A 54,961-nucleotide genomic window follows, 5' to 3' on the forward strand; every position below is an offset into this window, starting at 1 on the left:
TTGGTGGGTCTGGTGGGTCTGGTGGGTCTGGTGGGTTTGGTGGGTTTGGCGGGTTTGGTGGGTTTGGTGGGTTTGGTTTGTCTGACTAGCTTGATGGGCTTGAATTGGTGCATCAGGTGAGTCTCACTAGCTTTAGCTCAGTTCGCTTAATCCGCCTACTGAACCCTGGAAGAGCACACTTTAGCCCCGACCGAGGGAACTACATTCCCCTATTTAGTCAAAAAACAGAATATCTGAGTTCGAAGGGGAACTACAGGACTTTATTTCACACTAGTCACCCAATTGCCGTCTACAATGCCGAAATAGCGGACCCTAGTTCCCTTTCAACTGCTCAACGGGCTATTTTCGGCAAAATAACGTCCTGTAGTTCCCCTTGCTCCCCCAAAGGTGTTGCTCGGCTCCTCCTGCTCCGCCAAGACCGCTGGCTTCGCGGGCGGGCCTAGTCTATCTAAGCCCCCCCAGCCAGCAGCTAAACCACACCGGACTGTGAGACAGCCTGTTTAGGCCCCCGATATTTGTAGAAGAACGCCACACCGATGAGCGCCAGACCATTGATGGCAAAAACGAGCGGAATCCCGAGCCAACCGCCCAAGAAGCCGCCGATAATCGGCCCGACCATCGTTCCCAACTGCGTAGCCGATTGATTCAAGCTAAAGGCCCTGCCCCGGAATCCGGAATCCGTAAACTTCACAATTAATGCGTTCAGCGCCGGATAGACGGCGGCAAAGAACAGCCCGTAGCTGAACCTCAAAATACCGAAAGCCAACAAATGATGGGTGCCTAGCTGCAGCAGATTGCCGATGCCACCGCCCAGAAGTCCGATGAACAGCGTTTTGGAGTAGCTGAGTTTCTGTCCGAGCTTGCCCCATCGAGGCGCCGCAATGACGGTCGCTACGCCGACTGCTGAGAAAATGATGCCCGAGCTCAAGGACGCGGAGCTTTGGCTGCCTCCCATTTGCAGCACATAGATGGTAAGCAGCGGCTCGACGATCATGACGGAGGTCGCAACCAGCATGGTAACGCCGAGGATGATCAGAAATGGTCTGTTGTGCGCAGCCAGCTTCAAATCATCCAGGACACTGGACCGCTCAGCCGAGCGATTGAAGTTTTTCTCCTTGGCCCCGAACAGCCCAATGAAAGCCGCAACGAGTACCACGCAGCCGGATACGAGGAAAGACTCTCTGTTGCCTACCCAATGGCTGACAAAGCCGCCGACCAACGGACCTATCACGCTTCCGGCCGCGCCTGCCGTCGACATGACGCCAAGAGCATACCCGACCTCTTTCTCAGGCGTGTTCGTAGCGACCAGCGCAATCGCGGCGGGAACGAAGCCGGCAAGAAGCCCCTGCAATATTCGCACAATCAGGAAAAGATAAGGATCATGAACGAAAAAGGTGGCGAAATAAAGTACGCTTAAACTGAACCCCGAACGGATGAGCATCGGTTTGCGGCCATATTTGTCAGCGAGCGATCCCCAGTAAGGGGCTATTAAAGCGCTGGCTAAAAAGGTGATGCCGAACGTAATGCCCGACCAAGCTTCAAGCCCTTTATCAATCCCGAGTTCCGTGTGCAGGAAAATCGGCAAAAAGGGAACGGATATGGTGTAGGCCATCCCGCAGAAAAAAACGCCGATCCATAATGTAACCAGATTTCGCTTCCAAGAAAATTCCATGTGCTCTCCCCCTGCTGCTTCATAATTACACTTGTAACCATATTTTCTCAAAATCTCCCGATAGCTCATCTTCCGATAAGCTTATTTTATCATCTTTAGACCGATAGTAGAAATTATGGATCAGAATGCACAAATAGAGGTTGTCCCAAAATAAACTTTTGGTACAACCCCTTCCTTTTGCATATGCACTCTGTAATTGCTCCGAGAGTCGTTTTCAATCTGCTTATCCAATCATAATTTTACCTTCCGGGTGACGGTAACGCTCTTTCTCCGGCAGCGGAATCAAAATGTAAGCAAGCGTGACAGGTCCAAGCCGTCCAACGAACATGAGAATGGCCAGAAACACTTTGCCGAATTCCGTCAACTGCGACGTTAATCCTAACGACATCCCCGCGGTCGCATAGGCCGAGGTGACCTCAAACAAAACGCCAAGGAACGTGAATCTCTCCGTTATGGTGAGGATGATGGTCGAGATGACAATTAAAGAGAAGGACAGCAGCGTAAAGGTAATCGCCTTATAAATGCGATCTTTTGAAATGCGCCGACGGAACAGCACGATTTCTTCATTGCCCCGCATCATGGCAAGAACCGCGCCGACGAGAATGACGAATGTCGTCACCTTGATGCCTCCGCCGGAAGAACCGGGCGAAGCGCCGATAAACATCAGGATAATGATAAAAAACTGTGTTGCCTGCCGCATCTCAGGAATATCGATGGTATTGATGCCCGCTGAACGGGAGGACACCGACTGCAGCAAAGAACTGAGCAGCTTGCCCATGGGCGAGAGCGGCTGCAGCGTATGCGTGTTGGTGAATTCGAATATCAGAATGACCAGTGCGCCAACGAAAATTAATGCCGCGGACGCGCTGAGCACGACTTTACTGTGCAGCGTTAGTTTTTTATTTTTGGGATAGGTCAGCAAGTCGGAGATTACGATAAATCCGATCCCGCCGAGAATGACCAGCAGCATGGAGACAATGTTCACGAACGGATCCTCGACATAATGCATCAGAGAGCCCGGCCGGTCAGCGAATCCACCGAACAAATCGAATCCGGCATTGTTGAAAATAGAGATGCTGTGAAAGATGCCAAAGTACACAGCCTGACCGATCGGCAGCTCAAACGACCAACGGATGGAAAATAGCACCGCCCCCGCCAATTCTATGTAAAGCGCATAGATGAGCACTTTGCGGACAAGCCGGACGATCCCTTCCGTAGACTCATGGTTCATCGCTTCCTGCAGAATCAGGCGCTCCTGAAAAGAGATCCGTCTGCGCAAGACTAAAGCAATAAGCGTGGACATAGTCATAAAGCCAAGGCCGCCGATTTGGACAAGCAGAATGAGTACAATTTCCCCAAACGTGGATAAATGCGCGCCTGTATTGATCACAGAGAGTCCGGTTACGCAGGTGGCGGAGGTCGCCATAAACAGGGCGTCGATCCATGTCATCTTGCCTTCGCCTGAGACGGAGATGGGCAGCGACAGCAGGAGTGAGCCCGCCACGATCATCAAAATAAACCCAAGAGCCAAAACTTGAGGCGGACTTAAGCGGAATCTTCTAATCTTATTTAACATTTCGGGCAGCTCCGTACACAATTGAATTTTCGACAATTGTATAATCTGGCAGATATATTGTAAAGAACGGTCTTTTGCTCAGAGCTCTCTGCCTCTAAAATAGCTCTCTGTACCTAAATATTATTTTGCCTAGGCAGGAATAGGTACGATCTTAATAGAAACATGTCAATGGGTATCTTAAAGCTTAAGTAAAGCCCCTCACCGGGAGGTAGTTTTGGCAATGATCTTAAACCAGAGACTGTTGAATGAATCTTTATTTATACAAACTTTTATGCACGCTCCGATTGGGATGGTTATTACGGCAGCGGACGGACGCTTTCTCAAAGCGAATCCGGCCATCTGTTCGATCTTCGGATATTCGGAGTCGGAACTATACACAATCGCCTTTCAGGAGATCACTCATCCGGAGGATCTTGGGCTCGAACTGCACTTCATGACCGAACTGCTTGCGCACAAACGCGATTCCTATCAAATAGAAAAAAGGTGTTTTCATAAAGGCGGGCACATCGTATGGTCCAAACAGGTTGTTTCTTTGTTCCATGATGAGGCAAGTCACTCTTCGTTCCTTATTTATCAAATTGTGGATATAACTATTCAGAAGTATGCCGAAGCCGAATTGCGGGAGAAAGAACATTTTTTCCATGAAAAAAATCTTCAATACCGTTTAAATATGATGACCAATTTAGATGAAATCCAAGAGCTGTACCGGATTATTTCGGATAACGCGCTGGACATCATTACGATAGCGTCGCCGGAAGGCGTAACCCGTCATATTTCGCCCGCCGTTCGGAATTTGCTTGGCTATGAAGTAGAGGAACTCATCGGCAAGAAAATGATTGAATTATGGCATCCGGATGATTTGATTGCCGTGGAACAGCGGTGTATCCTTGATAATTCGGATAACGATATGTTCATGTGCCGGGTCCGGCATAAACAAGGCCACTACGTCTGGCTGGAGACAACCGTCAATCTGATTCGCAACGAAGAAGGCGGCATCATAAAAATAGTAGCCGTCGGCAGAGATATTACGAAGCGCAAACAAGCCGAAGACGAGTTGTGGGCAACCAAAGAAAGACTCGAATCCTTCATCAAAAACAATGGAGACGCCATATGGGTTATTGACCGTGACGAAAAGGTGCTGGAAGCTAATGCCGCCTTCGAGAAGCTTTTTCAGTGGAAATCCGAAGAAATCATTCACCAGCCGCTGCCTATTACACCCGCTGATCTGGCCGACCAAACGAGGGAGCTTCACGATCAGGTCCTATCCGGGCTTTCGGTGACCGGCTTCGAAACGATTAGACTGCGTAAAGATGGAACGTTGGTCGATGTGAGCACGACGCTGTCCCCTATTCATGACACAACAGGCAAGATCATCGGCATAGCCGGCACCTGCCACGATATCACGGAGAAGAAGCAGGCAGAGCAACTGTTGATAAATTCGGAGAAACTGACTGTTGCCGGTCAACTTGCTGCGGGCATTGCGCATGAAATCCGTAATCCGATCACAGCGATTAAAGGCTTCATTCAGCTCATTAAATCGGGAGTTTCCGATAAAAAACTGTATTATGAAATCATGTCGTCGGAAATCGAACGCATCGAAATGATTCTGAACGAGCTGCTGATTCTGGCCAAGCCGCAAATGGTCCATTCCGATCGCGAGGACATTCGAAATATTTTGGCGCAAGTAACTACGCTGCTGGAATCTCAGGCGATTTTGAACAATGTTGAAATCATCACGGAATGTGAGCCTGATCTTTCCCCTATTCTGTGCGACCAGAACCAGTTGAAACAAGTGTGCATCAATTACATTAAAAATGCGATAGAGGCTATGCCGCTAGGCGGAATTCTTAACATTCAAGTTAAAATGCTGAGCGACAACAGATTGCTGCTGTGTTTCATCGATCACGGTTGCGGCATTCCTGAGGATATTGTGACGAAGCTCGGGCAACCTTTCTATACGACGAAGGAAAAAGGAACGGGCCTTGGATTTATGGTCAGCAAGAAAATTATTGAAAACCACAACGGGACCGTAAGCGTATTCAGTAAAGAGAACGAAGGTACTGTCATAGAGGTTTGTCTTCCGACGGTACGTTGAAACGTAAAGTTTATCAGGGTCATTCTGCTGCATCAGGATGGCCCTTTTTCCGATTTCGAAATTCCATGCATAAAAAGTGGTAATTTTTCGGATGGTATAGAAGGAATGCGAGGTGAAACCATGTCAAACTACGAGGAAATCGATTCACAATACCCACGAAGAATTCGTGATTTCCAAGAGCTGAGCACGATCAAGCCAAGTGAATGGACGGAGATCGAACTCCGCTATAACCACAGGCAAATGAGCGATTTATCCCCCTGGCTCAATGAGCAGGGCAACCATATCCACAGCCAAATCATTCAGGAAATCGAACGTCGCGGCGTCTGACTTAGTAAACATAGATGTTGCTTTATTATCGAAATTCCTTCATAATGAAGAAGTTGAATCTACATAATTTTAGGAGGTATTTATACAATGGCACATCAACTACCAGCTCTTCCTTATGCGAACGATGCACTTGAGCCGCACATCGATGCAAAAACGATGGAAATTCACCACGACCGTCACCATAACGCTTATGTGACTAACTTGAATGCAGCTCTGGACAAACATCCTGCTCTGCACGATAAATCCCTAAACGACCTGATCGCTGATCTTAACAGCCTTCCTGAAGATATTCGCACGGCTGTTCGCAACAATGGCGGCGGACATGCGAACCACTCCTTGTTCTGGGAAGTTATCGGACCAAACGCTGGCGGAGCACCTACTGGCGCGCTTGCAGCAGCTATCGAGAGCGAGCTTGGCGGCTTTGACAAATTCAAAGCAGACTTCGCTGCAGCAGCAACAACACGCTTTGGTTCCGGCTGGGCTTTCCTGGCTGTTGACAAAGCTGGCAACTTGAAAGTATACAGCTTGCCTAACCAAGACAGCCCGATCATGGAAGGCGAAACGCCAATCCTTGGTCTTGATGTTTGGGAGCACGCTTACTACCTGAACTACCAAAACAAACGCCCTGACTACATCGCAGCGTTCTGGAACGTTGTGAACTGGGCTGAAGTTGGCAAGCGTTACGACGCTGCGAAATAAGCCAGGCATACAAGAGGCTGTCCTTAAAGTAGATTGAATCTACTTGGGGGCAGCCCTTTTATTTTGAGGAAACTGTGCAGATGAAGATGGAAATGGTTTACGGTCTATCGGGAAAGTAGTACGATAATAGTAACCAATATTATCCTGAAATGAGATGAGAACCAGGTGAAAACAATCATTCCCTTACTTCAAAACGTTCCTCTTTTTCAAGAACTATCAGAAACTGATTTATTAGGCATTGCTCCTTTATTTGTAGAAAAAAAAGTGAAGAAGGGCAGCATTCTTTTCTTGGAAGGCGACGCAGGCGAGGAGTTATTCCTTATTAAATCAGGTGTAGTCAAAATATATCGGTTGGACGAAGCCAAGGAGATCATTCTGGCTTTGTTTCGGGATGGGGATTTCTTTGGCGAGATGTCCCTGATTAACGCCGGTCTCACCCGGTCGGCAACCGCCGAGACATTGGAAGCTTGCACGCTCTATGCTTTGAAACGCTCATCCTTCGTTCAATATTTGGAAAAGAGCCCCAGGCTGTGCCTGAAGCTCTTGGAAACAACAATGGGGCGGCTGCGCTTAGCCAACGATCAGATCTACGATCTGACATTTCTGGGCGTACGCTCACGGATAATAAAAACGATCATCCGCCTGTCCGAGCAGCACGGCATTCCCACGCCGGACGGTCTTCTGATCGATGTGAAACTCACGCATCAGCAGTTGGCCAATATGGTTGGCACCGTACGCGAGTCCGTTACCAAGGTGCTGCAGGAGCTGCAGGACGACGCCCTCATACAAATTGATAAAAAGTTAATCACATTAAGAAATGTCGAGGCCATTAAGGCCGAGATTCGATAAAGCCTTTCATAATCCGGATAAATACATTCGGAAAAGCGTACTGCGACAGCTCGTCCGGGCCTACCCAGCGATAATGGAACGGGATCCATTCTCCCCCGCCTGATGGGTGGCTCACGCTGTTCATCTTAGCGCGATACACTTTCATTTTCCATACAATATGGCTGAAAATATGCTCAGTATCCATCAACCAGTCGCCAGGCTGAATCACGATTTGCTCTTGGTCTGCAAGCGCTTTGCGCAAGCCGGCCTTATTCTCCTCATCGGACAGCCAACCCTCAGGCTCCCAGGCCACATGCGGCAGCTCCCACATACGGGCCAACAAGCCTTCCTGCGGACGCTGTCTGATTAACCATTTGCCCTCATTCTCACCCGTGCCTTCGATCAAAGCCACTGCCCGCAGTTCCGGACGCGGCGGTTTGGCTTTCTTTTTGATGGGCAGGGCTTCTTCCATCCCGGCTTCGCGGGCAGCGCAATGCGCCATGACCGGGCACGTCAAACAGTGCGGCGACCGGGGCGTACACACCATGGCTCCAAGCTCCATCAGCGCTTGATTAAAATCGCTTGCCGTTCCTTCCAGAATGAGCTCGCGCGCCAGCTTTTCCATCCGGGTCCGGGTGGCGGGCTTCATAATATCTTCTTCAATGAGAAAATAACGCGACAACACCCGCATGACATTGCCGTCAACTGCCGGCTCCGGTTTATTGTAGGCGATGCTGAGAACCGCTCCGGACGTATAGGGGCCAACGCCTTTCAACGACGAAATCTCTTCTTTCGTCTGGGGAACGATGCCGCCATAACGCTCGTGAACTTCCCGCACGGCCGTTTGCAGATTTCTGGCCCGCGAATAATAGCCGAGTCCCTCCCAAGCTTTCAGAACATTCTCCTCTGGAGCAGTAGCCAGAGCTTCGACGGTCGGGAATTGGTCGATGAATCGGTGGAAATAAGGAATTACCGTATCCACGCGGGTTTGCTGCAGCATGACTTCGGAAATCCATATATAGTAAGGGTTTTTACTTCTTCGCCATGGTAAATCCCGTTTGTGCGTATGATACCAATCCAGCAAATTTTTGGAAAAATAAAGCATTTGTTCTTGACTGTACATGAGCTCTCCTTCTCTATGGGGCGCGTTCCAGTTATAATGAATGAATGGACATGATTCCATTATACGAGAATTGCGGAACATAAAACTAGAGGTGAATGTATGCAAAACACGAACAAGCATAAAGATTTGATGAATAAAAGGAAAATATGGATTGGTGAGGCCCGCGCTCTCCTGCCCTTACTATTCATTTGGGGCGCGGAGTGGATATTCAGCGCGCTTGTGGATATCGCCATATACTGGCGCGATCTGGATTGGCTGAAGCAAGCCGCACTCCTTACCGCTGTCGTGGCCAGCTTGGTTCAGCTGTGGAGTCTGCGCAAGGATTTCCGCGCCGACGGGGAAGGCAAAGGCCTGACGGACCTAAGCGGCTGGGGTCATCCGGCCCTGCTGCTGCTGCCGGGCGTGATGCTCATCGCCGCTGTCGCTTTGCTCGAAGCTATAGGCGCGATCGGACCTTTATTCACCCCTGTGCTGCGGGCGTTCATACTCGCGATCGGTTTCGTGCAGATCGGGCTGCTGCTCGGCAGGCCTTTGATCTATCTGGGTCTGTGGCTGTTCGCCTTGTCAGCTTTGATGGGCGTTTGGTACTTGGGCTACTCAGCTGTCATTCTCGAGGGGATGGGCGGCATTAGCCTTATCGTGAGCGGGTACATGCTTCGCGTTTGGGGACGGCAGGATGAATAGGAGGATCGCTATGAGGCAAAACCAAAAAGCCATGCTGCGCACAGCATGGCGGCGAATAGCGGGCGCACTCCTCGTTGCGCCGATGGTGCTCGCGCTAGCCGCGTGCGGAGGAGCCTCCGATGGCGAAGCCACCCCGAAGGCTCCGGCCGCTACCGCAGCAAGCGAGAGCAACCCTGCGTTCGTGAAGGCGCAGGAGCTCTTCACCGCGAACAAGTGCATCAGCTGCCACGGCGTGGATCTGTCCGGCAAAGTCGGCGCCAAGACGAATTTGCAAAAGGTCGGCAGCAAGATGACCAAAGAGCAAATTGCGAACCAGATCAAAAACGGCGGAGGCGGCATGCCCGTTTACAGCAGTAAGCTGTCCGAAGAAGAAATCGGACTGCTGAGCGACTGGCTCAGCTCCAAGAAATAGTAGCCCTAGAGCTGCTCCACAATCGCATAGGCGGCAGCCATCGATTCCGTATGCGTAATAGAGATATGGATTCGGTGGCTGCCTATTAGGCCTGCCCGCTGCAGCGCCTCCTCGCGCACCCGGCCCTCCGGTTTGCCCCGTTCATCCGGCAGCACCTCCACATCCTGAAAGCCAATCTGCTTGCCGATGCCGCAGCCGATCGCTTTAACAATCGCTTCCTTCGCCGCAAAGCGCCCGGATGCAAACTCCGCCAGCCGCCCGCGCTTTCTTTGCGCAAGCTCTCTCTCCTGAGGCGTCAAAATCCGCTCCAGAAACCTTTCGCCCGCAGATCCTTCCAGCGTTTTACGCAGCCGCGCAATTTCAACAAGATCCGTACCGACACCAATAATCATCGCTCGTCATCACCACTTTTTCTTCCAGCTTTTTGCGTACACTGTACACGATTCATTCCCCGCGGTCAAGAATTCATTAAGGGGCTCCCTTACTTCCAGGTAAGTAAGTAACACTATTTTCAGTTCTTCTGCCGGACATGAACTAGGCGTATACTGGACATAGACTAAAAGCTGGGAGGCCAACACGAATGAGAATCATGCCACTTGAAAAGCGTGGAATATCGAATAGCCGAATTGTTTTTGGATGTATGGGACTTGGCGGAGATTGGACGTCGGCACCTTTAACCAAAGAAGATTACATCGTTGCCGAGAAAGCTGTGGAAGCTGCGCTTTCCATTGGCATTACCATGTTCGATCATGCCGATATTTATAAAAAAGGGAAATCCGAAACGGTTTTTGGCGAAATCCTGAAGAAAAGACCTGATCTTCGCGATCAAATCATTCTGCAATCCAAAGTGGGGATCCGCTTTCAGGACGATGTGCATCCACAGCGTTTTGATTTTAGCAAAAGCCACATCATTCCTGCGGTCGATGGCATTCTTAGCCGCTTGGGCGTGGAGCATCTGGATGTGCTGCTGCTTCACCGTCCCGATCCGCTTATGGAACCGGAAGAGATCGCTGAAGCCTTCAATCTATTGCGTTCTGCCGGCAAAGTGCGTCACTTCGGCGTCTCCAATATGACTGCTGCACAAATGCGTTTCATTCAAAATTCCCTGCCTGAACCACTCGTGGTGAATCAACTGGAACTGAGTCTTGCTCGCCTCGACTGGATTGAACAAGGTATCCTGGTCAATCAAAAAGCCGGCGTAAGCGTCAACTTCGCGGATGGCATCCTGGAGCACTGCCAGATGGCGGATATTCAGCTTCAAGCTTGGGGCCCTCTGGCCAAAGGCAAATTCTCCGGCAGAGCAATCGAAGACGAGCCGGAGAACATCAAGCAGACAGCAGCCCTCGTCCAGAAACTGGCTGCGCAAAAAGAAACGACGCCGGAAGCCATCGTCCTCGGCTGGTTAATGAAGCACCCGGCCCGCATCCAGCCGGTCATTGGCACTTCCTCGCCTGAGCGCGTCCTAGCTTGCCAAGATGCGCTTCGCGCCTCTGAAAACATGACGCGTGAAGAGTGGTACACGCTGCTTGAAAGCTCGCGCGGCGTTCGCGTTCCATAGGTTGATATAAGCTGAGGATTTGTGTCCTCAGCTTTTTTTGTGCTTATGTCTGCGACTGCACATCAGTTATATCTACTCCTACACATACACTACGCCTGCATATAAATTCCATATCTACGCCTACGCCACACTTACTTCTATACCGGCTTCTATACCTGCACCTGCATTTACATCCGCATTTACTTCTACATCCACGCCACGCCTACGTCAATGCACTACGCCTACACCACACTTACTTCTATACCCGCTTCTATACCTGCACCTACACACACTTACATCTGCATTTACGTCTGCATCCACACCACGCCTACGTCTACATCTACACCTTCATCTTACGCTTACACCTGCACTTACGCCCACACTTACCTCTACCTCTATACCTGCATCCACATCTGTGTCACGCCTACAACTGCACACACGCCTCCCCCACCCGAACCCGCCAATTAGATGGAATTTCTCCTGTTAATGTCGTTAAATAATCGCCATCCGTCCAATTAACTGGAATTTCTCCTACTATTATCTAGCCTTTAGACTCAATCAGCAACTCCCCACTGAATTAGCGGGAGATTTTCCAGCTAAGTGGAGAAATCCCTCTGCGCGGGTCCGATTAACGGGAGTTCCTCCAGTTAATCGGACCGTACCGTATCATCCAAATATGCATGCTCCAGCTCCGCATTTTTCTCACGCCCGCAAGCACTAAACCCCCAACCTCAAAAGGCTGGGGGTTACTTATTGCAGGCTTAAATGCCCGGAATCGGAATGCGTTTATGCTCCGTTTTGAGATACTGTTTCTCCAGCTTCTCTTGGACAGCCGGATCGATTTGCTTGCCTTCCAGGTAGTCGCTATTATCGCCGTATGTAATGCCTAGCTCATTCTCGTCCGTCTGGCCGTCCCAAAGCCCGGCTGTCGGTGCCTTATCCAGCACGCTTTGCGGAACGCCAAGCTTCGCTGCCAGGGCGCGTACTTGACGCTTGTTCAGCGTGCTCAGCGGCGTGATGTCGACGGCACCGTCGCCATATTTGGTGAAAAATCCGGTAATCGCTTCGGAGGCATGGTCTGTTCCCACAACGATCAGGCCCAGCTCAAACGCAAGAGCATACTGCATCACCATCCGCGTCCGCGCTTTGATGTTGCCTTTGCCGCCGCGGCTGACATGCTGGTGAACGCCGATATGCTTGAGCCCGTACTCGACTTCAATCGCGATTTCGTCGACGGCCTCTTCAATGTTGTTCTCGATTTGATATTTCAAATCGAATGCTTTGGCCACCGCGTAGCTATCTTCGATATCTACTTGCTGACCGTATGGTTGAAACACGCCGACCGTTTTATATTCGGTGCCCTTTTCCGCTGTCAGCTCGTCCGTTGCTTGCTTGCACAAGCCTGTCGCTACGGCGCTGTCGATTCCGCCGCTGATTGCGATCAGCAGGCCGTTTGCTTTTGCGCCAAGCACATAATTTTTCAGAAAATCCACCCGTTTGCGGATTTCTTCATCAATATCAATTTCCGGCTTAACGCCGAGCTTTGCGATAATTTCTGCTTGCAAACTCATGCCTCTCTCCACCTTTTCTATAGTGTGAAACCAACATTCTTTGAAATCTAGTATAGACTTTCAACCTTGAAATTTCAAAGAATAATCACATTTTTCCGCCTCTTAAAAAAGGAAAAGACCCGCCATGCATCAGCTGCAATAGCGAGTCAAACCCTTAGACGTTCATTATTTGCAATATTGATTGAAAGCACCGATCAAGTCGCCTGCGATCATATCGGCGGAACGGTCTTCAATTTGATGACGTTGGATGAAGTGAGCCAGCTCACCGTTTTTGAACAACGCGATAGATGGGGATGATGGCGGGTATGGTGCCAAATATTCACGCGCCTTCGCTGTTGCATCCTTCTCTTGACCTGCGAACACGGTGTATGTGTATGTTGGCAGCGTATCGTTTTGAAGTGCTTTTGCCACACCTGGACGACATTGACCTGCTGCGCATCCGCAAACGGAATTGATAACGAGCAGCATCGTGCCGTCTTTGGACTTCTCAATCGCCTCATCCACTTGCTCTGGAGTCAGAAGCTCCGTAATTCCCAGACGAGTCAAATCTTCCCTCATCGGTTTAACCATATCTTTCATGTAGGAATCAAAAGACATTGCCATATGTGCCACCCCTTAGGATTTAATAGTTACTCTCAAAACGTAATCGTTACAACTTATATTATACATCCGATAGCGATGAATGCAAAGTGCTTATAGCCGCCTGCAACACAAATAGAAATAAAGCGAAAGCTGTTAAGCTTCCGCCTCATCCTTCTTCTTCGTACTAGAAGACTCTCCCGGCTCAAAAGAAACATCTTTATCCGGATGTGTAAAAATCCCGCTTTGCGGCAAAATGCCTTTTTCGAAATAATCGCGGTTCTCTGCGGTTTGGAAGCCAATGTCCTTATACGGATGAACCCACTCATCTCCGGCCATAACTTCGGGATCGGTCTCTGCCGTCCACTGCTCAAGCGGGGAGTTGTCGGATTCATACTCATGATCGCCGATGACGACGCCGTGCTCGTTCACGAACGCTTCTCGCGGACCGCGCCCCTGCTCAAACTGCGGGAGGAAATCGATCTCGAACGGATCGAGATTGCTTGGGTCCTGTGCGGATTTAGCTGACTTCTTCGGGTCTTGACTCATGTCGATGGCCGGTTGGGTCCGTCCAGTTTTTTGTCCACAAAGCCCTCTTTACCTGCGGCTGAGGAGGATGCTGCTTTCTCGCGTTCTTGGTTTTGCTGTTCTTGCTGGATTTGGGTCTTGGAATCGTTTTGACTCATTGCACTCAGCTCCCTTCTGCCAGTATTATGTGCCAAAGCAGGGAGGAGCATTCCAACCACGAGCATGAAAAGGAAGATGAGCTGTGCCATGCTTAAATAAAGCAAACCCGGTTTAGCAGCCGCAAAAAAACTAGCCAGCATCCCTGCCACGCCTCCGTAAATCAGCGAGTATTTCAGGAGGAATCCACTCCCGAAACTCGTCCGACGACCCTCATACCCAATCTGCCAAATAAGCAGCGGCACAAGCAGCAGCGAAACATATGCGTGATAAGGATGAAAACGGGACACGGTACCTTTGACGCCTATCCCCCATGGCCATGCAGTAGGCAGTCCGTATGCCGGGACCAGCGCACAATAGAGGAACACAGCGGCAGTCAGGCCAATCATGAAAATATCCAGGAAAAAGTACAGCGGAATACGCAGCTTCCGTATTTGAATATACATATACCCACAAGCCAGCAGGAGACCTAGCGCTATTTCTGTGCTGGAGCCAACGACCATCAGCAATTTCAGCGGACTTGTCCAAAGCAATGAGGGCTGCGTGAAAATAACGCCAAACTTCCAAGCGAGGATTGCGATGATAGCCCCGCCAAACACAATATCGTCGATTGATTTGGCCATGGCTTGATCTTCCAGCGTTTGAGCCGAAGACCCGGCATGCTCCTGCTCCTGCTCCCGCCCTCGACCATGCTTCAGACTCCCCGAAAGCCGCGCTGCCCTTCGTATAAGCCATAAGCCCAAAGCACAAGCAAGCAGCAAAGCTACTAGTCTCCCTTGAAGCTGAAGAGGTCCAATCTGCAACACATCAGGCACCACGAACGCCAGCTCCTCTCTCTCAATTACTTCCATCGTAACGAGAGGGGAAGAGATGTGCAACAGTTACGGCTCCAGAAACTGAAACGTGAACGAAGTTTTCTGCAGTTTGTCAAAGCGGAATCCGGCAGCTTTCAGCTTACGGAGTACAACGGGCAGCGCTTCTACTGTGGTCGTCTTGTACGTGTTATCGTGCATAAGTACTATGACGCGCTTTTTCCCTTTGCTTGCGCTGAGCACGGAGTCGATAATCATGTCTCTATCCTGTACAGGAGCCGCTGCATCCGTCGAGCTGACGTTCCAGTCAAAATACTGGTAACCCTCCTCTCTCACCGCAGCCGCCACCCTGCTCATGACGCCCCTGCCGCCGGACTTCCGGCTCAAATGATTGTTTGAACCACCCGGAAACCGTAAAATATCAGGCCGGTACCCAACCGTCTCCTCCAGTAGCCGATCCAGCTTGTGTACATCCTTCAAGAAAGCTTCAGGGGATTTATATATACGGTTATAGTCATGCGAGAACGTATGATTCCCAAGTGCATGGCCACCCGCAGCGATTTCTCTGTAAAGCGACTTCCCTTCGGTCGTTTCAGTGCCTATGACGAAGAAGGTCGCAGTTGCTCCAAAGGTTTTTAAAATATGTAGAATCTTCCTCGTACTCGCAGACGGCCCGTCATCGAAGGTCAAATAGGCGATCTTATCCCCGGCAGGAGGAGATGCGTGTGGAGGTCCTGTGTAAAAATGCCTCGTCTCCACAATGGCTGTATCCAAGTGCTCCACTTCCCCTACCGCTGCCGGACTCGGTGGCGATGTCGGTGTCGGTGTCGGGCTTCCGCCAGAATCAATGCTTGCCGTTACTCCTGACAACTGACTTGGAGCCTGCTTGGCTTGCTCCGTACGAATTTGAGCAGTCGAACACCCAACTAAGTTAGCGCTCATCATTAACGCCATTACATAAACACCTGATCTGCGTATCTGAACCCCCATCCAAGCTCCCCCTCCTCATGCAAATCCTGAGCTTTTTTAGTATGGCTTCCCTCGCATTCGACATTAAATCCAATATTTCCCGGGAAATCCGCAGAATCAGCTCCTACCGTCCCTACACATTTCCGGCATTTTCGTCACCCCCTCCAATTCCTCTCCATGAATCCGCACAAAAAAAGAGACCTCCCAGGTAGAAAATCTACCTTGGGACAGTCCCTTCGTTTTCGGCCGCTTACTCAGCCGTGTTACCGTTTAGTTTCTCTCTCAGCAGGTTCATCTGCTCATCGACCTTCGCTTGCTTCGCAACATCAACAGGCGTGTAGCTGCTTACTGTTCCTGCAGATACATAAGGCTTGCGGGCGATTTCCGCTTCAACTTCCATTTGGATGATTTTTTCTTCCATACGTTGGAAGCCGCGGGATGCGCTGCCGCTCTCAATCACGCCGTTATAGGAAACTTGCGCCATTTGTTTTTTCGCTTTGGCCAACTGAGCGCGGGATACAAGCTCGTTGCGTTTGTTGCGCATTTTGTAGAACTCATCTTTCATTTCATGAAGCTGCTGCGTCAATTCATCTGCATGCGCTTTGGCGGAAGCATACAAATCGGTGTATTCGGCAATTTTGTCTTCGTGGTACAATTTTTCTTCGACCGCTTGGCGAGCGATGGCTTCTTGACCGTTTTTAATGGCCGCGGAAGCTTTCGCTTCACGGTCAGCTACTAAACGAACGGATTCCTCAAGGCGCTGCTTTAATTTACGTTCGCTCGCAATTTGCCTGGCTACGGTTACTTCCGCCTGCGCAATTTCTTGCTCCATATCGCGCAGATATTGATTCAGCATAACGATCGGATCCTCGATTTTATCCAATACCTCGTGAATTGATGCTTTTGTCATATCCTTCATTCTTGTAAATACTCCCATGGTTTACACGTCTCCTTTTTTAATATCAATTGGTTGTTGTTCGAAACGAGCGACTTTGGCTCGAAGTTCTTCCACTTCTCTTTGCAAAGCTTTCTTCTCAATATCTTTCATCATCTCATCGATGTTGTTGGTCTTGCTTGCCTCATACTGTGCGTTATAGCCTGCATGCTGCGGCGGAACTTGATTATTGTGCGGTTTGTACGCATTCCCATTCCAACCACCGCCATTGTACGGTGGGCGAGTATAGGAGCCAGCATAAGGATCATATGGCGGCTGGTCATAGCCAGGTTCTTTCGGGATCACGATTGCCGCGATAAAGTAAATGAAAATGACCGTGCCTCCCGTGAAAAATGTCGTGATCACTACTAACAACCGCAGAAGCGTTGCATCTACATTCATAGCCTCGGCGAGTCCGCCGCAAAGACCGGTAACTTTTTTATCTCTTCGTGAGCGGTAAAGTTTGCTCATGATTGTTTGTTCCCTCCTGATTCAGCCTATTTCGCAGAGCCTCCAACTCAGCATCTACAGCCGGGTTACCCCCACCGTAGTAGCTTTCGCGGCCCATACGCCTTACATCTCGGAGCGTTCTTGCATGAAGCTCCATATCGGATACGCGCTCTTCCAAGCGGCCGAACATCCGTGGTGACGCATCCTGCGACACGCTGCTGCGAGCATGCAATCTTTGCTGCAAGCGGGCGGATTCCATTCGGGCCAGATAGTAGCTGCGTTTGTCTGCCACTTCTTTGTAATCAGCTTTGAGCTGCTGCAGCTCTTCATCCAATTCCAGGATGGATTGCTTAGCTTGCTCATACAGCTCGCGATATTGCTCGCTTTTCTCCTCGGCTTGCAGCTTCTCTTGAAGCACAATCCGTGCCATATGTTCTTCGCCGGCTTTCAGAGCCAGGAGCGCTTGCTGCTCGCGCTTCTCTTTGGTTTCAAGCGCCGTCAAATATTGCTGCCGGAGCGACGCGGCGTGGGTGACGCATTGCTGATACAACCTCTCGGATTGCTGAAGCTGTTCGCGCTGCGCAGCTAAGTATTGGTCAATCAATCGAACCGGATCTTCCGACCGTTCCAAATGCTCATTCAGGGATGCTACGGTAATGTCTCTCATACGCCTCAATAGGCTCATCTCTCATACCACCTTTTTCACTCTCTGTTTTTCTATTCCTATTTACACGGTTCTTCTTGTCAACATCGAAACCCCGTAACCAATCAATCCAATCGCCAGAAGAATAATGATCCAACCGGCCAGTTTGCCGACCAGAATGATACCGCCAATCCCGGCAATAATCCAACCGAATTTATTCCCGTTCTGAATGCCGATATAACCTAGACCGACCATTCCAATCGGAATCAGGTATCCCATCAAGGAGCCGATAAAAGGTCCGAAGTGGAGTCCCAGCTTGTTAAGCAGAATCAGTGCGCCGAATGCGATAAGCAGAGCGGCTAAGCCTGTATTTCTTTTCATGATTTCGTCACCGCCTTTCGTTATGTGCTGTGCTCTTGTTCATGTCTTTATTTTAGGTAAAATGGAGCCTTTCCAAAACGGACCGTGGACGGTATTTCATCCTAGACCTTAGTCGGGGCGCAGCTACGACCTCTGTTCAGACCTTGAAAAGCGCCGTAACAGGCGGGCTGCCCGGTACTTCCAACGCAAAAAGAGGCGATCTCTTAGGTCTTTTCAGACTTAAGAGCGCCTCTTCATTTTGCAAGCTATACGAATCTTGTACGAGTGGGAACTATGCTCCGCTATTTTCCTTTGGAGCGACGATTTGGCGTGTGAGAGGGAACTACGATCCCCTATTCCGCCTTTTCCAGCCCAGATGCGGGCATTTTTGGGAAATAAGACCCTGCAGTTCCCTCTGGACCATGCAATCAGCCCCTTTTTCTAAAATAAAACCCTGTAGTTCCCCTTCCCCATCACCATTACCCACCTTAAGTCGGTCCGATTGCGCCGTTTAGGCGGCCGACCTGCGCAGCAGGCCATACGAAGCCAGTAAATAAACCCCAACCAAAGGCACCATCCACCAAAACAGCTCCAAATAATGATGGCCGATCCACAGGAAAAGATGTGCCCACAGCCCAAATTGGGATAACAGCAAGGACCCTCCAGTACCTGTCAAAAACGTGATGACGAAGAAGATTAGCAGCCCTATAGCGCCAAAGCGTCTGTGAATGCTGGATATGGCAAACCCCAGAAAGTACATATGCAGCAGGAAAATCAAATAGATGCCAAAAAGCACGATCGGAGAAACGTCTCCCAGAAAAGCGATTTTGAAAATATGCAGGCGAACTCCCCACCCGCCGGTGGCCTCTTCGGTAAATGCCAGAATCATGAGCAGTGCCGCCGTACAGATACTGTATAAAAATGACGTTGCCGCTGTTCCTAAGAAGTAATCCCTTCTACGGATGCTGAGTCCCAAAGCAAAGGGAAATGTGTCCTTCACCGTTACCGAGCCTGTGACCAACGTATAAATAAATATCGAGACAAGCCCTCCCGTATTCATGGTCTCATCGCTATTCAAAGACAGCGCAATAATAAAGCTGATGACGAAGTTCAAGCCAAGAATCACCCAAGGCATTGTGAACCATGAAAATTTATTCCTCATATGAAGCTTCATGACGTTGCTTACTCGATTCATGCCTGCTCAATCCCCTTTCCTGCAAGTGGCGTGCGAGTCAGATGCACAATAAGCTGCTGCAGCGATACGGGTGCAAATTCCAAGCCAAGCGACTCGGCCTCTTTCCTGTCTCGATCGCTTAAGGCACCAAGGATCGTAGCCGTTGAAGCGGCCCCAATGGACTGGCGTTCGAGCACTTCCTTGCCCCGCGAGAAAGCATCCACCGCAGTCGCCAAACCCGACACCGTACAGGCGCGGCCGCGAAGTGCATCTGCATCTTCATTAAGAATCAGCTTGCCGTTATCAATGACCATTACATGCTCCAGCAAGCGGCTTACTTCATCGATCAGATGCGTAGAAAGAATAACCGTTCGCGGGTACTCCGCATAATCCTCCAGCAAGCGGTCATAAAACAACGCTCTGGCAACGGCATCCAAGCCCAAATACGGCTCATCAAATATCGTAAGCGGCGCGCGGCTGGCCAAACCAATTACGATCCCAACGGAGGACAGCATGCCTCTGGACAGCTTCTTGACTTTTCTTTTCAGCGGCAGCCGAAAATCTTCCATTAAAGCTTCGGCATACGCATCGTCCCAGTCCGGATATAGCGATTTGGCTACTTCCATGACATCCGCGACCCGAAAGCCCTCGGGGTATTTCTGACTTTCCTTAATGAAGCAAATTTGATTCAGCACACGGCTGTTCTCATAAGGGGCTTCCCCAAACACTTTCAACTCGCCGCTAGTAGCGAACTGCTGGGCCGAGAGGATGTGCATGATGGTTGTTTTTCCGGCGCCATTTCTGCCTAGCAAACCATAGATTTTGTTCGCTTCTACCTTGAAGCTGACATGATCTACCGCGGTTACGTTCCCATAAGACTTCGTCAGTCCGTTTACCTCCACAATGTGGGTCATCACGCTTTCCCTCCTCTGCGCACCATTTCCGTTAGCTGCTCCACAGTAATCCCCAACTTTTCAGCTTCTTTTACCATCGCCACAACATACTGTTCATAAAATAGTTCTTTTCTCTTCTCCATCAGCTTCGTTCGCGCTCCCTCCGCTACAAACATGCCAATCCCGCGTTTCTTATACAAAATGCCTTGATCCACCAACAAATTAACGCCCTTCGCCGCAGTCGCCGGATTAATTTGATAAAAGGCTGCGAACTGATTCGTAGAAGGCACCTGAGATTCCTCCGGCATTCTTGCTTCAATAATGTCATCTTCGATACGTTCCGCGATCTGTACAAAAATCGGGCGGCTGTCATCCATCGTCAAACCCATTTCCTCACCACCACATTGGTTAGTTACTCATGTAATTAACCATACAACCAAACCACCTAATTGTCAACAGGCACAGCATATTTTGGGGACTCCCCCAACATAAATTCCCTCCGAACTGGGAATACCACTATAACAAACTGTCATTCACTACCCCTACGAAAGGTAAATCAACTGATGCTTTTATCTAAAATACGTCTGACCCTGGTTGCCCTGCTGCTCTTATCTGCTCCGGTTTCGGCCTACGGTGCGGAGCCAATAGCGCGAGAGACGCCGCTGTTCTCCTTCTCCGTGCTTAGCGATACGCATATCATCGCTACGGACCAAGTGTCCCAGCAGCTGCTCAGCCGCGCGCTGGCCGACCACCACAAGCTGCGCCCGGACAGCAAGCTGCTCGTGCTCAACGGCGATCTCACCGGCGGCAGCGAGGGCGACTACCGCAGCCTGCTGGCGCTTCTCAGCCGCCAGCCTCATGCCCCTGTGCACGCGACCATGGGCAACCACGACTACTACGGCGTCTGGCGCACGCCGGAGGGTGGCATGGATACATCGAAGATGAATCCAGCCTGGTCCAGCAAGCAAGCGGTCGCGTTATTCGACCGCATGTGGGGCTACGATAAGCCGTACCACGAGCTTATCGTGGAGGGCTACCGCTTCCTCTTCCTTAGCGGGGAAGCGTACCGTGACGTGAACGCATCCAACAAAGAGGATGCGTTCCTTTCGGCCGAGCAGCTCACTTGGCTGCGCGACCGTTTGACAGCCGCGGGCGCGGCGGATGCCGGCAAGCCCGTGTTTGTGTTCCTCCATCAGCCGCTGCCGATGACGCTCGATGGCACGGACCGGGAGCTGGGCGTCGTCCAGCACCAGGAGCTGCGGGCGCTGCTGGATGCGCACCCCAACGTCATTCTGTTCAGCGGCCATACCCACTGGAACTTGGAGACGACCAACCAAGTCAAGCAGCTGAAGTTTCTGGCCGCTTCCAGCGCCTCCATCCGTGAGGTATGGAACGCGCAGAACGAACCGGAGACGTTAAGCGTCAGCCAGAGCCTCATTGTGGACGTCTACAAGGACCGCGTGGTCATTATGCGCCGGGAGCACTCCGCGAAACGCTGGATTGAGCCCTCCATCGCCAAGGGCTATGACGTAAAATAACAAAAGACTGCCAAACACGGCTCATGAGCCTAGTGTTTGGCAGTCTTTTTGGGTTTTAGCGCTTATACTTCAACCTTCGTATACCGGTTAGCCGGAATCGGTATGCCTAAATTGCCGCGGAGCGTATCCGCTTCGTATTCCGTTCTGTAGATGCCGCGCTCCTGCAGGATCGGCACGACAAGATCAACGAAGTCGTCCAAGCCTTTCGGTAGCGCAGCAGCAATGATGAAGCCGTCCGCCGCCTTCTGTTCGAACCAGCTCTGAACGCGGTCGGCCACATATTCCGGCGTTCCGGTAAATTCCGAGCGTGGCGTCGCTACACTCAGAGCTACTTGACGCAGCGTCAAGTTTTTCTCTTTGGCATTTTGCTTGATTTTATCCGTTCCGCTACGGAAGCTGTTGCTGCCGAAATCGCCCAATTCCGGGAACGGCTCATCCAGCGGGTATTGCGAGAAATCATGATGCTCGAAGAAGCGTCCGAGGTAATCCAGCGCTTTCTCGATCGTCACGAGATTCGCAACTTCTTGATACTTGCGTTCCGCTTCTTCTTCGGTTCTGCCGATAATCGGCGCGATCCCCGGCAGAATGACGACCTCGTCCGGGTTGCGTCCGAGCGCGGCGGCTCTCTTTTTGATATCCGCATAATACGCTTGCGCATCTTCTATGGATTCATGCCCGGCAAAAATAGCATCGGCTACCTTCGCTGCAAAGGCCCGGCCATCCTCGGAAGCCCCGGCTTGGAAAATAACGGGCTGCCCCTGTCTGGAACGAGCGATATTGAGCGGACCTTGAACGGAGAAGTGTTCGCCTTTATGATTCAGCGTATGCATTTTGTCCGGATCGAAGAAAACGCCACTCTCTTTATCCCGGACGAACGCGTCATCCTCCCAGGAATCCCAAAGCCCGCGCGTAACTTCCAAATATTCGTTAGCAATCCGGTAACGCTCCGGATGTGACGGATGCTGGTCTTTGCTATAATTTTTGGCCGAACCTTCCAGCGGGGATGTGACGACATTCCAGCCGGCGCGCCCGTCGCTGATCGTATCGATAGAGGCAAACTGCCTTGCTACGGTGAAGGGCTCGCTGTACGAAGTGGATAATGTGCCGACAAGGCCGATATGCGAGGTGACGGCTGCTAAAGCAGATAAAATGGTGATCGGCTCGAATCGGTTCAGGAAATGCGGAATCGACTTCTCCGTAATAAAGAGACCGTCCGCAATAAACACGAGATCAAATTTGCCGGACTCGGCTTTCTGCGCTTGCTGTTTATAAAATCCAAAATTCACACTGGCGTCCGTAATCGCATCCGGGTGTCTCCAGCCCGAAACATTCCCGCCTACCCCGTGAATAATGGCTCCCAATTTGAGTTGGTTCTGCTTTGTCATGCTTTCCCCGTCCTTTCAAAGTATGGCCGCTGTTTGCAGGTGCAGCCGATAGCTTTTTACCAGTACCTCACCTTTTTGTATATCTTTCTCATAGGCGCGTTCAAAGCCCAGCCGCTCATAGAGCTTGACAGCAGATTCCATCATGTCCGATGTGTGCAAATGCAGCGTTGCCGCCCCTAATTCAATAGCGCGTCTAGCGCTTTCTTGGATGAGCGCTGTGGCGATGCCACGCCCTCTCGCCTTGGGCGAAACGGCCAGCAACCGAATAATCGGGGACTGAATGCCAAGCTCCGGCAGCCCGTAAGCCGCCTCGGATGAGAGAAACAAGAGGGAGCTCCCCACAATCTCGCCGTCGATCAAAGCGACGATACGGGCTGCAGGCGTCCCGCCGTCCACGGAGGCGACAATATTCTCTTTATATTGCTCCCACCCTTCAGGAGGCAGCACGTCTTTATACTGTCCATAGGCTTCCTCCAGGACCTTTCGAATCGCATCCCGGTCTCCGTCATTGGCTTCACGAATTTGAATGTCCCTTACGTCCGCCATCTATAAACCCTCCCTATACGTGAGCTCTCGATGTTTCCAATGCGTTCTTAATGCGTGAGATTTGCGCCAGATGAACCTGCACATGCGCCACGAAAGATTGAACCACATCAGTTAATTGCAGGATTTGGCCTTTAAAATTAACGCCTGTTTTCGCCCAATCTTCCGCCGGCAATCGTTGAAACAATAGATGGTTATAAACTAATAACGCCTGAAAAAGAGTTAAGATATCGCTGGCCGAGCCTTCATTTGCGTGCGCACCGCTAACCCATGCATCTTGCTCAAAAGCAGGCAGCTGCACAGCGGACCCCGCTAAAATTTGACGAAGCCGAAACGAAACCACGATGTTATGATCCGCCAAATGGGAGAGAACCTCAGTTACGCTCCATTGCGCCGGCGAAGCTTTCCATGTCAATTGTTCGGCATTCAGCCCTTGAATGGCAGCCTGCAATTGGTCATGCGTTTGCAAATAGGATTGAAAGTCAGGAATGGAATGACTCATGTGGATACCTCCCGTGGTATGTCGAATGCAAGCTCCTGCAAGGCCCGTTTCGCCAAAATGGCAAAATAACGCGCGCTGCCCGGTAAAGCCCGTTCATCTAAATCAAATGCCGGATGATGCCATTCGCGAGACCCCGAAGTCCCCATAAAGACGAATACGCCCGGCACCTTTTTCTGATAAAAAGCAAAATCCTCCCCGGCCGGCGACGACTGCGGCGTGACAACCTGCAAGCCTGCCTGTTCAGCGGCTTCAATCGCTACTTGCGTCAGCTCCGCATCATTGGATACCGCTGGCGGGCCTTTGATCCAGCGTACGGAAGCTTTCGTCCCATAAGCGGCCGCCACGCCGTGAACAACCTGCTCAAGCCGGGCAATGACCAGCTCTCTTACGCTTTCTTCGAACGTTCGCAGCGTGCCGTCCAGAATGGCTTTATCCGGGATCACGTTCCAGGCCGTCCCGCTATGGATCCGCGTCACGCTGATGACGGCTTGCTGGAGCGAGCTTATATTGCGGCTCACGATCGCTTGCAAAGCGGTCACGATATGCGCTCCCGTCACAATCGGGTCGATCCCCGCTTCCGGGACGGCTGCGTGAGTGCCCAGACCTTCCACCTCGATGACAAAGCCATCGGCCGCAGCCATCAACGGCCCTGCTTTGATGCCAATCGTGCCAACGGGAAGATCGGGCTTATTGTGCATGCCATAAATCGCCCGCACGCCTTCCAATGCACCGCTTCGGATCACTTGTTCAGCGCCTTGCGCTTTCTCTTCGGCGGGTTGGAAGATGAACCGAACTGTCCCCGGCAGGTCATTCTCCCGCTGTTTAAGCAGCAGCGCCGCTCCAAGTATCGCCGCCGTATGGAAGTCGTGGCCGCACGCATGCATTTTGCCTGCCACTTTGGAGGCATACGGAAACCCCGTCGCCTCGTGAATCGGCAAGGCATCTATATCTGCGCGGAGGGCTATGACCGGCCCCGCCTGCCTGCCGCCAACTTCAGCGACCAAACCTGTTTTGAGCGAATAATCGGCAATTCGAATGCCCGCTTGGGATAACCATGCACGAATCGCCTCCGTCGTTTGAAACTCTTCATTGGACAATTCTGGATTCTGATGTAAATGGCGTCTGATCTCGACCAGCTTGCGTTCGAAATCCGTCCCTAACAGCTCCGGCGTTGAGGGGCTCATCTGTTGTCCTCCTTCCTTACTAAACGGGTAACTCCGAGAAAGCCTCGCTAAGCAGCTCGAAGGAACGCAGCCGTTTGTCAAAATCTTTCACGGACGTCGTGATGATAAATTCGTCGATCCCATATTTGTTCTGCACGTCCAACAAGTGCCGGCGCACAGTTTCTTTTGTACCCTTCGTAATTTCAGCTTGCTTGACCTCGACGGTGAACTTGGCATCTGTCTGGCGGCCGTATTCCTCGGCTTGTTCCAGCGTGCCGACCGTTAAGGTTTTGCCATTTTCCAAATGGATTTTGACATTCTTATACTCGCCGGCCAGTTCGGCCGCTTCCTCCTGCGTATCCGCCACGATCAAGGAAAGCGCGAGAATCAGCTTGGGCTGAGTTCCCTTTTCCGCATTAAAACCTTGCTGATACGCCTCAAATGCCGCCTCTGCAATCGCCTGATCGCCATTAATGAATTGAGCGAATACATAGGGAAGGCCGGCTTCGGCCGCCAACTGAGCGCTGGCAACACTCGTTCCGAGGATATAGATATCCACAGGGACTGTCGGAATCGGCGAAACGCGCAAACCTTTCAGCGGATGATCGTCGTCAAGCCTGTTATGAACAAACTGCTGGAGCTCGCTTAATTTGTCGGATAAGGATGCCGCCTCGACAACGCCTTGCTGAAGCGCTTTGGTCGAACGGGGAAGACCGCCCGGGGCTCGGCCTACGCCAAGATCAACCCGGCCCGGGGCAAGCGAAGCCAATACGTTAAAATTCTCAGCCACTTTATAAGGGCTGTAGTGCTGCAGCATAATGCCGCCTGATCCAATGCGAATACGTTCTGTTTTGGCGAGCAAATGGGAAATCAGCACTTCAGGCGATGAACCGGCTACCTGCTCGGAGTCATGATGTTCAGACACCCAGAAGCGATGGTATCCCCATTTATCGGCTTGCTGTGCCAGTGAAATGGTATGTTGAAAAGCATCCGAAGCCGTCTCCCCCGGAAAAATGACACTTTGATCCAAAATACTAAGCTTGATTCCCAAGATCGTTCACTCCATTCTGACTTCACGTTATATGCTGTAGCTCCACTCCGGCGTAAATCTTTTGAGAAACTGTCTCGTCCGCTCTTCCTTCGCACCGCCAAAAATATCCTGCGGCTTACCTTCCTCGACGATCACGCCTTCGTCCATAAAGACCACATGGTTGGACACTTCCCGGGCAAAGCCCATCTCGTGCGTAACGATAATCATGGTGATCCCTTCTTTGGCAATTTTCTGAATCACATCCAGCACCTCGCCTACCAGCTCAGGATCAAGCGCCGACGTCGGCTCGTCGAATAAGATCACTTCCGGGTTCAAGGCCAGCGCGCGCGCAATGCCCACCCGCTGCTGCTGTCCGCCGGACAGTTGGCTCGGATATGCGTCCAGTTTGCTTCCCAATCCGACCTTTTCCAGCATCTTCACACTGGTTTCCCTGGCCTTTTCTTTGGACTGCTTCTGGACGATGACTAGCCCTTCCATCACATTTTCCAAAACGGTTTTATGCTTGAACAGATTGTAATGTTGGAAGACCATCGCTGTTTTCTGGCGTAAGGTGTGGATCGCCTTTTTGGAGGGGCGCTTGCAGTTCACGGTAAAATCCCCGATGCTCACCTCGCCGTCATTCGGTCTTTCCAAATAATTCAAGCAGCGAAGCAGGGTTGTTTTGCCTGAACCGCTGGGACCCAGGATGCAGACGACCTCCCCTTTTTGCACAAATAAGTCGATGCCTTTCAGCACCTCATGTTTGCCGAAAGCTTTGGTGATATTGGACAATTTAATCATGCGACGCCCCCCCTGTTATACGAATTGATTCGTTTTTCGAGCAAGCCTGCCACTCTCTCGATGAAGAACGTGATGCCCCAGAACAGCAGCGCTGCAGCGATATAAGCCTCGAAGAACTTCCAGTTGGTCGTTGCTACAATCTGTGCTTTGGCATTGATTTCGACAACGGAAACGGTAAAAGCCAGCGTCGATCCATGCAGCATGCCGATCAACGTATTGGATAAGTTCGGCAGGCTGACCGCCAGCGCTTGAGGCAGCACGATGCGGCGCAGTGCCTGCGGCGTGGTCATGCCGACTGAATAGGCGGCTTCGAATTGTCCGCGGTTAACGGCGACAATGCCCGATCTCACAACTTCAGCCAGATAAGCGCCTGCCGTGATGGAGAAAGATAGGAAGGCAAAGCCGATCATCGGAATGGAAACGGAGCGGAAGCTCCAACCCAGCGCTGCTGCAACAGCATCAATAATCATCGGCAAACCGAAATAAATAAGCAGCAGATGCATCAGCATCGGAGTTCCACGGATAAAAGTTACATATGCCGTCGCGATATAATGAAGAAAAGGAACCCGGTATAGTCGGATTAAGGCCACAGCCGTTCCTATTAAGAAGCCGAAGAAGACGGATACGGCTGTAATGGCGATGGTTGTCGGCAGGGCAGATAACAGCGCGATAAAGGCAGTCCATATGAAAGCGGGATCGATCTTCATGCTTGAAAGCCTCCTTTATCCGGCTGCGAAGCCCACATGCCCTTGAACCATCTGCGCGCAAGCGGCTGCCGTTCTTGAGAAACAATCGGTTGTTCATGCTGGAGCAGTCTTTTCTCGATATACGCAAACAGCTTCTCCAGCCCGAAACATATCACAAAGTAAATAAGGGATAAGGAAATGTAAGTCTCAACAAAGTGCTGCGTGGCGCTCCCCAGCGTCTGCGCTTTCCCCATCAGCTCCATGGCTCCTAGCGAAAAGGCAAGCGAGGTATCCTTCAAATTTGCGATCAGCAGGTTCGTGAAATTAGGAAGAGCAATAGCCACTGCCTGCGGCATAATAATTCTTGTAAAAGCTTGATACCCCGTCATCCCGATGGCGTAGGCCGCTTCCATCTGCCCGCGGTCAACGGCTTTGACTGCAGCTCGGATCACTTCAGAGATATAGGCTCCTGAGTGAAGAGCAAATGTCAGAATGACGAAAGTCAGTACCGGCGCTTTGGAAACGTCCACCTGAATAACCTTCAATATTTCCGGGAGCCCGTAATAAATAAGGAAGAGCTGAATCAGGATCGGGGTCCCCCGGAAAAAGGAAACGTAAATCTGCGATATTCGCTGAAAAACCGGTACCTTGTACAGCCGTGGCAGGGCGATGATGAACCCGAAGATGAGTCCGAGCCCCATGGAGCAAGCTACAATAAATAACGTAATGTTGATATAGGACAGCAGTTTGGGCAAAAAGTCGAATACATAGGTGATATCGAATTGGGTTGCCATAATGGCGATCTCACCTCTCTTTTATCTTCTCTGACTTCGGACTATTTCGTGTCTTCTTTCTTCGTAAAGTCGCCGCCAAGCCACTGTATGCTGAGCTTCGACAGCGTGCCGTCCGCCTTGATAGCTTTTAGAGCGGCATCGATCTTATCGGCTAAAACCTGTGCGTCTTTATCGTTTTTGCGGAATAAGAACCGAACTTCGGCTTCTTCAATAATGGGACCGACGGCTTTCAATTTGCTCTGCGGGTCCACGAGAGGAAGCAGGAAATCCGCTCCTAATGCGCCGTCCGCGCGTCCGGTAGTCAGCTGGTTCACCAGGTCGTTCGCGGCGCCGCTTTGATATACAATTTTGATCGCGTTATTATTGGCTTTGTTGTAGTTTTCCAGAAGGGTTGCCTCTGCGCTGGTTGCCGTCGTTAATGCTTTCTTCCCCTTCAGGTCATCAATCGACTTAATCGTTGAGTTGTCCTTAGCGACAATCACTTTGGTTTTCCAATAGGCGTATGGCTCGTTATTAAAAAGGTACTTCTCTTCCCGCTCCTTGTTCTTCTCAATTTCATGTGCCACGAAGTCGATTTTGTTCGTTTCGAGGCTGAGGAGCAGGTTGGCGAAGTCCATCGTTTTGAACTCAAATTCATATTCCGGCAGGCGCTTATCAAGCTCTCTAACTAATTCAATATCATAACCGGTAAGCTTGCCGTCTTTATCCAGGAACGCTACATTAGGGAACTGAGTGCCTGTTCCAACGATAATCTTCTTCACTTTAACCGGCTCAGCCGCTGCTGCTGTGTTGGCAGGCGCTTTCGATCCTTCGGCCGCTGCTGCTTTGGGGGATGCACCCGTTTCCGTGCTCTTCGAGCCGCAGCCTGCTGCTACCAGTGCTAAAGCTAGGGTGGTTACGGCAAGTGTTGTTAGTTTCTTCATCGTGAATCCCTCCATCATAGTTATCTATTTTAATGTTTATAATTCCTACCTGTTTTGTATGAATTATAGCTATGCATTTAATTTATCATCAAGTTCCGAAACTGGATAATAGAGTTTTTCTATATACATATTCAATAATCGAATCGTTTCTTACGTCACGGACGCGATGCTTCGGCAAATATCCAGTGCGCTATTGAAAAATGACCCGCTCTCCCCGTTCAAGGCGATGATGTTCGTCTGCAGGGAAATACCCGAGATTTCGGGGAAATCAATCGGGAACAGCTCCTTGTTCCGAACTTCCCGTTCGACGCATAAACCCGGCAAAAAAGCGATACCTGCGCGCTGCAGCACCAATTTCTTGGCCGTTTCCAAATTATCCGTTTGAACTTCAATAATCGGAGGCTGGCTCATGCTGGCAAATAGCCGGTGGATGCGCATCCAGTCCAAGGAGCCGCATTCGAAGAAAACAAGCGGGTGCTCGCCAATTTCTTCAATCGAAACGCTACTGCGGCCTCTAAAAGGATGATCCTCATACACGTATAGTCGTATTGGATCTTCATAAACCTTCGTCGACAGGAGATTAGGATGGCTGATGTTTCGAACAAAGCCCACATCCAATTCGCGGTTCAGCACCTTGTTGACGATCTCATCCGTAACTGCAGTCGTTAACTTGAAATTGACATCCGGATATTTGCGCTTCATCTTCGGCACGAATTCGGGAATGATATAGTTCGATACAGAAACCGTACAACCTATCCGGAGCTCATTGGGCAGCGTTCTTTTTTGCTTTAGTTGGATTTTGCTCTTTTGAAAAGTTTGCAGAAGCTGCTGCGCATAAGGCAGAAACTTTCTCCCCTCGTCCGTCAAAGAGATCTGCTTCCCGATGCGGTCGAATAGCCGGCAATCAAGCTCACGCTCAAGCGATTGTATGCGCGCAGTGACAGAAGGCTGGGACAGGAACAACGCTTCCGCCGCCTTGTTAAAGCTGCCATAATGAATCACATAAACGAATGCTTCAATATTCTCGATATTCATGGAGGGCCTCCATTGCTAGGGAATTGTCGTTAATTTTATTATTCCTATATATTAACTCGGAATTAAAGTTGTTATTACTATATGCCATCTCCTATAGGGTGTCAATATATAAAAACGCCGCCTCCTATGCCCCGTGTCAACGGGGAAGGAATGCGGCGTTTCGTATAAGCTGCTTGGGTAGAAAGCAGCTTTTAGTTCGTTGCAGCAGGAGCCTGCGCTGCTCCATCATTCGAAGGCTTGCCTGGCTGACCTTTATGGCCGAAGCCTTTTTGTTCGACTTGTTTCTTGATGGTATCCGTCATGGCGTCTTTGATCTTGCTGATCAGATCATCTTCGCTGATTCCTTTGGCAGCTGCCACGTCTGCAAGGGATTTGCCCGCTTCCAGCTCGGTTCTCAGCTCCTCTTGCGTGATACCCAGAATCTGCGTCACAGCTTCAGAGTTCCCGAAGAATCCACCGCCGGGGCCTCCGAAGCCACCGGGACCTCCAGGTCCGCGACGCTCGCCGCCACGGCCGCCGAAGCCTTCTTCAGGGCGAGTGCTTTGCACTTGCTTAGTAATACGGTCGGAGAGGCCGGAAAGCATTTTATCCGCTTGGTCCTGCGTCAGCTTGCCCGCTGTTACCTCAGCGTTGATCGCTGTTGTTTCCGCTGCGACCAGCTTCGCCACGTAGTCCTCTTCAGTCAACCCTTTTTCCACCGCGAAAGCTGATAAGGTTTTGCCTGCCTTTAAAGCTTCCTGAACGGCGCTTTGGTCCACGCTAAGAATGGTTGCGGTTTGCTCAAGCAGATTGCTGCCATGCCCTTTGCCGCCGCGATCTCCGCCTGGGAAGCCGCCTTGGAATCCACCCATGAAGCCGCCTTTGAACCCGGTACCGTCAATTTGCTTCGTTAACTGATCGGAAAGACCGTTCACAATTTTGTCCGCTTGCTCTTGCGTGATTTTACCCGAAGTTACCTCGGCGTTGATTGCTGCTGTCTCCGCTGCGACCAGTTTTTGCAAATAGTCTTCTTTCGTCAAGCCCTTCTCTTCTGCAAATGCAGCCAACGTTTTGCCGGCTTTCAATGCTTCCTGCACAGCGCTTTCCTCAACGCCCAGGATGGTTGCTGTTTCTTTCATGACGTTCCCGCCGCGGAAGCCGCCGCGATCTCCACCGAAGTCTCTGGCTCCTTTGCCATGACCTGCTTTTTGAGCCGTTGCATTCGTGGAACCGCTTGTTACCGTATCTGCAAATGCCTGATTATGTAGGGCTCCAACAAAACCAACACCAAGTACAAAAGAAGCGATCAATGAACCTGTAAGAATTTTTCTGGAGATATTTTTCATCGTTTGTTTCCACCTTTTCGTTTATTATTTGTTTCTTCCTTACAAAACCAAGTATAGACGCCTAATCTGAATCTGATCTGAGCATAAACTGAAGATTGGTTGAGAGGATTCTGAGGATTGGCTGAAAAAGGAAATTCTCGCGGGATGCCAACCCCCAAATGGGCTGAAGCTGCCATCGTATCAGGTATCCGTCTGTCCGAAACAATCCATTTTCGCGAGGGAGAGTGAACTATGGTCCGCTATTCATCGCCCAAGTGTCAATTTGGCGATTGAGTGGGAACTACGGTCCGTTATTTGACCACTTTCAGCCAATTGCAGCCTTTTTCGGATGAATAAGACCCCACAGTTCCACTCCGGAACCCAATCTTTCCGATTTGGCACAAATAAAGCCCTGTCGTTCCCATAAAATCATCGAAGTTGCTAAAACTAAAAGCCCTACCCCGGCACAAGCACGCCGAGATAGGGCTTCTTTCATTTAGCCGCAGGGAGCAGCACTTTAAAAGTGGTCCCCTCTCCGACTACACTATGCACTTCGATCGATCCGCCATGAAGCTGAACGATGGAATGGGTGATCGATAAGCCCAAGCCTGCGCCGCCGCTCCGTCTAGCACGGGAGGTATCGATGCGGTAGAACCGGTCAAATAAATGCGGGAGATGCTCGGGGGAAATCCCCTCTCCGTTGTCATGGACCGCAATTTCTACGAACGATGGCGTTTGCGTCAGCGACAGCCCGACCTTCCCCGTCACCGGGTGCGTATGCTGAACGGCGTTGTGAAACAAGTTGAGCACAACCTGCTTGATTTTATCCGGATCATACAGACACCGGGTCTGAGGCGCTAGGCGGAAAGCGACGGTTCGATCTCCTGCCAGTAGACGTAGTTGAGGCTCCATTTCATGCAGCGTCTCGTCGAGCACTCCTTCCGTCTTCTGGAAGGTAGGTGAACGGTCAAGCCGCGCGAGCAGAAGCAGATCCTCGACCAGCTTATTGATCCTGACGGATTCGCCGTGCATGCTTTTCAGAGCTTTCAGCAGCTGCTCCGGTTGTTGATACGCCCCGCGCAGCAGCACCTCCAGAAAACCGTGAATGGAAGTCAGCGGTGTGCGCAGCTCGTGTGAAGCGTCTGCCGCAAAGCGGCGCATGAGCTCTTTCGCTTCTTTTTCCGCCTCGAAAGAAACCTCCAACCGCTCCAACATCCCATTGAAAGAGGCCGCCAGACGATCTATTTCCACCTGCCCCTGATTCGCGGGGAACCGTTCATTGAGATTGCCTGCATCAATCTGCTTTACGGTTTCCACCATGTTGGAGAGCGGTACGAGCGTTCGCCGCAGGACGGGGAGGAAACCCAGCAGACCGAACACCATCGCTAACAAAGAGAGGAAAATAAATGTAAGCAGCTGCTGGACCAGCACATCCCGGATCGGTGCGACATTGATGCTTGCTTGGATGAGGCCTTGAATACCCGGCCCGCCAGGCCCGCTGGGTCCGCCGCGAGATCGTTCGGGCTCTCCGCCGATCTGATGAAAGACAACAAGCTGAGCGCTGCCGCTTTCATCCTTAATGATGCGGTGATCCAGCTTTGTTTTCTTTTGCATGAGCGACAAATAATCCTCTTGCGTCAACTGCGGTGTCGGCTGCTCGAACGGTGAGGAAATGAGTTTATAATTCCCTCTTTCATCAATAAAAGCAATCGATAATTCCGATACGAAAATCCGCTCTTGAGCGTTTCCGAAACCGGGCCGGTTATCGCGGCTGGCATCCGGTTTGGGGAACACAGGACTTTGCGGGTCTCCTGCCGCCATTCCCAAACGCCACATGTTCGGGGGCAGCGCGGCAAGCTGATTGCGAATCGTCTCCGCTTTGTTCTGATACATGAAACGCTGCATGACGACATATTGAAAAACACCGATGAGCAGCAGCAGCACAGACAGGACCAGCAGAGTTCTGGACAGCAGCTGAAATTTCAAAGAGCCCGTCACAAACAGATCGGCAAACCGGCCCTTCCTTCTCATGCCAAATCCATCCGGTAGCCTGCGCCGCGAATCGTACGAATCAGCTTATGCTCTTTATCGTTCAGCTTATCGCGCAGCGACCGGATGTACACCTCCACAATGTTCTCTTCGCCTCCAAAGTCATAACCCCAAACCTTATCGAGAATCATCGATTTGCTGAGCACAAGTCCATGATTGATGGCCATAAATTTAAGCAATTCATACTCCGTCGGGGACAGCTCCAGCACTTTATCATGGAGGCTGATCTCCTTGCGCCGGTCATCCATGCGAAGCGGTCCGATCACAACCTCGCCGAACAGATTCGGAAAATGATTTCGAATTCGTGCATAAATGCGGGCCAGCAGCTCTTCGAAGCTGAACGGTTTGACCATGTAATCGTCTGCGCCGATCGTAAGTCCCTTCACGCGATCATCAATTTCGTCCTTTGCCGTTAGCATGATGACGGCGACGTTTTCCGTTTTTTTGATCATGCGGCATACTTCGAACCCGTCCATCCCCGGCATCATCACATCCAGAATGGCGATATGCGGCTGAAATTTGTTGCATGTCGTAATGGCGGAAAGACCATCCGTCGCGGTCATGACCTCGAAGCCTTCATTCGTCAGACCTAATTCCAAAAACTCTAAAATATGAGGCTCGTCGTCAACGAGCAAAATTTTGATTCCTTTTAATTGGCGCATGGGTGTTCCTCCCGTGTTCGATTCGATACTCAGACGATTTCTATAGTCAGTATCCCATATCCTGCCTAAAAGCAACCTGAGCAGAAGCTGAAAGGTTGCTGAATGTAACAATCCCTTGGCCGGCGCCTCCTCCCCATCCGGTTGGGCCATACTTTTCAGTATTTCTTCAGCTAACTATCAATTGAATCTCAGTTTATCCATCTATACTTAGGTTATCAATGTGAGGACATCAAAGAAAAGAGGAAAATCTTATGGAGCCAACTACCCCCTCCTTTCATTCGTTTCATTTCCACTCGCTGGAGTCCGAAATCGAATTGCTGCTCCGCTGCGAGGAGAAAGACCGGACGCTTATTACCAAATTAACTGACGATTGGTTTCGCCATGTCGAAAAGCGATTCAATCCTATGCTGGCTGACAGTGAGATTTCTCTCCTGAATACACTGGCGGGCGAAAATTGCATGGTCTCTAATACGATGCTAGAGGTCCTTTTTTTAGCTGAAATGTACCAAGCGGTAACCGATGGCTTCTATAAGCCTCTCTTAAATAACGGCATACAGGCTGCTCCGCTCTTGGAGTGGGAAGTAGATCCGGCTAATAAATCCATCAGGCTCCCTCAGAATACGAACATTCATTTAAAAGGACTGGAGCACGGTTGGGCGGTTAAACGGTTAGCCGAATATATGCGGAAAGATCTTTCCCTGGAGCAAGGCCTCGTCCTGGCCGGAGGAGAGATCACCGTATGGGGCCGGAGCTCGGAGGGAATAGATCCGTGGATTATCGGCATCCAAAGTCCCTGGCAAGGAAATGCCAAGCTGGGTGCCGTCGCGCTGCCCGAGGGCTCCCTTTCCACCTACAGCCATTTGGAAAATCCGGACGCAAGCACCGCAACCGACGTCGTGCAGTGCACCGTTGCCGGTCACGATCTCGTGGAGTGCCATGTGTGGGCAAGAACGCTGGCCAGACTCGGCGTAGACGAAGGGCTGGCACTGCTTGCTAAACGCACATCCATGTGCGAAGCCGTTGTGCTGACGGCCAAACAAGAGCTGCATTATTTCGGGAAAAAGGCTTCGCTCCAACGAAGATGGCTGGATATGCGCATCGACCATTATCACTTCCAGGATAAGGTATCTTAAGGTTAGGCAGTCCTTATCCACATAATTGCTCACATTATCCACAACGGAATTGTGGTTTACCCACAAGTTTGATGGTTTTATCAACAAGTTATCCACAGGTTGTGAGTATGTTACGATTTATACTGAATACAATTCTAGAAAACAAGCCTAGTCATCTGTTTCATGACTAGACTTGTTTTCATAATGTATTGATTCAAGGTGCTGATCGTTGCCCTACTGTTCGGCGTACCAGTAACTACTGAGTCGTCATCAATGTACTTTAATCGGAATTGCTCTATCGAAAAATACGATAGATTCAATCTCCTTATCATTTATTACATTTTCAAAAGTTTTGATCGTAAGCATTTGGCCATTTAAATGATCCCCTACACATAACCCGGAAAAAATGCTTGTTGTTTCTGAGGTGCCATCTTTATAGTTTATCGTGATAGGGTAGTTATCCAAATGTTTATTTACACCAATTTCCTTTAATCTGCCGGCGGCTTCGTCAATCTCTTTCAATGATCCACTCTCAATCTTTAAAGAAATTGAAATGGGCGAAACGGAGATTGTTTTTATTTCTGCCCCATAACCAAACATGGTAATGTTTTGATCTATCTGATAAAGGTTAGAGTACTCCTTGAAATCCAGTTTAAACGTTGTTTCCCAAGAACCTGGTATGATCGTTTTAAAAATCCCCGGAAGCGGATCTGCTGCTTGTAAATCTTTGAAATTGATATGAACGGTTTGGCCCGCTATTGAATTTTTGGTCATGATATTCATAACCAAACTAATTTTATTGTCACTAGGATTTCCATCGTCGAGCGCCTCAAATCCTATAGCCTGATAATCTTGACCTGCAGTAATCATACTATCCCCAAAACGGTATCGCGCTGCATTTAAAACAGTGCCTTCTGGAGCAATAAAGTCCATTAAGATATAGGTCAGATTACTGTCGCCGATTACTTGCTTAATGGTAAGCGATCCATTCTCGTTTGCCACTTGTTTGTCAACCACATAAGCGCCATTTGACAAATATTCTGCCTGCTCATGATTTATTGGATTAAGAAATTTTAAAAATCTTTCTTCTAATCCCATATATGCCGCCGCAAAAGCGGTGGTAGTTAAACAAACCATCAGCAGCACAGCCAGTACTGCAAGTCTTAAACGTTTAACGGTAGTAAACCTTCTGTCCCTTGTATTTCCTTTCTGACTTTGCACTAGAATGTTATGAAACATTTTTTCTTTTTGTTCGGTTTTTGGCGTAAGAGCCTCGATAAGCAGATTGATATTTTTGTTACTCAAGATAATTCCCTCCCAGGTCAATTTTCAGACGTTTGCGGCCTCTTGATAGCCGCGTTAGGATTGTACTTTCTATATGTCCTAGCATCTCTGATATCTCTTTTACCGAATACTCCTCGAAATAGTAAAGATATAAGACTGTTTTGTATTTTTCAGGAAGTGATAGCAGTCTTGCAAGCACCTTTCCCGATGGCTCATTACCATTCCAAGAAGAAACTTCCGGTAAAGCATCTAAAGCCACACGACGGGTCTTCCACCAATTTTTAAGAACGTCTCTACAGTAATTTCTGGTGGTTACCATCAACCAAGCTTTTTCATGCTCATAGTCATTGAAAACCATTTGAGATTTGATCAGTTTTAGAAATACAGATTGAACAGCGTCTTCTGCATCAACGGGATTTTTTAAATACATGTAGCACAGCCTAAAAACTAGATCTGCATGCCGTTGATATAGTTCGGCCAATTCTTTATCCGTACGCAATAAAGAATTGTATTCCATTATTTCGCCTCCTACATACAACACGATTGGTGACTCGAAAATATCCCATTACCCCGTTTATTTATTTTGAGAAACAACACACCAACTGGCTGATAGAACTATCTCGATCAAGCTTGGCAGGTTTAACTATTTGGGTTTATATCAAAATCATGATACAATTTTTCAAAAATGAACTCGAGGTATTCTATGATTTATGATGTCATCGTCATCGGCGGAGGCTCGGCCGGCCTCATGGCCAGTATCGCGGCAAGCCGGCAAGGAGCCAAGGTTCTCCTCCTGGACAAAGGGGATAAGCTCGGCCGCAAGCTCGGCATCTCCGGTGGCGGCAGGTGCAACGTAACCAATAACAAAGATATGGATGAACTTATTAAGCATATCCCGGGCAACGGGCGCTTCCTATATAGTGCTTTGACGCAGTTTGGCAACAGGCACATCATCGATTTTTTTGAAGGTCTTGGCATCCGGCTGAAAGAAGAGGATAACGGTCGTATGTTTCCCGTCAGCGACAAGGCCAAAACCGTCGTAGACGCGTTGATCGGCCAAGTTCGCAAGCAGGGCGTCGAGATCCGGATGAGCAGTCCGGTCAAAAGGCTCCTGTACCAAGACGGCAGCGTCCAAGGCGTCCTGCTTCACTCCGGCGAGAAGATGAACAGCCGCGCTGTTGTCATCGCCTCGGGCGGATGCTCTGTCCCGCACACCGGCTCCACCGGAGACGGTTATGCGTGGGCTGAAGCCGGCGGGCACACGATCACGCCGCTCTTTCCGACCGAGGTTCCGCTGACCTCGAAGGAAGCTTGGATCCGCAGCCGTGAGCTGCAAGGGCTCTCCTTGCGGGAGGTCACGCTGTCCGTGTGGAACGCCAAAGGGAAGGCCGTCATCTCCCACCGGGGAGATGTGCTTATCACTCACTTTGGGTTGTCAGGCCCGATTGCCCTGCGCTGCAGCCAATTCGTCGTTAAGGAGCTCGCCAAAACCGAGCGAAAGGAAGTTCTGCTTACCGTAGACCTCTTCCCCGATCTGAGCATGGATGACTTGTATAAGGAAAGCATGGCGCTGGCGAAAGCCGATGCCAAGAAGGCGATCAAAAACGTGCTGAAACCGCTTCTGTCGGAGCGTCTGATCCCGATGCTGCTGGAACGCTCCGGCTTGGACGAACAGCTCACGTACGACAACATTCCGAAGCAAAAGTGGCTTGACCTGTGCAAGCTTATGAAAGCCTTCCCCGTGCACATTCACGGAACGCTTTCGATCGAAGAAGCTTTCGTTACAGGCGGCGGCGTGCATCTCAAAGAAATCGATCCAGGCACTATGCAGTCGAAGCTGGTGAACGGACTGTATTTCTGCGGAGAGGTGCTTGATATACATGGCTATACAGGCGGTTATAACATTACGGCCGCCTTCTCGACCGGATATATGGCCGGTCAGAGCGCGGCGCAGCAATGAGAAAGACCGTCCGTTGACGGTCTTTGGGCGGCTGATCTTGATTTGGCTCGAAATAACGGGAGACATTCCCGTGGTATAAAAAAAAGGACCCGCATCCACCGGATGCAGGTCCTTTTTCTTATAGAATTAAGCTGTTGCCGCTTCAAGATCATCTTCCTCGTCACGATCGAACGCCGCGCGGTCGAATTCGCCTTCGGATTCGGCTACAAGCAAAGCTGTAACTGTTGTACCTGTTGCATTAACTGCTGTACGGCCCATGTCGATCAACGCCTCGACGCCAAGCACAAGACCCATACCTTCCAAAGGCAAGCCCAGAGCAGTCAGTACAACTGTCGTCGAAATGGCTGCCGGACCCGGAACGCCGGCTACGCCAATGGAGGAAATGACGCTGACCAAGATCAGGATGATATACTCGGACGCGCTAAGCGGAAGGTTGTAAACCTTCGCTACGAAAATCGCCACAACCGCCGGCCAAACGCCGCCGCAGCCGTTGAAGTTCATTGTCGCGCCGAGAGGTGCTACGAAGCTCGCAATACGCGGCGATACGCGAAGGCGCTTCGTGATAACTTCCAAGTTCACCGGCAGCGTTGCATAGCTGCTTCGTGTTGTGAAAGCGACAGCGATCGTCGGATATGCTTTTTTGAAAAACTTAATCGGGTTAACTTTCGCTACCAGAAGCACCAACCCGCCGAAAATCAATACGAAGTGAATGATCAGGGCTACGTAAGAAGTAACGATAATTTTAGCGAGTGGAGCAAGTGTTTCCAGACCGTATTTCGCCGCCATAGCCGCGATCAGTGCATACACACCGTAAGGTGTCAAACGAATAACATATTTAACGACTTGGTGAATCACCGCTGTTGCGGATGTAATAAACGCTTTAACGGCTGCTACGCTTTCCGGCTTCTTGGAACCAACGTGTACAATCGCTACCGCTACGAAGATTGCGAAGATCAGAACCGGCACGACTTTTCCTGTCGCCATATCGTTAATCGGGTTGGATGGCACCAAATCCAGAATAACTTGGGAGAACGTCGGAATTTCTCTTGCTTTAAAATCTTTCGGAACAGCCTGCGCAATCCCGTTACCCGGATCGATGGCCAATGCAACGACCAAACCGATGATCGCTGCAATCCCTGTTGTCAACAGGAACCAGCCGATTGTTTTCAGCCCCAGCTTGCGAAGCTGGCCTAGACTGGATAGAGAGGAAATACTGTTAATAACTAAGATAAGTACAAGAGGCATAACGAGCATTTTGATCAAGTTAACATAAATCGTTCCGATCGTGGAGACACTTTTGTACTCCAAATGCAATTGGTTAAACGCTACACCGGCCACGAGACCAAGACCTAATCCGATGAATACGCGGTTACCGAAGCTTACTCTTTTTCTTCCCAAGAAAACGAGTAAACCAATAATAAGTATTGATACGACTAAGCTGACCCAGTTCGATGAAAATGCGGTGACCAGGTTGTTTTTCACTAGAATCATCTCCTTAATTCCTACGTTCTTACTCGGTTTTATGGGATAAGAATATGACATAAGAAGTTACATGTCAATGGTTTATTTTAAGAAAGAGCAAAAAAACCGAATTTTGCCCTCGAAAACTCGAGAGAAAATGCGGTTTTTTTGCATAATACCTGTCCAATCACGAACAAAAACTACATTGTATGCCGAGGCCCTCCGCTTTTTCCGGAGAATCAACTGCGATTGGGAACTACAGAGCGCTATTTGAACTAAATAGGCTGCATTGAAGCTTTAAACGGAACTACAGGGTCTTATTGCCCTCAAAAGCGCATACTGGTGCCCAACTAGTTAAAATAGCGGATCATAGTTCCTGCTCATGGGATGAAACGCCGATTGCATAAGAAATAGAGGACCATAGTTCCCATTCGCTCGATAAGCCCTGTGTCAGATCCGAATACCGGCGCTGAAATGGTTATAATCATCCGAGGACGGGTCGAAGGCCGCCTCTTCCTCGCTCGGCACGGCGTCGGCGTCTCGCGCTGAGGCGTAGCTGTCGGGCCAGTCCTCATTCACGGTGTGCGCCGGAATGCGGATGGAGCCCTCCAAATCGTACGCCATGGCGAAGGTCGACGGCTCGGACTGCCGGGACTCCCGCTCCACCAGGCGTCCGCCGTGCGACTGCGCGATCTCGAGCGCCGAGGTCATTTCCTGGTCGTCGAGATGGATATGCAGCGTCGTCGGCTCGCCTTCCAGCAGCTCCGGCTTATAGCCGAGCTCCTCCAGTGTGTCCAGGGCCAGAAGCGCATCCCGCTCTTTATCGAATTCAAAAAAGATTGGAACAAAGTTCGTCATCGCATAGCATCCTTTCTTCCTCTTAATGAAAAGTCTGCCATTAGCTTCTGCAACTTGTTCTTCGCCTATTCTACCTGATGGCTTGCTGCACGATTTGGAGCAGCTCCGCATGGTACTCAGGCACAGCAGCCACGATGTAAGCCGGCTTGCCCTGCCCATTGCCGGCTCCCTCATTGCTTCTTGCATTCGCACCTTCTCCTGCTGCGCCCGCCTCGCCAAGCAAGTCAAGCGAATTGCCGTCAAAATCCGTCACCTTCACGCCCGCCTCCTGCGCAAGCAGCAAGCCCGCATACAAATCCTCGCCCTCGGAGTTGTACAGGACAATACCGTGCAGGTCGCCTCTGGCCAGCATCGCCCAAGTCAAAGAAGGAGCCCACATGCGCAGCACCCTTTTCACGGAATGTTCGAGATGATGCCTGAGCGTTAGCGCACCTTGGTCGTCTTTGCCAACGACATGCCCTTGAATCCAGGAGAGGGTGGATTTAGCCAGCGCTCCGCTCGGCTCTGCCGCAAGCTGGATGCCATCCTGCCAAGCGCCCTCTCCCTTCAAGGCAGCGTATGTAAGCCCTAGAGCCGAATCATGGACAACGCCAAGTACAATCCGGCCCTGATAGCTCAACGAGATGGATACTCCATACAGCGGTATTCCCAATGCGAAGTTATTCGTTCCATCCAACGGATCCACATGCCAAACCCAATCGCTGGCCGCCCCGCCTTCCCCGGCTTCTTCGCTGTAGATGCGATGGGTCGGAAAAACCGCCATGATCTCATCCACGATCAACCGGTCCGCCTTCACATCAACCTCCGTAACCAAATCGCCGCGCTCATCCTTATGTTGAACAGTCAACTTGCCGCCGAAACGCTCTCTTGCCAAATCTCCTGCTTTGGACGCCGCTTGCACGGCAACTTCTTTAGCCAATGACAACTCGCTGCGATTCATTTCCTCAGACCCCTTTTATTCATTTCGTCCGCTTCAACCATTTTACCATATGTTCCCTGCAAAAGTTGTCCCGTGTGAAGCTTCTTACATTGACAAGCAGCCTCTTCATAAGTGATAATATAGCAAAATCTTAAGCGATATGAGCAGTCGAAAGGGGCATTACGGGCATGGTAAAGCATCATCAACACAAGATTTTGGATTGTACGATTCGGGACGGCGGTTTGGTGAATGATTGGGATTTTAGCGTCGAGTTTGTCCAAGACATGTATCGCGGCTTAAGTGCAGCCGGTGTGGAATATATGGAGATTGGTTACAAAAATTCGGAAAAGCTGCTGAAAGGCGGAGCATCCGGTCCATGGAGATTTTTGAACGAAGCTTTCTTGCGCGATGTCATTACTACTAAGACAGCTACAAAACTGTCTGCGCTCGTAGATATCGGCCGCGTCGATGAGAAAGACATTTTGCCTCGCGAAGACAGCTTGCTGGATCTGATCCGCGTCGCTTGCTATATCAAAGATGTGGACAAGGGTCTTGAGCTTGTGCAAAAATTCAACGACATGGGCTATGAGACATCCCTTAATATTATGGCTCTTTCCCACGTGATGGAAAATGAGCTGATTGAAGCTTTCGAAGAAATTAACAAAAGCCCGGTTGACGTTGTCTACATCGTAGACTCCTACGGCAGCATGGCTCCTAAGGATATTGATTACCTAGTAACCAAATTCCAACGCCTGCTACCTGAGAAAGAGCTCGGCTTGCACATGCATAACAACATGCAGCTTGCTTTCGCGAACACCATTACCGGCGCATCCCAAGGCGTAACTTTCTTGGATTCCTCGGTTTACGGCATGGGCCGCGCGGCAGGAAACTGTACGACAGAATTGCTGCTCAGCCACTTGAAAGGCGCGCGCTACGACATTCGTCCGGTGCTCGAGATTATTGAAAAGCACATGATCACTATGCGTGAGAAATGGGATTGGGGCTACCTCATTCCTTACATGATCGTAGGCGCACTCGATGAGCACCCGCGCACAGCGATGGCGCAGCTCAGCTCCGCAGAAAGAAATAACTTTGTAGATTTCTATGACCGTTTGACATCCGTTGAGACTGCGCCTGTTATTAAGAAAGGCTAAACCGTTCTCCGAAACAACCCCCTTGCTGGACCATTCGTAAGGCATCGCCTTCGAGTAGCTCAGCAAGGGGGTTTTTAGCATTGCCGCACAGTTGTGCTACTTGATAATTTTGGCTGCCACGACGTAGTCCTCCGCATATTCCCGGTCAATCAGGAATGTGAATTCCTCTGCCTCCCGGCGCACGCTCCCTTTTTTGCGGTTCACTTCTATATATTCGCTTTCAATAAGCTGTGTACAATGCTCATCCGCATAAATCAAGCCGCTCTCCAAACGTTTGAGCGCTTCGACCATCACTTCGCGCGACTTTAATCCGCCTTCGATTTCCACATAGACTCTTCCGGTCGCGTCATGATCCTGCAACAAAATCGCCACTCGCTGTATGGCCTTGGCGCGTATTCTTTTATTCGGTGATATGCTCATCTGCTCTACTCCTTTATCAGTCTTATCTGTGCTAGTTTATGTCACGAAGGGTAAACGCGGACTAGGCATTTGAACGCTCTATGCAAGACTGGGCTGCGAGGGATGTATGTAAAGCCAGCGAACCTGAGAAACTAAGACGAGGAATCGACGCCGCTATTTTAGCGGGAGCTGGGAGTGAAATCTTTTCGCATGAGCCGCATATTGCTGATCGAGGACGAAGAACGCATTGCCCGCGTGCTAAAGCTGGAGCTTGAGCATGAGGGCTATGAAGTACATACGCAGTCAGACGGGCGCACAGGGCTGGATGCTGCCTTGTCTGAGCCCGAGTGGGATCTTATTCTGTTGGACGTTATGCTCCCTGAGCTCAGCGGCCTTGAGGTTCTGCGCCGTATACGCCAGGTAAACGCTGCATTGCCTATTATTTTGCTGACTGCACGCGATGCCGTGTCGGACAGGGTCAGCGGATTGGATCAAGGAGCAAACGATTATGTCACGAAACCTTTCGCCACAGTCGAATTGCTGGCACGCATCCGCAGCCTGTTGCGGCAGCGAAGCTTGCAGGATCGAAGCCTGCAGGACCAGCCGGCAGAGCAGCCTTATTCGCTGAAAATCGACGACTTAACGATGGATTTGAAAAGCCGGTCCGTAGTTCGTGAAGGGACGGCTATTGAGCTTACGCCAACGGAGTTTGAGCTGCTGCGCTTCCTCATTCAGCACCAGGATGAAGTGATGACGAGGGAACAGATTATTTCCGAGGTCTGGGGTTACGATTTCGTAGGCGATACGAACGTGGTTGACGTCTATATTCGTTATCTGCGGCAAAAAGTGGACAAGCCCTTCTCCTCCAAGCTGATACAGACGATTCGCGGGGTCGGTTATTTGATGAAGGCGGAGCCCTCGCAAACGGAGGATACCGATGACGAAACTGTCGCAAAAGAGAAGCCCTTATGAGTCTTAAGCTGAAAATTACATTAGGCGTTTCCGTCGGGCTCATGCTGATCCTTTTTATCAGCTTTACCTTTGTCTACTATATGTTCGTGCGGGTAACAACCAAAGGCGAAGCCGATTTGCTCAAAGAAAAAGCTAAAGCGCTGCTGCTGAAGGATTTGCCGAGTCATCCTGAGTATTGGCAGAACAATTCCCAGATGGAAGAGCTTCTTATCCCGCAGGAAATGCTTCGCTATATCGCTCCGGATTCGAAAGTCATCCATCAAATTTATTCGGACGAAAAGCTGCTTCGCTACCCCGTCACCTATGTGAACAAAGAAACGGTAACGGTAGAAACCGCGCCGGACGGAATTTTTGTTTTTGTCAAAATGCCTGTATTCAAAGAGGGGCATCAAATCGCAACTTTGGAAATTGGCCGTAGCTTGCGAAGATTAGGCGAATATGCGAACATGCTCATCTCTGTCCTTCTCTTAACCTCCACAGGAACGTTGATCCTGGCTCTCATCGGGGGTTATTTCTATACGAACGTCCTCTTCCGCCCCCTCCAGCATTTCGTTAGCACGATGCAGAACATTGAGAGAAGCGGCTCTTTCCGGCATATCGATCTGCCTGCGACGAAGCAGACGAACGATGAAATGATGGTGCTTGGCGCCACATTTAATAGAATGATAGACAGGCTGCAGGACATGTTTCAAAAGCAGGAGCAATTTCTTGCCGATGCTTCCCATGAGCTGCGTACACCGCTAACCATCATTGAGAGCTATGCAAGCTTGCTGCGAAGATGGGCATCTCACGATGACGCATTGCGGGAAGAAGCGCTTGAAGCCATTATTTCCGAATCCGCCCAGCTGAAGCTGCTCACCCAAAACCTGCTTTCCCTTACGGATGTTGTCCGGGAAAACTGCGAGCAGGAGGTCACCTTCGATCTGCTCCCTCTTTCGCGGCAAATCGTGGCTTCGCTTCGCATCACATCCGGCAGAGAAATCGAGTTACAGTCGGAGCCGGATCAACAAGAGCTGCAAATGGCGGGCGACTCTACTAAAATTAGGCAGCTGCTTATTATTTTGCTTGATAACGCGCTTAAATACAGCCAACAAAAAGTCACACTCTCCATCCGCCTCACCGAAGACCGGTGGGTGCTTCTTGAAGTCATCGATCAAGGCATCGGCATTGCTGAAAGCGATATCCCCCACCTGTTCGACAGGTTCTACCGCAGTGACAAAGCAAGGAACCGCAAGCAGGGCGGCGCAGGCTTAGGACTCGCTATCGCCCTGCATATCGTGCAGAAGCATGGGGGGTCCATTGAGCTCAAAAGCCGCTTGGGAGAAGGAACTTCCGCTATTGTGAAGCTGCCGGCCACGTGTCAATAAAAACTTTTTCATAGGATTCTCATGGTTTTCTCAGAAAACACGAAAAATCCAGCCACACCACACAGAAAGGGATTACAAGGTAAATAATAGGTGGAATTTCATCTGGTATACTTGGGTCATGTCAACGAAACAGCCACAAGTTACTCATATAGAAGAGTCTGGCGAAGCAATTCCAAACAACTCAACTCTAGGAGGAAACCAAGATGAAAAACCAACACAACTGGTACAAAAAATTAGCATTAACGGCGCTGACCGTTTCCATAGGACTTTCTGCAAGCATGATCTCCGCACCTCATCAAGCTGACGCAGCCACGAATACAACAACCATTCAAGCATCGGCTACCGCAACTTCCCGTGCCAGCCAAGTCATCAGCATCGGGAAGAAGTACCTGGGAACACCTTACAAGTTCGGGGCAAAAGCAGGCCAAACCAACACATTCGACTGTTCGTCTTTCACGCAATATGTATTCAAACGCGTAGGCGTTAACCTGCCGCGCAATTCCAAAAGCCAAGCCCAAGCAGGCACTTACGTCTCCAGAAGCAACCTTCGTACTGGCGATCTCGTGTTCTTCTCGATCCCGGGCAAACCGGGCGTTATTAACCATGTGGCTATCTACATGGGGAACGGCAACATCCTGCACACTTACGGCGCCGGCGGCGTGCGTATTACGAAGCTTTCGAGCGGAACTTGGTCGTCCCGTTACATGACGGCTCGCCGCGTGCTTTAAGAAAATGAAACAGGAGCTAAGCGCTTATACGTGCTTAGCTCTTTTATTTTTCTACTGCCACTTCCTAATACCGGATATACGACTCAACGTAATTCTCCTTCAGTCCGCGTTTACGCACCTTGATCTGCAGCAGACGCTGTTTGTAGCTGACTCTTGCCGTTCTTGGAAGTACAAGCGTCGGCAGCTTTACAATCCGGCTCTTGCCGTTTAGAAAGCCACTCAGCTTCAGCTGATTTGATTTTACAAACACCCGAAGCGACCTGGGATCTTCGTCTTTAGCGACTTTCACTTTAATAATGACATGTTCATGCGTTTCAAACACTTCGGCACCGAAGGATTCGTTAGACGAAAGGTTCACATCCATAACCGGCATCGCTTTTTTCAGCATGTCCTGTACATATCCCTCAACCCACGTCATATTATCTAGAAAGGTCTGCCCTTTTTCACCGAAAGGCAGCTTTTGCCCAAGAAACTTTTCAATTTGCTCCCACTTCAGCCAAGGATGGCGATTAAACCCGCTCAAACCCATCACCTCATTTTCTCTTGCCAGTATATGTGCCTGCGTCCGGATGTGACACCAATCCGATTTACTGGACACCTCTGGGCGAATACCCTCATATACTGCATGGTGATAAGCCTTAGGCAAGGGAGGCCGAATATGCCATCTATCGTAGGCAATGTAAAGATCCTCAGCGTCGGATCCAGCTCTGTCGTCCAATTCGGCGACACCTTTATCATCGCGCCTAACAGTTCCGCCAAAACATTCGCTGGCGCTGGCTCCTTTAATACGGGAGATTTCCCACGCGTCTATAATGTGTACAGTGCAACCGTCACGAACGATTCGGATCTTATCGAAGCCAACGCCACTAGCGGATTCATCGTCTAGGATGAGCGATTCCAAGCATAGCGGGGTGTTCCTCCTCCATGAACATGGTCATTCATCAAACCATCATGATTCAAAATCTGAAAGTGAACTCCGTGGCCAACTCCTCCGTCCTCCAGATCGGTACCGCGGGATCCATTCGTTCATTATCCAATCTATATAATACAGGCGGCTTTGTTGAGCCTACCCCGGAACTTGGTTCCAGTCCGGTAAACCCGGTTGCCCTCGTTCGTTTGCCTCCTCCAAGCTGAACGGGCGCCACCGGAAGTGCCGCAAAACATCCGCATTCTTGCCATACAAAGTTTCCACTTAAAACCGGAAGGAGGTGCCATATATGAATAACTCAATCACATGGCAGCAATGGGCCCAGCAGCTCTCCGCCTATATTGAAATGCAGAAGCAGCGTATCGATAAACTGGAGCAAACAGTCACCAAGCTGCAAGCCGATCTCAACGCTCAAAAAGACCAAAAACGATTCCACATTGATAAAATCGAATATAAATTCGATCAGCTCAAAGTCGAAAAGCTGGAAGGAACCTTAACCATAGGCATCAGCCCGAGCTCGCTGGACAATGTCGAAGATTTCACGGTCAATGGCGCCCCGGTAGGCAAGGAGGCCGGGCAGGATCAGAATCCTTTCCATCAAGGAACAGGGCAGGAGCTCGGGATTGGGCCTGAGCAGGCTGACATTAGACAAGGGCCCGTTAACAACCATCAAGAACCCCGTCAAGGGCAAGTACATTCGGGGGCCAGCATCAAGCAGACCGTTACCAACAGCATTTCCCATTATCTGCAGTATGAGCTCCACTCCGATATGCTGAATCTGGAAAATAAGTACCAGTATCATCTCGATGAAGATTACAAAGACCTCATCGTTGAAGATATTCGTAAACAACTGGATACCCGCATCCAGCATTATGTCAACCAATTCCGCGGCGTCGGCTTCAAAGAACCGATGGAAGCTGTAACGACCAGCATTATTGATAAAACAAAACAAGATATCATCAGCGCAATTGAGAGTTACCTATCAAGTCTACCAAGAAAAGAGGGCTAGCTATGCTGAATTTGCAAGTGGAAAACAAACAGATTTTCGTTGGCGATGTCCGCATCGTCGGGGTGGCCAGTTCATCCATCTTCCTCATTGGCGATACGGAAGTAATCTCCCTGTCTTCCATGTTTGACACGCCTCCGGAAGCCGTCATTATATCGCCATTCGTTCCCCTCCCGGCAGAGGTGTGAGCGGTGGCTCGCCTTTCTATCGTTGGTTGTGTCCGTGTGACTTCCATTAGCTCAAGCAGCGTTATGCAGGTAGGGGATAACGTTCAGTCTGCGCTCGAAACCAAAGTCTTCGCCGTTCAGCGCGAAGTTCCGATCTATTTCGGAACCGAGGGCAGTTTTACGGCATACCCCTTCTTTCAGCGCCCTTTTCCCGTTCCTCAACCGCCTGAGCCTTTCACAATGTGTGTGGATAACTTAGGGTCATTCATCCGGGTGCGGGACGTCCGCATCATAGAAGTATCTTCCTCATGCTTATTCCAGATTGGCAGCAGCCGCATCATCGGCGCTGAAGCGCGGGTCATGAACATCCGCCAATTCGTTACCAATAAGCCCGGCCCCAAAGGACAAACCACCTTTGTCAAATTGGCGAGCGAAGACGACATCGGCAGCGCCCCGCCCGCCATCAAGCCTCCGGAAGGCTTATAGCGGCACGCTAAAAACAAAGAACCGCCCCTTCGGAAAGGAGCGGTTCTAAAGCGGCTCACTTCGTGAGCAGCGGTTGTGCGCGGCTGAGCAGCACCGCCATCTCGGCGCGCGTCAGAGACGCGCCGGGGCGGAACGTGCCGCCCGCAAAGCCGTCGACAAGGCCGTTGCTGCTCATCGCAGCAATGGCCTCCGCCGACCAGCTGTCTGCCGGCACGTCAGAGAAGCGCTTCGCCGCGGTGCTGCCGCCCGGCGAAGTCAATTTCAAAGCGCGGGAGAGCAGCATGCTCATCTGCTCCCGCGTCATGATCTGATCCGGCGCGAAGCGGTCATCGCTGATCCCTTGGAGCAGCCCGCTCTGCTTCGCGATCTGAATATCCTGGTACGCCCAATGGGTGGCAGGCACATCTTTGAACGAGCCGCTGCCGGCGGCCGAGCTCTCCAAGCCAAGCGCGCGCACGATAATCGTCGCGGCTTCTGCCCGCGTGAGCGCCGCATCCGGCGCGAACAGGTCTGCGGCGGTGCCGAGCATCCAGCCGCGGTTCGCCGCGGCGAGGATGGCCTCTTTCGCCCAATGGTTTTGCACATCCGTGAAATAGAAGCCATCGGCCCATAGGCCATAATAATTCCAGGTGTCGGCTGTCTCTTGATTCAGGCTCCAGCTTCCGGTGCCTTTCAAATTGTACTTACTGACCAGCTTCAGCTTTTCTTTCAACGATTGCTCGTTCTCAAACCAAACGGTATAGTCGCCCGGCTCCAGCTTTTTGCCATTAATGCTATACGCTGCATCCGTGGGACGGATGGTAAACGTCGCGACAGGCGATTGGCTGGCGGTGTCATAGCGAACTTTTCCCTCGTACATATCGATAAGCTTACTAAGCGTTTGCGCGGATATGCCTGCGCCGTTATCGGCAGCGTTCTGATTCCAATACCTTCCGTAGAAGGGAATCCCCAACACAATTTTATCCCCGGATGCCTGCGAAAGCGCATATTGAATCGATTTCTCCACAAAGGGCAAACCAGCCACAGGCCCGGGTGTCGGATCTCCCGGATAGCTTTCGTCATAAGCCATGACCATTAAGTAATCGCTGACGGCCGCTAACGCCTTATAATCATATAAACCTAACCATCCCGATTTCGTTCCGGTCGGATTGGCAGCGACGGCAACGGATACTTCTTTGTCGCTCCCAAGCTTATTGCGGAGCAGTCTAGCCAGATCGGTATATTTATCCCGGTAGGCGGCATCCACATTCTCAATATCCAATTGAATACCGTCAAGATTATAATCCTTAATGGCCTTAACGATTTGGTCCGACAGCGCTTCGCGATTATCGATCGCTTTGCCCCCAAGTGCCGAATCAAAATCGTTGCTAAGAAAAGGAACAACCCGCTTTCCTCTCTGATGCATGTCCGAGATGAAAGAAGCTTGCAAGGTGTCGGATAATTGCAAACCGCCGTTTGCGTTTATTTGAAAATAGCTGGGCGCAACAACGTCGAGCGTTTGCCCGCTTTTATCCACTTGTGACGTATACGAGCTCGGACTCCCGAAATACATATAAGACATATTGAACTTACCCTGGGCTGAACTTGCTTGGGCCTCAGCGCCGTGCGGTTCCGAGCTTGCCGCTATTGTCAGTATCCCCGCTGCTGCCAAAACAACAACGAATTTACGCCATCGCTTGCTGGCTGCCTTCATTCCATTCATCCTTCCTTTATCTTATTGCTATTACTCTATCATCCTAGAAATCCAATAAATAGGCTAGGAGTAAATATTGGTGAACGCAAAAAAACGCTATAGAGCAGGCACTAAGCTCCATAACGGTTCGTTGTTATGCTTCTATTTATCCATAGCTTGTTGATAGAATCGGAAGTGATTCCTGCCCATTCCCTTCACTTGATAGAGGGCGATATCCACTTCTTTCAACATGCGCGATGCCTCCGTTTTATCGGAATGATACATCGTAATGCCCATACTGACGGTAGCTTTAAACTGTTGGTCTTGAATGTCCCAGAGCTGGTCCACGCAATGCAGAATCCGCTGTGCCACGCTGATCACATGCTCCTCGCTATCTACGCCCGGCAGAAGAATCGTGAACTCGTCGCCGCCCATCCGGGCAAACAGATCGATTTCGCGAAGGCAGCCCTGAATGCGGTGGGCAAAGCTTTGCAGGAACTCGTCACCGACATCGTGTCCCATCGTGTCATTGATCATTTTAAAATCATCGATATCGACATACAGAAGCGCAAAAGGCTTATTCGTCCGTTTGGCCTGTGAAAGCATTTGCTGCAGATGCTCCTTAAACCGCCGCCGGTTAGGCAAGCCTGTAAGTGGATCATGGAACGCCATGGCGATTAGCCGGTTCTCATGATTTTTGCGCAGTGTAATATCATTCAGCACGAACGATATCTCAAGGAGCGTACCGTCTTCCTCACAGATCGGCAGCGCGGTGCATTCGAACCAATTGCAGCTCTCGCTTGTACCCTTCATAAGAAATTCCAGCTTACTGCTGCTTTTGGTCTGCAAGGTTCTGATAAACATTTTATGTAAATCCATACGGTATTCAGAATCAATAAATTCCACAACTTGTTGAAAATCTTTAGGGATAAAGCCGATCACGGGGTTAAAGCTTTTGGACGCATAGGTTAAATTCCCATGAACATCGAATATGCAAAATAAATCCCAAGCCTGCTCGATAAATTGGCGTACGAAGTTATCCTTCTGCAACCATGGATGTGTGACAGGACTCAAATCAGCCGAATGACTCATTACTTTCGCCGCCCCCTTCCCTATTCCAGCATAGAGACAAGGGTAGATTAGCATGGGAACATAAAAATTTCATAAAGACTTGCTAAAATTTACGTCAACTTTTGGTATTTTTCGCCCATATACATCATATTTCGCCATTATTCGGGAATTCAGGTAGTGCTCAGTACCCGCTTTCACGCTGAAAGCGCACCAAATCTCGTAAGATGTCAATAAAAGGATAGAAATTTTTAGGAGAATCGTTCTATAATAAAGCTAGTATTTGCGAGCGGGAACTCCGCTCCCATCATGAGCCGTTCCGTTACTGAGGAGGATTTCTAGTATGGCAGGTGAAACAATTTTAGTGGTGGATGACGAGCAGGAAATTGTCCAATTGATCCAGCTCTATTTAATCAGAGAAGGATACAAGGTCATCAGCGCCAACAATGGACAAGAAGTTTTCGAGATCGTTAAGGAACACAAGCCCGATCTTATTGTTCTCGACATTCTGCTGCCGGGACTTGATGGCATAGAGGTTTGCCGACAGCTGCGCAAAACCAGCAATACGCCAATTTTATTCATTTCCTGTAAAAGTGAAGATATCGATGTTATTCTCGGGCTCAGCATGGGCGGCGACGACTATATGACGAAGCCTTTCAGCCCTAGTCAGCTTGTGGCAAGGGTGAAGGCCCTGCTGCGCCGTAATTCCATCCGCGAACAGCATCAAGACGATCCGCAGCTCGTGAAGTTTCCGGGTCTGGAGATCGATCTGGTCAGCCACATCGTCCGTGTCAACGGGCAGACCATCTCGCTGTCGGCTAAAGAATTCGATTTGCTTTCCCTAATGGCCAAGACCCCGAACCGGGTTTACAAAATCGAGCACTTGTTTGAGCTTATCTGGAGCCTGGATAGTATGGGCGACCCGCGAACGCTCATCGTACATATCAGCAATCTGCGCAAGAAAATTGAAGTGAATCCGGCTGAGCCCAAGTACATCATTACCGTTCGCGGGGTCGGATACAAGTTTAACGGTTCATTGGTCTAGAACAACCGCTCCCACCAAGCCGAGAAGTGATGCTGAACGGGCACAGCGGCTGCCGCTATGATAAGAGCCGGAAGCATATTGGCGACATTGATTTTTTTGATCTGAAGAAGATTGATGCCGACCCCAATGACCAGCACGCCGCCAACGGCTGTAATTTGAACGATCATCGCGTCCAGCGACGCTTGACTGAAGGCCATGGCAATCACCGTTGCCGCGAGGGCAATCGTTCCCTGCATGACGAACACGGACACCGCGGAGAAGATTACGCCGATCCCTAAGGTAGAAGCGAAAATAATGGATAGGAATCCGTCGAGCAATGATTTGGTATACAAAATATCATGATTGTGACGGAGGCCGCCGTCCAGCGGACCCAGAATCGCCATAGCTCCGATGCAGTATACAAGCGTACAAGTCACGAACCCTTCCGAGACGCTGCCGCGTTGGTCCGATGAACCTTTGCGCATCCGGGCCTGCAACCAGTCGCCAAGTTGGCCAAGCCTGTACTCGATGCGGAGCAGTTCTCCAAGAATGCCGCCGATGACGACGCTTAGTATGACAAGCACGATTTGGCTCGATTTGAGAGCCATCGTGATCCCCAGCACAGTAATTGCGAGGCCCAGTCCCTGCATCACTGTGCTTTTTATGCCTTCCGAGATGCGGGGCAGCAGGAGCCCGAGCAATCCCCCAATAATAATGGCGATAGCATTCACTATCGTCCCCCATAACGCCATCCTGTTCATTCCCTTTCTGTCTGACAAAGTTTGCAGCCTGTGTATGATTGTATGACAACCTTTTTATTCTACATGATTCAGCTCATAATTTCCTCCATCCTTGGAAATGGTATGGATAAGCAACAGGAAAGGAGGAATACGGCATGTCTAAAGACAAATCGATGGACCCCATGACAGGCGATACGGTGGAGACAGACGGTGTTTATGCCAATGAGGCGGGACAAGAGGTTACCCTCAAGCGCGGCAATGAGTTTCCTGCGGACCTCGTGCTGGGCCGCACGACCTGGGAGCTGCAGGGCTTTGCAGAAGAAGCCGAGATTGATCACGACCAAACGGAGCTTAATCCCATGCGCAAGCGTGCGGATACGCGAACCTAATCTTAGAACCGGGCTGCGAGGGATGCGGCTCGGTTTTTTGCCTCATTATGATATACTAGGGGGATGATATCAAACGCTGGGGGAACAAGCATGAACGGGAAACGAATCATTATAGTAACTGGCGGAACACTTGGCGATTGGGCCCTGGAAGTCATCCAAGAGAATGACATATTGGTGGGCTCTGACCGCGGGGCCTTATATTTAATTCAGCATGGCTGCAAGCCGCATATTTCTTTAGGGGATTTCGATTCGGTGACCGCGGAGGAATTAAGCCTTATTCGGTCTTCAAGCCTGTCGTTCGTCGAATGCGACCCGGTTTACAAAGATTTGACCGATACCGAAATGGCGTTCAATTGGGCGCTCGCCGAGCAGCCGGAACAGATCATCCTGCTGGGGGCGCTGGGCACGCGCTTCGATCACTCGTTAGCCAACGTACATCTGCTGCGTAAAGGTACGGAGCTCGGCATTTCGTGCTCCATTATCGATGCCAACAATCAAATCCTCGTTATAGATCAACCGACTCGCATTGAACGCGGGCGCTACACGCATATCTCTCTGCTTCCGCTCAGTCTGGAAGTAACGGGCATCACGCTCCACGGCTTCGCCTATCCGCTTCATCAAGCGACGCTGGAGATCGGCCAATCCCTCGGGATCAGCAATATTCTTCAGGAACCGGAAGGGCTCATCGAGGTTCGCACAGGCCTTCTCCTTGTTATTCAAAGCAAAGATTAATCTCTTTCGCTGATCAGGTATAATTCTCCCAACCATTGCTTACAAATAGAGTAATAGAATATTCCTCTAGAATGGTTGGTGTGCCGATGAGTTTTCCA

The 54,961-nt window shown here is 50.4% G+C and carries 62 protein-coding genes (1 of these 62 cut by a window edge); 23 read left to right on the forward strand and 39 right to left on the reverse strand.

All coding sequences use genetic code 11. From position 1 onward, the window contains the following. Nucleotides 1-469: 469 nt before the first annotated feature. Nucleotides 470-1,672 carry an MFS transporter gene (locus AC3WRW_RS19435; RefSeq protein ID WP_492547958.1) on the reverse strand — a complete coding sequence of 401 codons (1,203 nt, stop codon included), beginning with the start codon at nt 1,670-1,672 and terminating at the stop codon, nt 470-472. A 223-nt stretch (nt 1,673-1,895) separates the two neighbouring features. Then, nucleotides 1,896-3,248, reverse strand: a complete 1,353-nt coding sequence (locus AC3WRW_RS19440; protein WP_492547959.1) for a TrkH family potassium uptake protein — start codon at nt 3,246-3,248, stop codon at nt 1,896-1,898. Nucleotides 3,249-3,468: 220 nt separating this feature from the next. Here AC3WRW_RS19440 and AC3WRW_RS19445 point away from each other — a divergent pair, with 220 nt between their 5' ends. From AC3WRW_RS19445 to AC3WRW_RS19460, 4 genes are all read left to right on the forward strand, one after another. Continuing rightward, nucleotides 3,469-5,343, forward strand: a complete 1,875-nt coding sequence (locus AC3WRW_RS19445) for a PAS domain S-box protein (protein ID WP_492547960.1) — start codon at nt 3,469-3,471, stop codon at nt 5,341-5,343. 120 nt (nt 5,344-5,463) lie between these two features. Then, nucleotides 5,464-5,670 (forward strand): mother cell protein YfhS, encoded by a 207-nt coding sequence (gene yfhS, locus AC3WRW_RS19450; RefSeq protein WP_492547961.1) that lies wholly within the window; start codon nt 5,464-5,466, stop codon nt 5,668-5,670. Nucleotides 5,671-5,757: 87 nt separating this feature from the next. Next, nucleotides 5,758-6,369: a superoxide dismutase gene (locus AC3WRW_RS19455; RefSeq protein ID WP_171685687.1), complete on the forward strand. Its 612-nt coding sequence runs from the start codon at nt 5,758-5,760 to the stop codon at nt 6,367-6,369. A gap of 165 nt (nt 6,370-6,534) precedes the next feature. Continuing rightward, the gene (locus AC3WRW_RS19460; protein ID WP_492547962.1) at nt 6,535-7,218 is read left to right on the forward strand and encodes a Crp/Fnr family transcriptional regulator; all 684 of its coding nucleotides are present in this window, start codon (nt 6,535-6,537) and stop codon (nt 7,216-7,218) included. Here AC3WRW_RS19460 and mutY read toward each other — a convergent pair. Beyond that, nucleotides 7,199-8,320, reverse strand: a complete 1,122-nt coding sequence (mutY, locus tag AC3WRW_RS19465) for an A/G-specific adenine glycosylase (protein WP_492547963.1) — start codon at nt 8,318-8,320, stop codon at nt 7,199-7,201. The genes AC3WRW_RS19460 and mutY overlap by 20 nt on opposite strands. Nucleotides 8,321-8,419: 99 nt before the next feature. Here mutY and AC3WRW_RS19470 point away from each other — a divergent pair, with 99 nt between their 5' ends. Together AC3WRW_RS19470 and AC3WRW_RS19475 are read left to right on the forward strand one after the other, a co-directional pair. Beyond that, complete coding sequence (locus tag AC3WRW_RS19470) at nt 8,420-9,004, forward strand: hypothetical protein (protein WP_492547964.1); 585 nt, start codon at nt 8,420-8,422, stop codon at nt 9,002-9,004. A gap of 10 nt (nt 9,005-9,014) precedes the next feature. Further along, complete coding sequence (locus AC3WRW_RS19475) at nt 9,015-9,416, forward strand: c-type cytochrome (RefSeq protein WP_492547965.1); 402 nt, start codon at nt 9,015-9,017, stop codon at nt 9,414-9,416. Between the two features lie 5 nt (nt 9,417-9,421). Here AC3WRW_RS19475 and acpS read toward each other — a convergent pair whose 3' ends face one another. Then, complete coding sequence (acpS, locus tag AC3WRW_RS19480; RefSeq protein ID WP_492547966.1) at nt 9,422-9,808, reverse strand: holo-ACP synthase; 387 nt, start codon at nt 9,806-9,808, stop codon at nt 9,422-9,424. A gap of 188 nt (nt 9,809-9,996) precedes the next feature. Between acpS and AC3WRW_RS19485 the strand changes: the two genes are divergently transcribed. Further along, on the forward strand, nt 9,997-10,974 hold the full coding sequence (locus AC3WRW_RS19485) for an aldo/keto reductase (RefSeq protein WP_492547967.1): 978 nt from the start codon (nt 9,997-9,999) through the stop codon (nt 10,972-10,974). Nucleotides 10,975-11,714: 740 nt separating this feature from the next. On the opposite strand, the gene nadE is transcribed toward AC3WRW_RS19485, so the two are convergent. From nadE to AC3WRW_RS19545, 12 genes are all read right to left on the reverse strand, one after another. Then, nucleotides 11,715-12,524: an NAD(+) synthase gene (nadE, locus tag AC3WRW_RS19490; RefSeq protein WP_127455021.1), complete on the reverse strand. Its 810-nt coding sequence runs from the start codon at nt 12,522-12,524 to the stop codon at nt 11,715-11,717. A 165-nt stretch (nt 12,525-12,689) separates the two neighbouring features. Then, nucleotides 12,690-13,127, reverse strand: coding sequence for a BrxA/BrxB family bacilliredoxin (locus tag AC3WRW_RS19495; protein WP_171685694.1), 438 nt, complete (start codon nt 13,125-13,127; stop codon nt 12,690-12,692). Nucleotides 13,128-13,259: 132 nt separating this feature from the next. After that, entirely contained in the window at nt 13,260-13,652 is a 393-nt protein-coding gene (locus AC3WRW_RS19500) for a DUF3905 domain-containing protein (RefSeq protein WP_492547968.1), read from the reverse strand. Beyond that, nucleotides 13,649-14,638 (reverse strand): hypothetical protein, encoded by a 990-nt coding sequence (locus tag AC3WRW_RS19505; protein WP_492547969.1) that lies wholly within the window; start codon nt 14,636-14,638, stop codon nt 13,649-13,651. The genes AC3WRW_RS19500 and AC3WRW_RS19505 overlap by 4 nt, the downstream gene beginning before the upstream one ends. A gap of 30 nt (nt 14,639-14,668) precedes the next feature. Continuing rightward, the gene (locus tag AC3WRW_RS19510; RefSeq protein ID WP_492547970.1) at nt 14,669-15,589 is read right to left on the reverse strand and encodes a polysaccharide deacetylase family protein; all 921 of its coding nucleotides are present in this window, start codon (nt 15,587-15,589) and stop codon (nt 14,669-14,671) included. 229 nt (nt 15,590-15,818) lie between these two features. Next, nucleotides 15,819-16,505, reverse strand: a complete 687-nt coding sequence (locus AC3WRW_RS19515; RefSeq protein WP_492547971.1) for a PspA/IM30 family protein — start codon at nt 16,503-16,505, stop codon at nt 15,819-15,821. 3 nt (nt 16,506-16,508) lie between these two features. After that, nucleotides 16,509-16,973, reverse strand: a complete 465-nt coding sequence (locus tag AC3WRW_RS19520; RefSeq protein ID WP_492547972.1) for a PspC domain-containing protein — start codon at nt 16,971-16,973, stop codon at nt 16,509-16,511. Continuing rightward, entirely contained in the window at nt 16,942-17,637 is a 696-nt protein-coding gene (locus AC3WRW_RS19525) for a PspA/IM30 family protein (protein WP_171685699.1), read from the reverse strand. The genes AC3WRW_RS19520 and AC3WRW_RS19525 overlap by 32 nt, the downstream gene beginning before the upstream one ends. Nucleotides 17,638-17,679: 42 nt before the next feature. Continuing rightward, on the reverse strand, nt 17,680-17,976 hold the full coding sequence (locus AC3WRW_RS19530) for a LiaF transmembrane domain-containing protein (RefSeq protein ID WP_492547973.1): 297 nt from the start codon (nt 17,974-17,976) through the stop codon (nt 17,680-17,682). Nucleotides 17,977-18,466: 490 nt separating this feature from the next. Continuing rightward, complete coding sequence (locus tag AC3WRW_RS19535; protein ID WP_492547974.1) at nt 18,467-19,150, reverse strand: hypothetical protein; 684 nt, start codon at nt 19,148-19,150, stop codon at nt 18,467-18,469. Beyond that, nucleotides 19,147-20,043 carry an ABC transporter ATP-binding protein gene (locus AC3WRW_RS19540; protein WP_492547975.1) on the reverse strand — a complete coding sequence of 299 codons (897 nt, stop codon included), beginning with the start codon at nt 20,041-20,043 and terminating at the stop codon, nt 19,147-19,149. The genes AC3WRW_RS19535 and AC3WRW_RS19540 overlap by 4 nt, the downstream gene beginning before the upstream one ends. Beyond that, nucleotides 20,043-20,411, reverse strand: coding sequence for a GntR family transcriptional regulator (locus AC3WRW_RS19545; RefSeq protein ID WP_492547976.1), 369 nt, complete (start codon nt 20,409-20,411; stop codon nt 20,043-20,045). The genes AC3WRW_RS19540 and AC3WRW_RS19545 overlap by 1 nt, the downstream gene beginning before the upstream one ends. Nucleotides 20,412-20,585: 174 nt before the next feature. Here AC3WRW_RS19545 and AC3WRW_RS19550 point away from each other — a divergent pair, with 174 nt between their 5' ends. Further along, a complete protein-coding gene (locus AC3WRW_RS19550) occupies nt 20,586-21,560 on the forward strand; it encodes a metallophosphoesterase family protein (RefSeq protein ID WP_492547977.1) in 975 nt (324 codons plus the stop codon). Between the two features lie 62 nt (nt 21,561-21,622). Here AC3WRW_RS19550 and AC3WRW_RS19555 read toward each other — a convergent pair whose 3' ends face one another. The 13 genes from AC3WRW_RS19555 to AC3WRW_RS19615 all read right to left on the reverse strand — a co-directional run bounded on the left by AC3WRW_RS19555 (nt 21,623) and on the right by AC3WRW_RS19615 (nt 34,437). Next, nucleotides 21,623-22,945, reverse strand: coding sequence for an LLM class flavin-dependent oxidoreductase (locus AC3WRW_RS19555; protein WP_492547978.1), 1,323 nt, complete (start codon nt 22,943-22,945; stop codon nt 21,623-21,625). A gap of 15 nt (nt 22,946-22,960) precedes the next feature. Continuing rightward, nucleotides 22,961-23,491 carry a GNAT family N-acetyltransferase gene (locus tag AC3WRW_RS19560; RefSeq protein WP_492547979.1) on the reverse strand — a complete coding sequence of 177 codons (531 nt, stop codon included), beginning with the start codon at nt 23,489-23,491 and terminating at the stop codon, nt 22,961-22,963. A 13-nt stretch (nt 23,492-23,504) separates the two neighbouring features. Then, on the reverse strand, nt 23,505-23,990 hold the full coding sequence (locus AC3WRW_RS19565) for a DinB family protein (RefSeq protein WP_492547980.1): 486 nt from the start codon (nt 23,988-23,990) through the stop codon (nt 23,505-23,507). After that, nucleotides 23,987-25,174 (reverse strand): amidohydrolase, encoded by a 1,188-nt coding sequence (locus AC3WRW_RS19570; protein WP_492547981.1) that lies wholly within the window; start codon nt 25,172-25,174, stop codon nt 23,987-23,989. The genes AC3WRW_RS19565 and AC3WRW_RS19570 overlap by 4 nt, the downstream gene beginning before the upstream one ends. A gap of 19 nt (nt 25,175-25,193) precedes the next feature. Further along, entirely contained in the window at nt 25,194-26,204 is a 1,011-nt protein-coding gene (locus tag AC3WRW_RS19575) for an LLM class flavin-dependent oxidoreductase (RefSeq protein WP_492547982.1), read from the reverse strand. Between the two features lie 27 nt (nt 26,205-26,231). Beyond that, nucleotides 26,232-26,984 carry an amino acid ABC transporter ATP-binding protein gene (locus AC3WRW_RS19580; protein WP_492547983.1) on the reverse strand — a complete coding sequence of 251 codons (753 nt, stop codon included), beginning with the start codon at nt 26,982-26,984 and terminating at the stop codon, nt 26,232-26,234. Then, nucleotides 26,981-27,691 carry an amino acid ABC transporter permease gene (locus AC3WRW_RS19585; RefSeq protein ID WP_492547984.1) on the reverse strand — a complete coding sequence of 237 codons (711 nt, stop codon included), beginning with the start codon at nt 27,689-27,691 and terminating at the stop codon, nt 26,981-26,983. The genes AC3WRW_RS19580 and AC3WRW_RS19585 overlap by 4 nt, the downstream gene beginning before the upstream one ends. Next, nucleotides 27,688-28,464, reverse strand: coding sequence for an amino acid ABC transporter permease (locus tag AC3WRW_RS19590; RefSeq protein ID WP_492547985.1), 777 nt, complete (start codon nt 28,462-28,464; stop codon nt 27,688-27,690). Before AC3WRW_RS19590 ends, AC3WRW_RS19585 begins: the two co-directional genes overlap by 4 nt. A gap of 41 nt (nt 28,465-28,505) precedes the next feature. Further along, nucleotides 28,506-29,387 carry a transporter substrate-binding domain-containing protein gene (locus AC3WRW_RS19595; RefSeq protein WP_492547986.1) on the reverse strand — a complete coding sequence of 294 codons (882 nt, stop codon included), beginning with the start codon at nt 29,385-29,387 and terminating at the stop codon, nt 28,506-28,508. A 150-nt stretch (nt 29,388-29,537) separates the two neighbouring features. Further along, entirely contained in the window at nt 29,538-30,422 is an 885-nt protein-coding gene (locus AC3WRW_RS19600; RefSeq protein ID WP_492547987.1) for a LysR family transcriptional regulator, read from the reverse strand. A gap of 191 nt (nt 30,423-30,613) precedes the next feature. After that, nucleotides 30,614-31,747 carry a hypothetical protein gene (locus AC3WRW_RS19605; RefSeq protein WP_492547988.1) on the reverse strand — a complete coding sequence of 378 codons (1,134 nt, stop codon included), beginning with the start codon at nt 31,745-31,747 and terminating at the stop codon, nt 30,614-30,616. Between the two features lie 471 nt (nt 31,748-32,218). Continuing rightward, entirely contained in the window at nt 32,219-33,757 is a 1,539-nt protein-coding gene (locus tag AC3WRW_RS19610) for a sensor histidine kinase (RefSeq protein ID WP_492547989.1), read from the reverse strand. Further along, on the reverse strand, nt 33,754-34,437 hold the full coding sequence (locus tag AC3WRW_RS19615; RefSeq protein ID WP_492547990.1) for a response regulator transcription factor: 684 nt from the start codon (nt 34,435-34,437) through the stop codon (nt 33,754-33,756). Before AC3WRW_RS19615 ends, AC3WRW_RS19610 begins: the two co-directional genes overlap by 4 nt. 251 nt (nt 34,438-34,688) lie before the next feature. Between AC3WRW_RS19615 and AC3WRW_RS19620 the strand changes: the two genes are divergently transcribed. Continuing rightward, nucleotides 34,689-35,570 carry an FAD:protein FMN transferase gene (locus tag AC3WRW_RS19620; protein ID WP_492547991.1) on the forward strand — a complete coding sequence of 294 codons (882 nt, stop codon included), beginning with the start codon at nt 34,689-34,691 and terminating at the stop codon, nt 35,568-35,570. Nucleotides 35,571-35,819: 249 nt separating this feature from the next. Here the strand turns inward: AC3WRW_RS19620 and AC3WRW_RS19625 are convergent, their stop codons facing one another. Next, nucleotides 35,820-36,854, reverse strand: coding sequence for a hypothetical protein (locus AC3WRW_RS19625; RefSeq protein ID WP_492547992.1), 1,035 nt, complete (start codon nt 36,852-36,854; stop codon nt 35,820-35,822). Continuing rightward, nucleotides 36,847-37,350 carry an RNA polymerase sigma factor gene (locus AC3WRW_RS19630; protein WP_492547993.1) on the reverse strand — a complete coding sequence of 168 codons (504 nt, stop codon included), beginning with the start codon at nt 37,348-37,350 and terminating at the stop codon, nt 36,847-36,849. Before AC3WRW_RS19630 ends, AC3WRW_RS19625 begins: the two co-directional genes overlap by 8 nt. Before the next feature lie 186 nt (nt 37,351-37,536). Here AC3WRW_RS19630 and AC3WRW_RS19635 point away from each other — a divergent pair, with 186 nt between their 5' ends. After that, entirely contained in the window at nt 37,537-38,793 is a 1,257-nt protein-coding gene (locus AC3WRW_RS19635; protein WP_492547994.1) for a BaiN/RdsA family NAD(P)/FAD-dependent oxidoreductase, read from the forward strand. A 126-nt stretch (nt 38,794-38,919) separates the two neighbouring features. Here AC3WRW_RS19635 and AC3WRW_RS19640 read toward each other — a convergent pair whose 3' ends face one another. From AC3WRW_RS19640 to AC3WRW_RS19650, 3 genes are all read right to left on the reverse strand, one after another. Next, complete coding sequence (locus AC3WRW_RS19640) at nt 38,920-40,275, reverse strand: dicarboxylate/amino acid:cation symporter (RefSeq protein WP_492547995.1); 1,356 nt, start codon at nt 40,273-40,275, stop codon at nt 38,920-38,922. 429 nt (nt 40,276-40,704) lie between these two features. Continuing rightward, entirely contained in the window at nt 40,705-41,112 is a 408-nt protein-coding gene (locus AC3WRW_RS19645; protein WP_492547996.1) for a hypothetical protein, read from the reverse strand. Between the two features lie 70 nt (nt 41,113-41,182). Beyond that, a complete protein-coding gene (locus AC3WRW_RS19650) occupies nt 41,183-42,052 on the reverse strand; it encodes an inositol monophosphatase family protein (protein ID WP_492547997.1) in 870 nt (289 codons plus the stop codon). A gap of 167 nt (nt 42,053-42,219) precedes the next feature. On the opposite strand from AC3WRW_RS19650, the gene AC3WRW_RS19655 reads away from it, so the two are divergent. Beyond that, complete coding sequence (locus AC3WRW_RS19655; RefSeq protein ID WP_492547998.1) at nt 42,220-43,185, forward strand: aldolase catalytic domain-containing protein; 966 nt, start codon at nt 42,220-42,222, stop codon at nt 43,183-43,185. Nucleotides 43,186-43,281: 96 nt separating this feature from the next. On the opposite strand, the gene AC3WRW_RS19660 is transcribed toward AC3WRW_RS19655, so the two are convergent. Beyond that, a complete protein-coding gene (locus tag AC3WRW_RS19660) occupies nt 43,282-43,605 on the reverse strand; it encodes a hypothetical protein (RefSeq protein ID WP_492547999.1) in 324 nt (107 codons plus the stop codon). A 189-nt stretch (nt 43,606-43,794) separates the two neighbouring features. Here AC3WRW_RS19660 and AC3WRW_RS19665 point away from each other — a divergent pair, with 189 nt between their 5' ends. The 3 genes from AC3WRW_RS19665 to AC3WRW_RS19675 all read left to right on the forward strand — a co-directional run bounded on the left by AC3WRW_RS19665 (nt 43,795) and on the right by AC3WRW_RS19675 (nt 46,651). Beyond that, the gene (locus tag AC3WRW_RS19665; protein WP_492548033.1) at nt 43,795-44,556 is read left to right on the forward strand and encodes a response regulator transcription factor; all 762 of its coding nucleotides are present in this window, start codon (nt 43,795-43,797) and stop codon (nt 44,554-44,556) included. After that, nucleotides 44,553-45,923 (forward strand): sensor histidine kinase, encoded by a 1,371-nt coding sequence (locus AC3WRW_RS19670; protein ID WP_492548000.1) that lies wholly within the window; start codon nt 44,553-44,555, stop codon nt 45,921-45,923. The genes AC3WRW_RS19665 and AC3WRW_RS19670 overlap by 4 nt, the downstream gene beginning before the upstream one ends. A 203-nt stretch (nt 45,924-46,126) precedes the next feature. After that, entirely contained in the window at nt 46,127-46,651 is a 525-nt protein-coding gene (locus tag AC3WRW_RS19675; protein WP_492548001.1) for a C40 family peptidase, read from the forward strand. Between the two features lie 64 nt (nt 46,652-46,715). Here the strand turns inward: AC3WRW_RS19675 and AC3WRW_RS19680 are convergent, their stop codons facing one another. Further along, nucleotides 46,716-47,174 (reverse strand): Hsp20/alpha crystallin family protein, encoded by a 459-nt coding sequence (locus AC3WRW_RS19680; RefSeq protein WP_492548002.1) that lies wholly within the window; start codon nt 47,172-47,174, stop codon nt 46,716-46,718. Nucleotides 47,175-47,309: 135 nt separating this feature from the next. On the opposite strand from AC3WRW_RS19680, the gene AC3WRW_RS19685 reads away from it, so the two are divergent. From AC3WRW_RS19685 to AC3WRW_RS19705, 5 genes are all read left to right on the forward strand, one after another. After that, nucleotides 47,310-47,537 (forward strand): spore germination protein, encoded by a 228-nt coding sequence (locus AC3WRW_RS19685; protein ID WP_492548003.1) that lies wholly within the window; start codon nt 47,310-47,312, stop codon nt 47,535-47,537. A 38-nt stretch (nt 47,538-47,575) separates the two neighbouring features. Continuing rightward, the gene (locus tag AC3WRW_RS19690) at nt 47,576-47,785 is read left to right on the forward strand and encodes a spore germination protein GerPB (RefSeq protein ID WP_492548004.1); all 210 of its coding nucleotides are present in this window, start codon (nt 47,576-47,578) and stop codon (nt 47,783-47,785) included. A gap of 83 nt (nt 47,786-47,868) precedes the next feature. Beyond that, nucleotides 47,869-48,588, forward strand: a complete 720-nt coding sequence (gene gerPC / locus AC3WRW_RS19695) for a spore germination protein GerPC (RefSeq protein WP_492548005.1) — start codon at nt 47,869-47,871, stop codon at nt 48,586-48,588. Nucleotides 48,589-48,590: 2 nt separating this feature from the next. Further along, entirely contained in the window at nt 48,591-48,773 is a 183-nt protein-coding gene (locus AC3WRW_RS19700; protein ID WP_492548006.1) for a spore gernimation protein GerPD, read from the forward strand. A gap of 3 nt (nt 48,774-48,776) precedes the next feature. After that, entirely contained in the window at nt 48,777-49,238 is a 462-nt protein-coding gene (locus AC3WRW_RS19705; RefSeq protein ID WP_492548007.1) for a spore germination protein GerPE, read from the forward strand. 55 nt (nt 49,239-49,293) lie between these two features. Here AC3WRW_RS19705 and AC3WRW_RS19710 read toward each other — a convergent pair whose 3' ends face one another. Together AC3WRW_RS19710 and AC3WRW_RS19715 are read right to left on the reverse strand one after the other, a co-directional pair. Next, entirely contained in the window at nt 49,294-50,931 is a 1,638-nt protein-coding gene (locus AC3WRW_RS19710; RefSeq protein ID WP_492548008.1) for an S-layer homology domain-containing protein, read from the reverse strand. Nucleotides 50,932-51,072: 141 nt separating this feature from the next. Then, nucleotides 51,073-52,002 (reverse strand): diguanylate cyclase domain-containing protein, encoded by a 930-nt coding sequence (locus AC3WRW_RS19715; RefSeq protein ID WP_492548009.1) that lies wholly within the window; start codon nt 52,000-52,002, stop codon nt 51,073-51,075. Nucleotides 52,003-52,321: 319 nt separating this feature from the next. Between AC3WRW_RS19715 and AC3WRW_RS19720 the strand changes: the two genes are divergently transcribed. Next, complete coding sequence (locus AC3WRW_RS19720; protein WP_492548010.1) at nt 52,322-53,023, forward strand: response regulator; 702 nt, start codon at nt 52,322-52,324, stop codon at nt 53,021-53,023. Here AC3WRW_RS19720 and AC3WRW_RS19725 read toward each other — a convergent pair. After that, entirely contained in the window at nt 53,020-53,754 is a 735-nt protein-coding gene (locus tag AC3WRW_RS19725) for a DUF554 domain-containing protein (RefSeq protein WP_492548034.1), read from the reverse strand. The two genes, AC3WRW_RS19720 and AC3WRW_RS19725, sit on opposite strands and share 4 nt — an antisense overlap. 143 nt (nt 53,755-53,897) lie before the next feature. Here AC3WRW_RS19725 and AC3WRW_RS19730 point away from each other — a divergent pair, with 143 nt between their 5' ends. The 3 genes from AC3WRW_RS19730 to AC3WRW_RS19740 form a co-directional block, all read left to right on the forward strand. Continuing rightward, nucleotides 53,898-54,131, forward strand: a complete 234-nt coding sequence (locus tag AC3WRW_RS19730; RefSeq protein WP_171685735.1) for a hypothetical protein — start codon at nt 53,898-53,900, stop codon at nt 54,129-54,131. A gap of 90 nt (nt 54,132-54,221) precedes the next feature. Continuing rightward, nucleotides 54,222-54,863 (forward strand): thiamine diphosphokinase, encoded by a 642-nt coding sequence (locus tag AC3WRW_RS19735; protein WP_492548011.1) that lies wholly within the window; start codon nt 54,222-54,224, stop codon nt 54,861-54,863. A gap of 86 nt (nt 54,864-54,949) precedes the next feature. Further along, on the forward strand, nt 54,950-54,961 hold the 5' portion of the coding sequence (locus tag AC3WRW_RS19740; RefSeq protein WP_492548012.1) for a polysaccharide deacetylase family protein. The gene runs 1,044 nt beyond the window's last position; only the first 12 of its 1,056 coding nucleotides appear in the window; it begins with the start codon at nt 54,950-54,952; the stop codon falls past the right edge of the window.

It is taken from the genome of Paenibacillus sp. FW126-R14 (genome assembly GCF_058789495.1).

Coding starts and splice junctions, on each gene's coding strand:
- AC3WRW_RS19565 (WP_492547980.1), bottom strand. CDS start 23,990: ATGAGTCATTCCATTCCTGACTTTCAATCCTATTTGCAAACGCATGAC.
- AC3WRW_RS19725 (WP_492548034.1), bottom strand. CDS start 53,754: ATGGCGTTATGGGGGACGATAGTGAATGCTATCGCCATTATTATTGGG.
- yfhS (WP_492547961.1), top strand. CDS start 5,464: ATGTCAAACTACGAGGAAATCGATTCACAATACCCACGAAGAATTCGT.
- AC3WRW_RS19715 (WP_492548009.1), bottom strand. CDS start 52,002: ATGAGTCATTCGGCTGATTTGAGTCCTGTCACACATCCATGGTTGCAG.
- AC3WRW_RS19440 (WP_492547959.1), bottom strand. CDS start 3,248: ATGTTAAATAAGATTAGAAGATTCCGCTTAAGTCCGCCTCAAGTTTTG.
- AC3WRW_RS19560 (WP_492547979.1), bottom strand. CDS start 23,491: ATGGCGGACGTAAGGGACATTCAAATTCGTGAAGCCAATGACGGAGAC.
- AC3WRW_RS19615 (WP_492547990.1), bottom strand. CDS start 34,437: ATGCGCCAATTAAAAGGAATCAAAATTTTGCTCGTTGACGACGAGCCT.
- AC3WRW_RS19435 (WP_492547958.1), bottom strand. CDS start 1,672: ATGGAATTTTCTTGGAAGCGAAATCTGGTTACATTATGGATCGGCGTT.
- AC3WRW_RS19595 (WP_492547986.1), bottom strand. CDS start 29,387: ATGAAGAAACTAACAACACTTGCCGTAACCACCCTAGCTTTAGCACTG.
- AC3WRW_RS19485 (WP_492547967.1), top strand. CDS start 9,997: ATGAGAATCATGCCACTTGAAAAGCGTGGAATATCGAATAGCCGAATT.
- AC3WRW_RS19710 (WP_492548008.1), bottom strand. CDS start 50,931: ATGAAGGCAGCCAGCAAGCGATGGCGTAAATTCGTTGTTGTTTTGGCA.
- AC3WRW_RS19555 (WP_492547978.1), bottom strand. CDS start 22,945: ATGACAAAGCAGAACCAACTCAAATTGGGAGCCATTATTCACGGGGTA.
- AC3WRW_RS19445 (WP_492547960.1), top strand. CDS start 3,469: ATGATCTTAAACCAGAGACTGTTGAATGAATCTTTATTTATACAAACT.
- AC3WRW_RS19720 (WP_492548010.1), top strand. CDS start 52,322: ATGGCAGGTGAAACAATTTTAGTGGTGGATGACGAGCAGGAAATTGTC.
- AC3WRW_RS19630 (WP_492547993.1), bottom strand. CDS start 37,350: ATGGAATACAATTCTTTATTGCGTACGGATAAAGAATTGGCCGAACTA.
- AC3WRW_RS19645 (WP_492547996.1), bottom strand. CDS start 41,112: ATGACGAACTTTGTTCCAATCTTTTTTGAATTCGATAAAGAGCGGGAT.
- AC3WRW_RS19735 (WP_492548011.1), top strand. CDS start 54,222: ATGAACGGGAAACGAATCATTATAGTAACTGGCGGAACACTTGGCGAT.
- AC3WRW_RS19510 (WP_492547970.1), bottom strand. CDS start 15,589: ATGGGGGTTCAGATACGCAGATCAGGTGTTTATGTAATGGCGTTAATG.
- AC3WRW_RS19635 (WP_492547994.1), top strand. CDS start 37,537: ATGATTTATGATGTCATCGTCATCGGCGGAGGCTCGGCCGGCCTCATG.
- AC3WRW_RS19600 (WP_492547987.1), bottom strand. CDS start 30,422: ATGAATATCGAGAATATTGAAGCATTCGTTTATGTGATTCATTATGGC.
- AC3WRW_RS19605 (WP_492547988.1), bottom strand. CDS start 31,747: ATGAAAAATATCTCCAGAAAAATTCTTACAGGTTCATTGATCGCTTCT.
- AC3WRW_RS19545 (WP_492547976.1), bottom strand. CDS start 20,411: ATGGGTTTGACGATGGATGACAGCCGCCCGATTTTTGTACAGATCGCG.
- AC3WRW_RS19650 (WP_492547997.1), bottom strand. CDS start 42,052: ATGAATCGCAGCGAGTTGTCATTGGCTAAAGAAGTTGCCGTGCAAGCG.
- AC3WRW_RS19500 (WP_492547968.1), bottom strand. CDS start 13,652: ATGAGTCAAGACCCGAAGAAGTCAGCTAAATCCGCACAGGACCCAAGC.
- AC3WRW_RS19660 (WP_492547999.1), bottom strand. CDS start 43,605: ATGAGCATATCACCGAATAAAAGAATACGCGCCAAGGCCATACAGCGA.
- AC3WRW_RS19585 (WP_492547984.1), bottom strand. CDS start 27,691: ATGAAGATCGATCCCGCTTTCATATGGACTGCCTTTATCGCGCTGTTA.
- AC3WRW_RS19620 (WP_492547991.1), top strand. CDS start 34,689: ATGGAGCCAACTACCCCCTCCTTTCATTCGTTTCATTTCCACTCGCTG.
- AC3WRW_RS19550 (WP_492547977.1), top strand. CDS start 20,586: ATGCTTTTATCTAAAATACGTCTGACCCTGGTTGCCCTGCTGCTCTTA.
- AC3WRW_RS19655 (WP_492547998.1), top strand. CDS start 42,220: ATGGTAAAGCATCATCAACACAAGATTTTGGATTGTACGATTCGGGAC.
- AC3WRW_RS19700 (WP_492548006.1), top strand. CDS start 48,591: ATGCTGAATTTGCAAGTGGAAAACAAACAGATTTTCGTTGGCGATGTC.
- AC3WRW_RS19455 (WP_171685687.1), top strand. CDS start 5,758: ATGGCACATCAACTACCAGCTCTTCCTTATGCGAACGATGCACTTGAG.
- AC3WRW_RS19670 (WP_492548000.1), top strand. CDS start 44,553: ATGAGTCTTAAGCTGAAAATTACATTAGGCGTTTCCGTCGGGCTCATG.
- AC3WRW_RS19590 (WP_492547985.1), bottom strand. CDS start 28,464: ATGGCAACCCAATTCGATATCACCTATGTATTCGACTTTTTGCCCAAA.
- mutY (WP_492547963.1), bottom strand. CDS start 8,320: ATGTACAGTCAAGAACAAATGCTTTATTTTTCCAAAAATTTGCTGGAT.
- AC3WRW_RS19675 (WP_492548001.1), top strand. CDS start 46,127: ATGAAAAACCAACACAACTGGTACAAAAAATTAGCATTAACGGCGCTG.
- AC3WRW_RS19580 (WP_492547983.1), bottom strand. CDS start 26,984: ATGATTAAATTGTCCAATATCACCAAAGCTTTCGGCAAACATGAGGTG.
- AC3WRW_RS19665 (WP_492548033.1), top strand. CDS start 43,795: ATGAGCCGCATATTGCTGATCGAGGACGAAGAACGCATTGCCCGCGTG.
- AC3WRW_RS19530 (WP_492547973.1), bottom strand. CDS start 17,976: ATGAAAAGAAATACAGGCTTAGCCGCTCTGCTTATCGCATTCGGCGCA.
- nadE (WP_127455021.1), bottom strand. CDS start 12,524: ATGAGTTTGCAAGCAGAAATTATCGCAAAGCTCGGCGTTAAGCCGGAA.
- AC3WRW_RS19535 (WP_492547974.1), bottom strand. CDS start 19,150: ATGAATCGAGTAAGCAACGTCATGAAGCTTCATATGAGGAATAAATTT.
- AC3WRW_RS19730 (WP_171685735.1), top strand. CDS start 53,898: ATGTCTAAAGACAAATCGATGGACCCCATGACAGGCGATACGGTGGAG.
- AC3WRW_RS19515 (WP_492547971.1), bottom strand. CDS start 16,505: ATGGGAGTATTTACAAGAATGAAGGATATGACAAAAGCATCAATTCAC.
- AC3WRW_RS19525 (WP_171685699.1), bottom strand. CDS start 17,637: ATGAGCCTATTGAGGCGTATGAGAGACATTACCGTAGCATCCCTGAAT.
- AC3WRW_RS19610 (WP_492547989.1), bottom strand. CDS start 33,757: ATGAGAAGGAAGGGCCGGTTTGCCGATCTGTTTGTGACGGGCTCTTTG.
- AC3WRW_RS19570 (WP_492547981.1), bottom strand. CDS start 25,174: ATGAGCCCCTCAACGCCGGAGCTGTTAGGGACGGATTTCGAACGCAAG.
- gerPC (WP_492548005.1), top strand. CDS start 47,869: ATGAATAACTCAATCACATGGCAGCAATGGGCCCAGCAGCTCTCCGCC.
- AC3WRW_RS19540 (WP_492547975.1), bottom strand. CDS start 20,043: ATGACCCACATTGTGGAGGTAAACGGACTGACGAAGTCTTATGGGAAC.
- AC3WRW_RS19685 (WP_492548003.1), top strand. CDS start 47,310: ATGCCATCTATCGTAGGCAATGTAAAGATCCTCAGCGTCGGATCCAGC.
- AC3WRW_RS19470 (WP_492547964.1), top strand. CDS start 8,420: ATGCAAAACACGAACAAGCATAAAGATTTGATGAATAAAAGGAAAATA.
- AC3WRW_RS19505 (WP_492547969.1), bottom strand. CDS start 14,638: ATGGAAGTAATTGAGAGAGAGGAGCTGGCGTTCGTGGTGCCTGATGTG.
- AC3WRW_RS19475 (WP_492547965.1), top strand. CDS start 9,015: ATGAGGCAAAACCAAAAAGCCATGCTGCGCACAGCATGGCGGCGAATA.
- AC3WRW_RS19520 (WP_492547972.1), bottom strand. CDS start 16,973: ATGAGCAAACTTTACCGCTCACGAAGAGATAAAAAAGTTACCGGTCTT.
- acpS (WP_492547966.1), bottom strand. CDS start 9,808: ATGATTATTGGTGTCGGTACGGATCTTGTTGAAATTGCGCGGCTGCGT.
- AC3WRW_RS19690 (WP_492548004.1), top strand. CDS start 47,576: ATGAACATGGTCATTCATCAAACCATCATGATTCAAAATCTGAAAGTG.
- AC3WRW_RS19495 (WP_171685694.1), bottom strand. CDS start 13,127: ATGGCAATGTCTTTTGATTCCTACATGAAAGATATGGTTAAACCGATG.